Origin of the sequence: Actinoallomurus sp. NPDC050550, from assembly GCF_040655075.1 — a bacterium.
In the GTDB taxonomy this organism is placed as follows: domain Bacteria; phylum Actinomycetota; class Actinomycetes; order Streptosporangiales; family Streptosporangiaceae; genus Actinoallomurus.
On sequence record NZ_JBFAJC010000013.1, the window covers coordinates 170757 to 219635 of the forward strand.

The following is a 48879-nucleotide window of genomic DNA, read 5'->3' on the forward strand; positions in this document are numbered from 1 at the left end:
CCCCGGAGCCTTCGAGGAAACCGGGGCTGTCGGCGCCCGCGGTGAACCGCAGGCCGAAGGGGAGATCGTCGTCGAACCGCGCCGCTATGACGTCCACGATCTCATCCCGCGCATCGGTCAGCCTCTCGTCGTCGATGTGCCGGTTCAGCAACCCCAGGAGGTGAAGAAGACCGCTCCAGCCGTGGCACAGCGCGGTGTCACCGAAGCTCCACCGGTCGCGGGGCGACGCCAGGAAGCCCAGCACGGAGGCACGAGCGAGGTCGTGCCAGTCGTCCCGGCCCAGGGCCAGCGCGGCCAGCTGGACGGCTCTGGACACCCCGGGCACGCCGTAGCACCACGACGGTCGCGGTCGCGTTCCCGGGTCGGCCCGCCCTTCGGCCCACTCGCGCAGCGAGACGAACCCCGGCCAGTGGACGCCGTACTCGTCCTCCGAGCTCCAGTCGCGGAGCAGACCGACGATGCGCTCGATCGCCGCGCTGGCCTTCGCGCCGGACCGGTCGATGCCGATCAGCCGGTTGTGCTGCATGTGCAGCAGCGCGAGCACCGTCTCGGCGTGCGCGGCGGTGCGGGGCCGGAGACCTTCGGCAGCGGCATCGTCGCCGGCCAGCAGCAGTTCTCCGTAGGCACGCGGTTCGGGGGCCTCGGACCAGAGGCGGGCCAGACCGGAGCGGAGAAGCGCTCGGCCGTCCGCCCCGGGACGATCAGGTCGGTGGCGAAAGCCCGATGCCGCTGGAAGATCGCATGCTCGGGAGCCTTCCGGAACGTCCGGTCGATCCAGGAGCATCAGTCCCACGGCCCTAGGGACTCCAGCAGGATCGCGTGGGCGACCGCGCCCAGCACCTCGTCCGGAAGCTCCAGCGTCTCTGATCAGCTTGGGGATCCGTAGTCACATTGGAGTGTTGTGGCTGGGGGGATCTGCCCATCGCGATGGGGTGGCGTGGGCGTGCAGGTGGAAGCCCGCGCCCAACGCCGCCCCTCGTGGCCGGTGCCGCGGTCGATCCCGGCTGGTGGGGGTGGTTGAGCTGATCGTGTGCACGGTAGTGGTGCGCACGCCCTGGTACCGGCAGGCCGCGCGGGGCAGCTTGTGGTCCGTGTGAGCGCTTCCCTCCGGACGCTGACCCGCCGACCCATTGGGTTGGGGGGTGGAGGGTGCCCCGCGTCGCCTGGGCACGGGGCGTGGAGTTCGGCGCGGGGTCGGTCCGGTCTTGGACCGATCCTCCCCGCTGGCCTGAGAAGGCGCGGTCACGACCGCGCCCGCTTCGAACTGGTCGACCACGTGGAGGATGGCCATCTGGCCGGTGGCGCGGTCGATAGTGGTGTTGTGCTGGTGGGTCAGGCCGCGGGCGGCGATGCGTCGCCATGCGCCGTGGTCGCGGTCGCCCTGCCAGCCACACTGCGGGTCGGGGCAGATCGCCCACTTCCACCCGGGGGTGGTGGGCCGGTCGGGGGCCTTGCAGTGCCGAAGCGGCGTCAGACACTGCGGGCAGTGCTTGGAGGTGTTCTTCGGTGGGACGGTGACGACGGCGATGCCGGTCTCGGCGGCCAGGTGCCGCATGTTGACGACGATCTGCCCCCGCACTGTTTGGGACAGGCGGGTGTTGAGGGTGCGGCCCATGCCTTTGGCCTCCATCGACCGCAGATCCTCCACATAGATCACACTCGCCCCCGCCGCGATCGCCTGATCCACCGCCCACCGCGCCGCCGACCAGGCCAGCGCCTCGTTCAGGCCCGCCCGGCGGTCGGCCACGTGCTCGCGTTCGGCCTCCAGGACAGCGCGTTTGGCGACCAGGTGGTGGCCCTCCTGGCCGCCGATGAGGCGAGTGTAGGTGTCGGTTTTGGCGTGCAGGTGTTCGCCATGGCGGCGTAGCCGGTGCTGGCGCGCCAGCACCCCGGCGGCCCTGAACATCGCCCCGGCCCCGAGTGTGGCGACACGCCCGTCGCCGTGACGGTGCATCGCGCCTGCCGACAGCAGGGTGTTCAGCCCCCAGTCCACGCCCAGCGCCGTCGTGTGACCCTTCGGTTCAGCTTTGGGGACGGGGTGGGAGAAGGTCAGGTCCGCGTGCACTTTCTGGCCCTGCGGGCGGAGTGTGGGCAGGTGCAGCACCGCCTCGGGCGGGACGGTGGACGGCAGGGCGAGCGGGCAGGCCACCCAGGACCAGTCGGCGTACGAGCGCGGATCCGGGCGGACAGGCAACTGCAGCCGCAGCAGCACCCTGGCCGGGTCGTCTTCCGCGCGTTCCAGGGTGGCCTGCTGCCGGTCCACTGCGGCCAGCACCAGCATCCGCGCCACGCGCGGCACCTCTTCCAGTTCGAGCACATCGACCGGAAACCGCCCATGCCGGGCGACGAACGCGGCGACCTGCCGCGTGCGCGCCCTGATCACGCCGCTGGGCAGCAACCGGCCATCCGGGATCGCCTCGCGGACGGCGTCCCACTCGACCGCCGTCCGCTTGTCCGGATCGGCAGGCCAGCTCTTGAGGACCCCGGCGACCATCTGTGCGCGGTACTGCACACCACGCAGGATCCGCCCAGCCTGCTCTTGAGCCATCCGCACAATCCGGTCATTGACCCTGATCCCCTCAGGGACCCTGACGCCCCAGCCCAAGCGGCGCAACGCCATCCACGCATTCGATGGCAAGGAGCGGCCCGCGTCATCGATCCCGAAGGCCAGTCGAGCCACGTCCCCGGCGTTCCAACGCTCGGCCAGCAGGCCAGAGGCCATCCCGGCGACCAGGTCCGCAGCCCAGCCCACCCGCTCGGCCACCACCCGCGCCGTCAGGGCCTCACCAGTCTTCTCATCCACTCCACCGCGCAGCAGCGCGCGGGCGGTCGCCGTCCGGGCTGCCTGACCGGCGGCCAACGCAAGCTTGCGGCTCATGCGACACGACCGGACGACACGCGACCAAGCATGTACGCACAGTAGCGATTCGTATCCGCAATCCGCTCGGTGATTCGAAAATTCGAGCGAAGCCGGCCCGTCAAGGCGTCGACGATCTACCCGCGAAGCGACGTGCCCAGGATCCGACCGATCCGCGAATACCTCGATCGGCATCTCATGCGGCAGCAGTCTCGGTACCCGCACCACGTTCAGCGCTCGTACGGTGCGTGGCGGGAAGGTGAGCTGGACGAACACCGTCGAGCCTCGGCACCGGTCGTCAGGAGCCGGGAGAGATGCGGCTTGAAGCTGACGAGGTCGGCGAACCGATTGGCGGTCGCTCCGCCGACCGATGACCCCGCATGGGACGCCGATAGCGCCCATGGACCGAAATCCCTTTTGAGGATCTTCGTCGGGAGCGTACCTCCAAGATCATCACATGGAAGGCGTGATCATCGACGAACTTGATCAATCCGGCTCACGAAATCCCCGCCGCGCCGTGCCGCCGGGTGAAGCCGAGGATGCGGTGCCAGGCGTCCACGCACTCCTCCCGCCACTCGGCGTAGGACGCGTCGAAGAAGGAGTGCGGGGCCTTGTCATAGACGTGCCTCTCGTACTCCTTCCCGGCCGCGTCGAACGCCGCTGTCAGCGCGTCGAACTCCTCCTGCGGCGTAGCGACGTCGTCCCCGGCGAGCAGCATGAGCAGCGGCGCCGACAGACGCGGCGTCACGTCGCCGAAGAAGCGCGGCGGGCCGTAGAAGCCGACCGCCCCGGCCAGCCCGAGCCCGGCCCCGGCCAGCCGCCAGGAGTAGGCGCCGCCGAGACAGAACCCGACACTGAACACCGGGCCGCTCCCCCGCTCGCGGATCGCCGCGACGGCCGCGGCGGCGTCGGCCTCCACGTGGGCCGGCTCGAGCAGCGCGAGGTGCGCCATTCCGTCGAAGTCGCCGCCGCGGGCGCCGGTACCGGCGCTGCGCCCGTAGTGATCGACGGCCAGCGTGTGAAAGCCCGCCTCGGCGAAGCGATGGGCCAGCGCCTCGTAGAAGGGGTGCAGGCCTCGGAAGTCGGGCAGCAGGAGCACGTGCCGGCCGTTCGGGACGGCCGGCACGGCACGGTAGGCGCGGAATCGGTTGCCATCCGCCGCCGTGAGCTCCAGGTGTTCGTGTTCGGCCACGTCTCCGGTGACGACCGGAGCGGCGGGTGGTAGGGCGTCGACACTGTGACACATGAGGTGATCTCCGTTCTCCGTCTGCTGGGGATGTGCCGCAGCCTGCCGTGCGGCGACCGTGCCACCCAGGCCCCGGCCGTTACGGGTACCCGCAGGGCCACCCTCGCCGTGCGAGCCGGGCGAGCAGGCACCGAACGGGCCGAGCGGCCGCGAAACCGTACGGACCGCGCGGACGCGGAGCCGGTCGGGAGGACGCCGGCGAGCATGCGGGCGGTGCGAAGCCTCTCGGGAGGATGCCGGCGAGCGGGCGGGGCGCGAGCATACTGGCGGGCATGGAGGATCACCGGGAGCTGGGACGGTTCCTGCGGACGCGCCGGGCCCGCGTGACGCCGGAGAGCGCCGGGTTGCGCGGTGGATCCCGGCGCCGCGTACCCGGACTGCGCCGGGAGGAGCTGGCGCAGCTGGCCGGGATCAGCGTGGAGTACTACCAGCGGCTCGAGCAGGGCCGCGCCACCCGGCCCTCGGACGAGGTGCTGAACGCCCTCGCCGAGGTCCTCCGCCTGGACCCGGTGGAGCGAGAGCACCTGCGCGTCCTGGCCCGGCCCGTCCGGCGGCGGACCGGGCAGACGGCGCCGGCCGGACCCGTCCGTCCGGAGCTGCGACGACTGCTGCGGCTCATGAGCGTGCCCGCGCTGGTCATCAACGACCGGTTCGACGTGCTGGCGCTCAACCCGGCCGCCGAGCGGATCTTCATGCCGGCCGCCGGGCCGCCGGCGGCCGGGGTGAACCTGGCCCGTTTCCTGTTCCTGGCCCCCGAGGGCCGGGATTTCTACGTCGAGTGGGACGAAGTCGCGGCGACGACGGTGGGGCAGCTCCGGGTCGCCGCGGGCCGGTACCCCGGCGACGCGGAGCTGTCGGTCCTCGTCCGGGAGCTGCACGCCGGCAGTGACGTCTTCCGCCGATTGTGGGCCGGCGGCGACGTGGGCGTGCGCACGCACGGCGTCAAGAGCCTCCGGCACCCCTCCCTCGGCACACTCACCTTCAGCTACGAGAACTTCGACCTGGCCGGCGAGTCCCGGCAGCGGCTCGTGGCCCTCACTCCGGTCGGCGAGAGCGAGACCGCCGCCCTGGTCCTCTCCCCGTCGCACGCGGTTCCCTGACCTGCCCGTTCGGGCGACTCACCCAGATCCGTCACACTGGTTCTCCACGGACGCGCGGGAAGGGGGTACGCGGTGACCGCCGGAACGCCGACCAAAGGGCTCCGCGGCTGGCTGGACGGCCCGCCCGGCGCCTCCCGCGCCGTGCTGGTACGCCGTTCGCGGTGGCTGCTCATCGTCGCGGTCGGCGGCGCGAATCTCGCCGGCGCGCTGTTCGTCCTGATGTTCTCGACGTTCGTGATGCCGGATCCGCCGGGCGTCGCCGACCCCGCCCACGTCCGGCTGGTAAACCTGATCGTCTTCTCCGCCTATCTGGGGCTCGGCGCGCCGATCGGCGTGGTGTGGGGGATGTGGCTGTTCCGTCCGGTGCACGCCCTCGCCGGTCACCAGCACGACCCGAGCGACAAGGAGCGTCGTGCCGTGCTGCGCGGGCCGCTGCGGCTCATGGCGATTCAGGGCACACTGTGGGGCCTGGGCGCCGTCGGCTGGGCCGTCATCGACGTGTCCTACTCCGAGCTCCTCGCCCTGAAGGTCAGCATGATCACGGCGCTCGGCGGGATCACCACCTGCGCGATCGTCTACCTGCTCGCCGAGCGCCTGCTGCGGCCCATCGCGGCGGTCGTGATGGCCTCCGGCCCGGCGGCGTACGACGACTGGTTCGGCATCACGCCGCGGACCATGCTCGCGTGGGCGCTCGGCAGCGCGGTGCCGCTCCTCGGCCTCATCGCAGCCGCGGTGGCGGCACTGGTCGTCGACGGCATGTCCCTCACTCAGCTGGCCGTCACCATCCTGGCGCTGGGCGGCGTCGCCCTGTACGTGGGATTCCAGGTGACCTACATCGCCGCCCGGGCGATCGCCGATCCCGTCCGTTCCGTACGGGAGGGGCTGGCGCGGATCGAACACGGTGACCTCCAGGCGTCGGTCCCGGTCTACGACGCGAGCGAGCTCGGCCGGCTGCAGGCCGGGTTCAACACCATGGCGACGGGGCTGCGGGAGAACGAGCGGCTGCGCGACCTGTTCGGCCGTCACGTCGGGGAGGACGTCGCCCGCCACGCCCTGGAACACGGGGTGGTCCTGGGCGGCGAGACCTGTGAGGCCGCGGTCGTCTTCGTCGACCTGAAGGGCTCGACCACCCTCGCCGCGACCCGGCCTCCCGGCGAGGTCGTCGCCCTGCTCAACGCGTACTTCGGGATCGTCGTCGACGTCGTCTCGCGGCACGGCGGCCTGATCAACAAGTTTCAGGGCGACGCGGCCCTGGCCATTTTCGGCGCGCCCGAGCCGCTCGACGACCCGGCGGGCCAGGCGCTCGCCGCCGCGCGGGAGCTGACCCGGCGGCTGCAGGCGGAGCTGTCCGAGCTGATCGCCGGGGTCGGCGTGTCGGCCGGCCAGGTCGTCGCCGGGCACATCGGCGCGGAGCAGCGCCTCGAGTACACGGTGATCGGAGACCCGGTCAACGAGGCCGCCCGCCTCAGCGACCTCGCCAAGACGACGCCCGACCGGCTGCTCGCGTCGGGCACGGTCGTGTCCGGCGCCGACCGGGCGGAGGCGGCGCACTGGCGACTCGGCAGCGCCGTGACGCTGCGCGGCCGTACAGCGCGGACGCAACTGGCCGCACCGTTCCGACGGCCGCCGCCGACCGGCATCGACCGAGTGATCAACCGCCTCCGCCGATGACGGCACCGATGCGATCAGGTCACGACCGCGGGATCGACCGCCTCCGCGCGACCACGGCGCCGGTGCCGGTCACGACAGAGCGATCAACCGGCTCCGCTCGGCCGGGGAGTCGGGGACGGTCCGACCGCGACCGACCGATCAGCCGCCTCCGCGCGACGGCGGCGCGGGGGTGGTCCGGTCATGATCGGCCCGTCCGGTCACCCGGGCGATGTCGACGGCTCACGCGCCGGGCGCATCCCGGCTGCATAAAGGTCACGGCAATGAGGGATATTTGATCGCATGAGCGACCGTAAGCCGATCGACTGCTGGTTGACCGACATGGACGGGGTACTGGTCCACGAGGGCCAGCCCGTGCCGGGGGCCGAGGACTTCCTGGGCCGGCTGAAACGGGCCGGCAAGCCGTTCCTGGTGCTGACCAACAACTCGATCTACACGCCGAGGGACCTGCACGTCCGGCTGCGGGCGGCCGGACTCGACGTACCGGTCGAGTCCATCTACACGTCGGCGCTGGCCACCGCGCAGTTCCTCGACGATCAACGCCCGCACGGCTCGGCGTACGTCCTGGGCGAGGCGGGCCTGACGACCGCCCTGCACGAGATCGGGTACATCCTGACCGACCTCGACCCCGACTACGTGGTCCTGGGCGAGACCCGGACGTACAGCTTCACCTCCATCACGCGCGCGATCCGGCTGATCAACAACGGGGCGCGGTTCATCGCCACCAACCCCGACCCGATCGGGCCGTCCACCGAGGGCGCGCTGCCGGCCACCGGCTCGGTCGCCGCGCTGATCACCAAGGCCACCGGGGTGGAGCCGTACTTCGTCGGCAAGCCGAACCCGCTGATGATGCGGAACGCCCTCAACACCGTCGGCGGGCACAGCGAGAGCACCGCGATGATCGGTGATCGCATGGACACCGACGTGGTCTCCGGCATGGAGGCGGGCCTGTACACGATCCTCGTGCTGACGGGCGTGACCACCGAGAAGGAGATCGCGCGCTACCCGTTCCGTCCCCAGCGGGTGGCCGCGTCCATCGCCGAACTGGTGGACATGGTCGACCTGCCGGACCTGGCCGAAGGCTGAGCCGGGCCGTCGGCGCGCAGGCCGGGGGTGGTCCAGGTCCGCCCGTCGAGCCCGATCGCGTACGCCTCGTACCCCGGAAGGCCCTCGATCCAGTCGCGGGCGGTCTGCCCCATGACGAATGCCGCGGTCGCGTAGGCGTCGGCGAGGGTGAGGCTCGGCCCGACCACGGTGACCGAGGCGAGGTCGCCCGCTGCGGGCCGGCCGGTGCGAGGGTCGAGGATGTGCGCTCCGCGCTCGGCGGTGCCCGAGGTCGCCACGGCCATGTCGCGTCCGGCGATGACCGTGGCCACCGCACCGGGGCGCAGCGGGTCGGCGATGCCCACCCGCCAGGGGCGGCCCGGCTCAGGGCCGCCGGCCAGCCGGATGTCGCCGCCCCCGTTGATGTGGTGGTTGAGGGATCCGGCGGCGCGGAGGATGCCGCCGGCGCGTTCGATCGCCCAGCCCTTGACGGCGCCGGACGGGTCGAGGGTGCCGCCGGGGTAGGCGCTGAAGCAGCCGCCGGTCTCCTCGGTGAGCCGCTCGCAGAGGGTGAGGATCTCCCCCACCTCCGGGGCGCAGTCGCCGACCGTGACCTCGCCGCGCGCCAGGCGGCTGATGTCGCTGTCCGGCCGGTACGTCGAGAAGATCGCGTCGACCCGGTGCAGCCAGTGGACGGCCTCCTCCAGGGCGCCGTCCTCGGGGTACGGCTCCCGCAGGTCGAAGGAGAAGACCGTCCCCATGCAGTGCTCGACGTGCTTGCGCGCCGTCATTTGCCCGCCTTGTCGAGGGCGCTCTGCAGGGAATTCTTGTAGCCATCGCTGGTGACGGTGGCGCCGGAGACCGTGTCGATCTGCGCGCTCTGCGCGGCGAGGGTCTCCTGCTTCAGCTGCGGGACGGCGAAGCTGTTGATCTCCTGGTCACGGGGGTTGCCGTCCGGGACCTGGACGGTCTCGACCTTGGTGATCTTGCCGCTCGTGAGCGTGACGCGCACCTGGACCGGTCCCCAGCGGGTGTCGATGGTGTCGCCGGTCACGGTGCGCGTCGTGGACCCGCTGCTCTTGGAACCCGAGCCGGTACCGGAGCTCGCGCTCGGCGCCGGGGCGGCCGTGTCGCCGCCGGTGCCCGTGCCCGTACCGGTTCCCGCGGCGGTGCCGCTGCTGGACGCCGGGTGCGTCTTGAAGCTCAGCAGGAGGACCAGCCCGGCGGCCGTGCCGACGATGGCGAGGATCGCCCTCTTCATCAGGTGCTCTCTCCTAGAACTCGAAGGACTCGTGGTGGATGTGGCGGCGCGGCACGCCCGCCTGGCGGAGGGACGCCTTGGCGGCGTTCACCATGCCGTCGGGGCCGCAGAGATAGACGTCGTGGGCGGTCAGGTCCGGGAGGATCCGCGTCAGGACCGCCGGTGACAGCGGGTCGCCGCCGAGGTCTCGGCGCGAGCCGACCAGGTAGTGCAGCGCCGCGCCCCGGATCTCCGCGACCCGGCGGAGCTCCTCCTGGAAGACCACGTCGGACCAGTCGGTCGCCCGGTACACGAGCGTCAGGTCGCCGGGCTCCGCCGGAAGGGTCTCGAACAGCGCGCGGATCGGGGTGATGCCGACCCCGCCGGCCAGCAGCAGCACCTTGCGCCGCCGGCGGCGACCGGCGGTGAAGGCCCCGTACGGGCCCTCGGCGAAGACCCGGGTGCCGGGTCGCAGCCGCGACAGCGCGCCGCTGTGCTCGCCGAAGGTCTTGACCGTGATGCGGAGCATGTCCGATCGCGGCGGCGCCGACAGCGAGTAGGGGTTGGAGGCCGACCACAGGTCACGGGTGAGGAACCGCCAGCGGAAGAACTGGCCGGCCTCGGCACGCAGTTCGTCCAGGTGCCGTCCCCGGACCCACACCGAGACGACCCCGGGCGCCTCCCGGTACACGCCCTCGACGCGCATCCGGTACCGGAACGCCGCCCGCAGCGGCATCACGAACCGGTACCAGACCAGCAGGGCGCCGACGACGATGTACAGCCCGGCCCACAGGACGCGGGCGGCCAGGTCGGTCATGAAGTCCGCGCCGGTCGCGAACTGGTGGGCGAACGCCAGCGCGATCGCCAGATAGGTGTAGAGGTGCAGGTAGTACCACGTCTCGTAGCGCATGCGGCGGCGTGCCGCGCGGGCGGACACGACGCCGACGCCCACGAAGAGGAAGGCGGCGACGGTCGCCATCAGCACGTCCGGATAGCTCACCAGCAACGTCCCCGTCTGGTGGACCACGTCGGTGTGCGCGGTGACCGCGTACCCCCAGATGATCAGCAGCGCGTGCGCCACGACGAGCCCGACCATGTACCGGCCGCCCATCGCGTGCCATCGGGCGAGACGGTCCGTGCCGACACCGCGCTCGAGCGCCGGGATCCGCGCCATCAGGGCCACCAGGACGACTGCCGCGAAACCCGCGAGCAGGCCGGTGATGCGGCCCGCGTTGGTGAGCCAGTCCCCGAAGCCGGTGACGGCCGGGGTGTCGTGCCACCAGAGTGCGAGCACCGCGATCACTCCGAGGGCGATCGGGGTCAGCACGTGCTCCGGCCGGGCCCGCACCGGTTGCCGGTGGGGCCGCGGCCGGCGCGCGGCGGCCCGTTCGTCCAGCGTCGTCACATTTGTCTCCCCGTATGCTTTTAGTCGTTCAGATCCCCTACTTTGGGTCGGGAACCTGAGAGTTCCTTCTGAACGGCTTGTGCGTCCCTGCTAAGACCGCGCTGACCTGCATGGATATGAGCGTTCAGAGGGTATTCTCAGGAACTTCTCACCCAGGTCAAAGGTGCGGCGAGCAGCGTAGGTGGCAATGAACGACCCGCGATCCCCCGACTCTCCGGCGGCCCGGCATCCCCTCATGACCCGCCCCGACGGCTCGCCCGTGCGCGTGCTGGTCGTGGACGACGAGGCGAGCCTCGCGGAGGTCCTCGCCAGCGTCCTGCGCTTCGAGGGGTGGGAGGTGATGACCGCGGGCGGCGGCGCCGAGGCGGTCAGCACGGGCCGGGAGTTCCGGCCCGACGCCGTCCTCCTGGACGTGATGCTCCCGGACTTCGACGGCCTGGAGGTGCTCCGCAGGCTGCGGGCGGACAACCCCGACGTGTGCGTGCTCTTCCTGACCGCGCGGGACGCCGTCGAGGACCGCATCGCCGGGATCACCGCCGGCGGCGACGACTACGTCACCAAGCCGTTCAGCCTGGAGGAGGTGCTGGCCCGGCTACGCGGCCTGCTCCGGCGCTCCGGGCGGGCCCGCGCCCAGAGCGGTGAGGTCCTCGCCGTCGGCGACCTCACGATGGACGAGGACGCCCGGGAGGTGCACCGGGACGGCGACCTGATCGAGCTGACCGCCACCGAGTTCGAACTGCTGCGCTACTTCATGCGCAACCCCCGCCGGGTGCTGTCCAAGCCGCAGATCCTCGACCGGGTCTGGAACTACGACTTCGGCGGGCAGGCGCACGTGGTCGAGCTCTATGTCAGCTATCTGCGCAAGAAGATCGACGCCGGGCGCGAGCCCATGATCCACACGGTCCGCGGCGTCGGTTACGTGCTGCGCCCGCCCGCCTCATGACCTGGCACCGCCCCCTCCGCGGACGACTCCGGGTCCGTACGCTGCGCGGCAGGCTGATCGTCGGGTCGCTCCTGCTGTTCACCCTCGCCTGCGGCATCGTCGGCGTCGCCACGACCGTCTCCCTGCAGCGCTTCTTCATCGGCCGGCTCGACCAGCAGCTCTACGACGCCAAGAACCGGTACGCCATCAGCCTCGAGCACGCCGTGGAGCGCGACGACTTCGACAAGGTCAACGGCCAGTCCGTCGGCACGTTCGGCGCCCGCCTGGCCGGCGGCAGGATCACGCAGTGCGGCGTCGTCCGGGACGTGCGGGACCCGCGCGGGCAGCTCGACCTGTCCACGGCGGACCAGGCGCGGCTGAAGACGCTGCCCGCCGACGGCCGGGCGCGGACCGTCCGGCTCGAGTCCCTCGGCAAATACCGGATCATGGCGAACCCCGGCGAGGACGGCGACGTCCTGATCACCGGGCTCCCCATGCACGGCGTCGACGACACGGTCGCCCGGCTCGAGATGGTCGAGGTCGCGGTGTTCGGCGTCGTCCTCGTCGCCGCCGGGGCCGCCGGCACCATCTTGGTCGGGCTCGCCCTGCGCCCGCTGCGCCGGGTCGCCACGACCGCCATGCATGTCTCCGAGTTGCCCCTGGCCAGCGGAGAGGTCGCGCTGCCCGCCCGGGTGCCGGACACCGACCCCGCCTCCGAGGTCGGTCAGGTCAGCACCGCGTTCAATCACATGCTCGAGCACGTCGAGTCGGCGCTCGCGCAGCGGCACGCGAGCGAGGACCGGCTGCGCCGGTTCATCGCCGACGCCAGCCACGAGTTGCGCACCCCCCTCGCCGGCATCCGCAGCCACGCCGAGCTGGCCCGCCGGGACCCCGGTGAGACCGGCCCCCGGGCCGATCACGCGCTGCGCCGCATCGAGGCGGAGGCGACGCGGATGGGGCACCTCGTGGACGACCTCCTTCTTCTGGCGCGGCTGGACGCCGGGCGGCCTCTCGCCCACGAACCGGTCGACCTGACCCGGCTGGCCATCGACATCACCAGCGATGCCCGGGCGGCCGGGCCCGACCATCGCTGGGCCCTCGACCTGCCGGAGGATCCGGTCGTGATCCACGGGGACGAATTCCGGCTGCATCAGGTCATCGGGAATCTGCTGACCAACGCGCGCACCCACACCCCGCCCGGCACGAACGTCACCGTGCGCGTCACCGAGGCGGACGCGGCCGGGACGGTCGTGCTCGAGGTGGTCGACGACGGCCCGGGCGTCCCCGCCGCCCTGCGCGACGACGTCTTCGAGCGGTTCGTGCGCGGTGACGGCTCCCGGTCGCGCAAGGCCGGCAGCAGCGGCCTTGGCCTGGCGATCGTGTCCGCCGTCGTCCAGGCTCACGGCGGGTCCGCCGACCTCATCAGCGAGCCGGGACGTACGTGCGTCCGGATCCGTCTCCCTGCCGGGGCGGCGGAGTCGAGGCCACGGGAGCCGGCACCCCGGTCACGGTGATCCGGTCAGGGCCGGGCGCGTACGACGGCGACGGGACAGTGCGAGTGGTGGATCACCCCGTGGCTCACCGAGCCCAGGTGGAGGCCGTACCGGCCGTTGCAGTTGGCTCGCGCGCCGACGACCAGCAGGTCCGCGGCGGCGGAGCGTTCGACGAGCTCACCGACCCGGTTCCCGGACGGCGCCTGCTCGATGACCCTGACGTCGGGGTACCGCTGCCGCCAGGGGGCGACCACGCCGGCCAGGCGTTCCGCGGCCGCCGCGGCGCCCTGGCGGATGGCCTCCGGGTAGGCCCCGGTGATCGTGGGCGACGGCATCTCCCAGACGTGAACGGCGCGGACCCACGCGTCGCGGATCGCCGCCGCCTCGAAGGCGTACCGGAGGGCGAGGGCGGACTCCCCGGAGCGATCGACGCCGACGACGACCTCGCCGCGGGTCTCCTCCGTTCCGCCGCGCACGATGATCACCGGTCCGGGCGCGTGACCGGCGACCTTCAGGCCCGTGGACCCGAGCAGCAGTGCCGCGACGCCGCCGAGGCCTCGGTGACCGAGCACGATCTCGTAGGCGCGTGCGGCCGCCACCCGCAGCGCCTCGGCCGGGCTCTCGTGGACGAGTTCGGTGGTGACGTCGAGGCCGGGCCGGGTCTTCAGCGCCCGCTCGACGGCCGCGGCCAGGATGCGTTCGCCGGTCTCGGTGAGGGACTCGGACAAGCCGGGTGCCGAGTGGAAGGGCATGTCGCAGGACCAGTGTTCGGTGGCGTTGAGAACGTGCAGGGGCCGTCCCGTACGCCCCGCCTCCTCCGCGGCCCATTCGACCGCGACATCGGCGCGTGGCGAGCCGTCGGTCCCGACGACGATCGGCTCCATCACGATCTTCTCCTCTGCTCAAGGGGAGACCTCGCACAGCGCCGGGTCACGGTGGTGACGGGATCCGCACGGGGGCTCGTACGTCCTCTCCAGCGTCATCACCCGCGCCGGGGACCGTAAGGGACGAAGGTCCCCCGAACGTCTGCCGCTCGTCCCTCAGCGACCGGCGGAGACGTTCCCGGGGCGGCCCCACGCACCGACCGATCGCTGATCACCGGCCGCTCAGGCCGGTGGAGGGCCGCTCATCGTCGGCGGGCGGGAGCGTCAGGCTCCGTCTCGCTCCGGGCGGTGGGTGGGGACCCGCCACTCCAGCACCGTGCCGCCGCTCTCGCCGGGCCGGATCCGGAACGACCCGCCGAGCCGCTCGGCGCGTTCGGCCATATTGCGCAGGCCGCTCCGGCGTCCGCCCGGCTGGATTCCGATCCCGTCGTCGGTGACCCGCACCACCACTTCGTCCCCCGCGCTCACCGCGACGCTCACCCGGCCGGCTCGCGCGTGCCGTGCGACATTGGACAGGGCCTCCGCGAGCACGGCCGGCACCTGCACGGCCACCTCGTCATCGACCCTCATGTCCAAGAGGCCGTCCAGCCGGGTCTCCGGTTCGAAGCCGAGGATCTCCGCCGCCTTGTCGATCACGGGCTGGATGCACGCTCGCAGGCCGTGCTCGCCGGGCGACATCTGCAACGCGAAGATCGTCGAGCGGATCTGCCCGATCGTGTCGTCGAGATCGTCGACCGCCCGCCGCACGCGCACCGCGACGTCGGGCTTCACGGTGATCTTGATCGCGCTCATCAACGTGATGGCCGTCGCGAACAGCTGCTGGATCACGGTGTCGTGCAGGTCCTTGGCGATCCGGCCTCGCTCCTCCAGCAGCGAGAGCCGCTCCGTGTCCTGTCGCCGGTCCGCCAGTTCGAGCGCCACCGCGGCCTGGGCGGCGAACGCCTCCAGCAGGCGGCGGGCGGGTTCCCCGAAGGTCGCTCCGCCCGGCGGGTTCGACACGGCCAGGACACCGCGGGCGGCTCCTGGCGTACCGAGGGAGACGATCAGCCCCGGTCCGACCGGAACCGGCAGGGAGAGGCCGGCACGGCGGAGATCGTCCGTCACGTCGGCCGTGTCGACGGATCGGCCGCTCCGGTAGACCGCCCCCATCGTCACCTCGTCGATCTCGTCGATACGGAACCGTATGCCCCGGATGACGTCGGCGTGCAGGCCGTCGGTGGCCTCGAGGACGATCTCGTCCCCGTCGGCGAGCAGAACGCCGGCGGTCGCGGCACCGCAGATCTCCCGGGCACGTTCGGCGACCAGCACCAGCTCCTCGTACGGGTCGGTGCCGGACAGCAGGGACGCCGACACCTCGGCCGACGCCTTGAGCCATCGCTCCCGCAGCCGGGCCTCCTCGTACAGCCGGGCGTTCTCGATGGCCACGCCGGCCGCGACGGCGAGGGCGGTGACGACGTTCTCGTCGTTCTCGTCGAACTCTCCGCCGCCTTCCTTGTCGGCCAGGTAGAGGGTGCCGAACGCCTGATCGCGGACGCACACCGGCACTTCGAGACAATCACGTGTCGGCGGTTCGTCACCGAAGCCGCCGACCGTCACGAGCCGCTCGTACCCGTCCTCCGCCGCGAGCACGCGCAACGCGCCGCGGCGGGCGTCGACCAGGGTCGCCGACGCCTCCACGATCCGCCGCAGGACGCTGTCGAGGTCGAGGTCGGCCTCGATGGTCACCACCGCTTCCAGCAGGGCGTGCACCCGGTCACGGGTGGTGAGCACGGCGGCCAGCCGCGTCTGCAGCTCGGCGAGCAGATCGTCGAACCGCAGCTGCGGCAGGAGGCCGGACCGGTCCTGGCCCGGCCGGCTGTCTGGAGGCATGGGCAGCTCGGACCTCCCCCCAGGCTTGCCGCCTCGCCCGATGATTACAGTATGGGACATCCCGTAACTCGGCGTCGCTGCCCGGCTTGGCGCTACGGACACGCGGCCCTCAGCACCCGCCGGGTCGCCGCCGCGATCTCGAGGCCCCCCATGCCGTCACGACCAGCGTAAGGACGCCGCGCCCGGGCAGGCAACGCCGGGTACGAAGGTCCCGGATCGAGGCCGCTCCGGCCGGAGAAGGGCCATCGGACGTGGGACGTTCGCCCCTGCCCTGGCCGCCTGAGACGGAACAACATCGAATTATGCGGTTCGACGGGAACGGGCTGGAGATTCTCGACCGTGAGGAGTGTCTCGCCCTGGTGCGATCGGTGCCGGTCGGCCGGGTGGTCTTCACCGACCGGGCGCTGCCGGCGATACAGCCGGTCAGCTTCCTCCTGGACGGCGACGATGTGATCATCGCGACGGCGCCGGGGTCGAAGCTGGCCGCGGCCACGCGCAGCGCGATCGTCGCGTTCGAGGCGGACGCCTTCGACACCGGAGACAAGGTCGGCTGGTCCGTGACGATCATCGGCGAGGCGCGGGCGGTGCGCGACTCCCGGGAGATCGACGGACTGTCCCGGTTGCCGCTGCGGCCCTGGACACCAGGCCGGCACGACCACTTCATCCGAATCCGGAGCGACGTCGTCAGCGGACGGCGGATCCATCCGACCATGCTGGAGGCGAGACCATGACGGGGACCCTCGAGGAGCGGCCGGTGGGCGAGGCGATGTCGACCGACCTGCTCACCGTCACGGACACCGAGTCCGCCCTGCTGGCCTGGGAGCTGATGCGGCAGGGCGGCTACCACCACGTACCGGTGCTCAGCGCCGACGGATGCTTCATCGACGTCCTGGACGCCGAGACCCTGGCCGCCGCCTGGGACAGCGGAGGCCCCGACCGGATGCGCAAACCGGTCGGCGCCCTCGTCGGCCACCGCCCGCTGCCCCACGTCCGCCCCGCGGACTCCGTCGCGACGGCGGCGCAGGCGATGCTCGCGGCGGGGACCGACTTCCTCCCGGTACTCGAGGAGGACGGGCGGCTGGCGGGTCTGTTCACCGCACGGGACCTGATCGCCCTGGCCGCCGGCGTCCGCCGGCCCGCCCGAGCCGGGCACGTCCCGGCCCCGGCGCTCTACCGCATCGAGCCCGTGCTGCCGGCCGGTCATCCACGGGGCAGCGCGATCCCGCCGGGCTGACCGGCGCCGCCGTCGTCACAGCACGTTCATGGGGTGGGGAAAGGAGAGCCGATGCCACGGCAGATCGCCACCGGGTTGTCGGACCCGTCGATCTCCCTGCTCGAGGACCGCATCCGCCGGCTGGAGACCGAGGTCGCCCTGCTCGCCCATGCCGTCCAGGCGCTCACGCGGGAGCTGACGGAGCGCCGGGAACAGGAGGCGGGCGACGTCGCGACCGCCTCCGAGTCGAGCCGGCGTCAGGGGCCGATGACGCGATGAACGGGCCGACGACGTGTACGGGTCCGGACGTGTACGGGTCGGTGGCGGAGCCCGCGGATACCGACGGAGCCGCAAGGCGTGGGGTGGCCCGCTTACACGCGGCGCCGGCGGGATTCGCAGAACCCGGCCTGCGGCGCAATCCCCCGATCGGGCGACGCACGAACGGAGCTATGCGGAACTCAGAGGCCGGCGTGAGGTCAGGCCGCCTCTCCGGTCGCGTCGTCCGGGATGACGGCTCCGATGAAGTCGGCCGCTTCCCGTACGGCCGCCCGCGCTTCGGGGAACAGCCGGTTGAACAGCTGGAAGACGTGGATCTGGCCCGGCCAGACCTGCAACTCGCAGCGGTTCCCGGACTCGGTGAGGGCCTCGGCGAGCCGTTCGGCCTCGCCGCGCAGGACCTCCTGCTCCGCGACCTGGATGAGGAAGGGCGGCAGGTCGAGCCCGGCGCAGTCCAGCAGGGACAGGCGCGGATCGGACCAGTCGTCATGGTCTCCGACGTAGAGGCGGCCGAAGTGACGCGCCAGGGCCGGGCTGATGAAGGGGTCGTGGTACTCGCGGTCGCTGAGCACGGACAGTTCGCAGCTCAGGTCGACCCACGGCGAGAACAGCACGACGCCTCCGGGGGACGGCAGGCCGGCCCGGCAGGCCTCGCCGACGAGGGCCGCGGCGAGGTGCCCTCCGGAGGAGTCTCCGGCGATCACGATCCGGGAGGCCGGCAGGTCGGCGAGGAGCCACCGGTACGCCTCCAGGGCGTCCTCGAGCGCCGCGGGGAACGGATGCTCGGGGGCCAGGCGGTAGCCCGGCACCAGGACGGGCAGGCCGGTGTCCGCCGCCAGCCGGCTCGTCAGCGTCCGGTGCGTGCGCGGCGAGCAGAACGCGTAGCCTCCGCCGTGCAGGTAGAGGATCGCCCCGTCGCGGGGCTCGGGGGGACGGACCCATTCGCCGGCGATCGGGACGCCCGCCGCCGCGTCCGCGCCGGTCAGCTCCTCGACGCACACCCCGGGGTCGGGGCGCAACAGGCGGGTGCCGTGCTCCAGGGCCGTACGGAGGACCGTGAGGGAAACGAATCGTCCGTTCAGCCGGTCGGCCATGGGCCGCCATCCGAGCCGGAGCGCCCTCGCCAGGGCTCTGGCCTGGCGGCTGGGGGCGACGATGTCGCCGAATCCGGCGGTGAGGTCGTCATAAGCGGTCACGCGGCACCACCACCGGGGGACGTCGCACCGCCTATCCGTGTACGGCGGTGAGGGGGGAATTGTGGGGTCATGTTGTGCCTTGGTCGTGCTTCGTCAGGGGGAATTTTGACGAGCCTGCCTCTGCGGCCCCGACTCCCGGAACGGGGGAACTCCCCGTTCCGATACCTGCTTTTCGACCACGTATCCCCTGAACAGCGACCGCCCGGGGCGGCCCTCGGGACCGCGGCCGACACCGTTTCTCGAGGCCGGCACCGCCGTCCTCTGGCCCTTCGGAGTGATCGCCGCGGCATCCGCTCAGCGAGATGTTCTCTGGACTCGTTCCGCTGTGTGTAACCGGGTTCTTTGATCCGGGACGCGGTGGTGAGATGGTGTCCTGAAGGAACCGGGAGCCGACGTCGACCGACGAGAGGGAGATCGCACCGTGGCACTAGGGACGGGCAGCCCGGAACGCACGCTCACCGAGGACGAGATCCGGAGGATCGTCGCGGACTCGCTGACCGGGCACGATCTCGACGGCCGGCACGTCGTGGTGATCATCCCGGACGGCACCCGCTCGGCACCGATGCCGCTGATGCTGCGCCTCCTCCACGACGCCATGGCCGGCCGGGCCCGCCGGGTCGACGTCCTGGTCGCACTCGGCACCCATCAGCCGATGGACGACGCCGCGCTCGACGCCCTCGTCGGCGCCACCGGGGTCGGCCGCGAACGCCTGCTCCCGGCGATGACCGTGGTCAACCATGCCTGGTCCGATCCGGCGACGTACGCGGCCCTCGGCACGATCACCGCGGAGGAGGTCCGCGAGCTGAGCGGCGGACGGCTCGACAGCCCCGTCGACGTACGGATCAACCGCCTCGTCGTGGACGCCGACCTCGTGATCGTCTGCGGGCCGGTGTTCCCCCACGAGGTCGTCGGCTTCTCCGGCGGCAACAAGTACTTCTTCCCGGGCGTCAGCGGCCCGGAGGTCATCGACCTCTCCCACTGGCTCGGTGCCCTGATCACCAGCCACGACATCATCGGCACCCGCGGGATCACGCCGGTCCGGGCGATCATCAACCGCGCCGCCGCGATGATCCCCACGCCGAGACTGTGCCTGGCCATGGTGGTGCGGCCGGGCGGCACCGACCTGAACGGCCTGTACGCCGCGACCCCCGAGGAGGCGTGGGCCGCGGCCGCGGACCTGTCCGCCCGGGTGCACGTCCGCTACGTCGACCGGCTGTACAAGACCGTGCTGTCGATCATGCCCCGGCGGTACGCCGACATGTGGACGGCGGCCAAGGGGATGTACAAGGTCGAGCCGGTGGTCGCGGACGGCGGCGAGGTGATCCTCTACGCGCCCCACATCGACCGCTTCAGCGTGACCCACGGCGCCGTCCTCGCCGAGATCGGCTACCACACCCGCGACTACTTCCTCGCCCAGTGGGACCGGTTCCGCGACCGCCCGCTCGGCGTCCTGGCGCACAGCACTCACCTGCGTGGGAAGGGCACGTACGAGGCGGGCGTGGAACGGCCGCGGATCGGCGTCACCCTCGCCACCGGTATCCCCGAGGACGTCTGCGCGGCGCACGGCCTCGGCTACCGCGACCCGGCCACCATCGACGTCGGCCGCTGGACCGACGACCCCGACCCCGACGTCCTGGTCGTCCCGGAGGCCGGCGAGATCCTCTACCGCCTGAACCAGAAGGACTGATCCGGCGAATCGGCCGACGGCCGTTCGTCCTGAGGCAGGGCTATCGGCTCATTTGTCATTGATGGTCATGTCGCGGCCCGACTGGTATATCCGGCTGTTCCCCGATGCCTTCGCCTGCTGCTGCACGTTGATCGCACCATCCCCGGTCGAGGCGATCCCGGTGTTGTCACCGCCGATCGCGATCGACCTCTCCCCCGACGCGGTGGCCCGTCCGCCCGCCTGGCCGTCACCGGCCGCTCGCCGGTCGGCGGCCATCCCGTAAACCGATACGGCCAGGCCGACCACCGCGACGAACACCCCGATCACGCTGGCCAATTTGTCGGCCTTGTCCAGACCTACCGCCGCGAAATAAGCACCCAGCGCCACCAGGGCCGCCACCGCGACCAGACCGCCGGCCCATTTCAGTACACGCCCCGTCATGAAAGACATCATCGGTCACCGACCCGCACCGCGCCCAGTGGCCGAAGCGGTACCGGCATGAGACCGCGGCCGGATGCGGACACGGCGTTTGGATAAGCGACCGTCCGAACATTCCGTAAAAACGACGGTCAGCGCCGGAGAGTATGGCCGATGTGGCTGACTCAGGCTTATGATCCCCGTCCTACAGGCGGCGGTCCCGCCTCGAGCCGATCGGTATCACGGGTGGTGGCACATGCAGCAGCGGAAAGCGTCGGTCATGCGGTTCGCCGAGCGCACGCGATGACGAACCCACCGTCGTCCGCAGCCGAAAGGAGCGCCTCGTGACCGCACTGGATCCGCAGATCGAAGGCGCGCATTCCGAGGCGGTGCCGCTGTACGGCCCGCGTTTCGCCGGGAACACCGAGGAGCTGTTCGGCGAGATGCGGCGCGACCACGGACCGGTCGTGCCGGTGCTGCTCGAGGGCGGCGACCCCGCGTGGCTGGTCATCGGCTACCGCGAGGCGCACCGCGTCCTCTCCGACGGGCAGTTGTTCGCCCGCGACCCGTACCGCTGCCACGGCCCGGACTACGTGCCACCGCAGGCCGTGGGCTACACGCCGGGCATGCTGATGTTCCTGGACGGAGACGCGCACACGCAGCGCGTCGGCGCGGTCAGCGCCGCACTCGGCGAGGTGGACCAGTTCCAGCTGCGGGCCGACTGCGAGCGGTTCGCCGACCGGCTGATCGACACGTTCACCACCGCCGGCGAGGTCGAGCTCATGGAGCGGTACGCCTACCGGATTCCAGTGCTCGTCATGGGCGGCATGTTCGGGCTGCCCGACTCCGAGTTGATGGCCGTCGCCCAGGACATGAAGACGATGAGCGACGGCAGAGAGGACGCCATCGACGCGTACGGCCGGTTCGTCGCGACGATGAGGGGTCACATCGAGAGCAAGCGCGAGTGGCCCGGGCCGGACGTCACGTCCCGCATGCTCGCGTACGGGACCGGCGTCACCGACGACGAGCTGATCCACGACATCCTCGTCGTGATCTCCGGCAGCCAGGAGAACACCGCAAACTGGATCGGCAACGCGCTGCGGCTCATGCTGACCGACGACCGCTTCGCGGTGACCCTCTCGGGCGGCCGCCACAGCGTCGGCCAGGCGCTGAACGAGGTGCTGTGGAAGGACACGCCGGTGAAGGCCGTCCCGGGCCGCTGGGCGACCCGGGACACCCAGCTCGGCGGCCGCACCATCCGAGCCGGTGACGTGATCGTCGTCGGGCTGGCCGGCGCCAACGCCGACCCGTGGGTACGGCCCGCCGGCCACGGCGACTCGGGCGGCAATCACGCCCACCTCGCGTTCGGCACCGGCGACCACGGATGCCCGCACCCGGCGCCGGAGCTCGCCGAGGTCATGGCGGAAACGGCCATCGAGGTGCTGCTCGACCGCCTCCCGGACCTGCGGCTCGCGGTTCCGGAGGACGAGCTCGAGTGGCGGCCGGCGTTCCACCTCCGGGGCCTGTCGGCGCTCCCGGTGCGCTTCACACCCGCGTACAGCGTCCAGGGCGGCTGACCGGCGCCGAGCCGACCCGCAGCGGTGCGGCGCGGCGACCGTGGGCCGCCGCGCCACGGCTGCGGTGTTCTCCGTGGGTCAGCCGGGTGCCACGGCGCGGCCCGTCTGCGGGGAGATCATGCCGGCGCACAGGCCACGGCCGGCCAGCACCTGCGCGATGCGCGGGATCGCGGCGAGCGTGTTCGCGGGCCACTCGTGCATGAGAATGATCTGGCCGTTGGTGAGCCGGGCGTTGGCCTGCACGATCGCATCCGTGCCGGCACCGTCCCAGTCCTGGGAGTCGACGTCCCAGATGATCTGTCGCAGGCCGTACTTGGCCTCGACCGACTGCACCGTCGCGTTGGTCTCACCGTAGGGCGGGCGGAACAGCTTCGGCGTGCCGCCGCCCGCGTTGGCGATGGCCTGCTGCGTCCGGGAGATCTCCGAGTCGACCTGCGCCTGGCTCTCCTGGGTCAGGTGCGGGTGGGTGTAACTGTGATCGCCGATCCACATGCCCGCGGCGGCCTCGGCCCGGACCTGGGACGGGTAGGCGGCGGCGTACTGGCCCTCGTTGAACATCGTCGCCCGCAGCCCGCTCTGCCTGAGCGCGCCCAGCAGGCTCGGGGTGTGGGCGTTGGACGGGCCGTCGTCGAAGGTGAGCCCGACGTACCCGTTGCAGGTGGCGGCGTGCGACGGGGTGGCGTTGACCGTGAAGGCGACGGTGCTCGCCACGGCCAGCGCGGCGACGGCCATCCCCGTAGCCGGGGAGCGTTTCAGTGTGGTTCGCATGCGGGGTGGATCCTTCCTCACTTCTCGGGGAAAGGGCGTTATCAGCCAACGGTTATGTTGGAGTTTCCGCTGCTCTGATATCCCTCGGTTGCGAGGATCATGTAGTACTTGAAGCTGCCGAGATTCATTCCATAACGGGCCCACGCGTCGAAGTGGTTGCCGGTGGTTATGGTGCCGCCCGTTCGCTTCGTCCGGCGGACGCTCCAGTACTGGTTGAAGGTTCGAGTCCCTTCGACGGACGGGGCGTTGTACCGCGTCGTCTCGTAGACGTCGTAGGTACCGCCGTCGCTGGTGACCGTGCCCTTGTACGTGCCCGTGGGCCGGTACGAGCCCCAGTTGTCGACGATGTAGTACTCGACGAGCGGGTTCGACGTCCATCCGTAGAGCGACAGGTATCCGTTGCCGGAGGGGTTGAAGCCGCCCGAGTAGTTCACGCTCCTGCGCCCGCCGTTACTCCAGCCCTTGCCGGCGACGAAATTCCCGCAGTTGGTCCATGACGTGCGGTAATTTCCGCCGGACGACAGGGTCATGGAGACCGATCCGCCGCCGTTGGTCCAGAATGAATAGTAGTAGCCGTTATTGGTGCCGGTTTGATTCGTGGTGATGGTCGTGTCGGCGTTGGCCGTGCCGGGCAGCATCATCGCGGACGCGACCAGCGCCACCGCGCCGGCCCGGCCGATGAAGCCTCTGCGGCCGATCGGGTTGGCGGGGGCGTCGTTCCTGTGCATGCTTCCTCCTCCTGGACGAGAACCACCGGCGAGCGACGGCTCTGGCGGCGAGAAGCGCCGATCGATGGAGCGAGCATGCGCCCGACGAAGGGCGGCGTCAACGATATGTATCGAAACTTTTCGAGCGCCTCGGAAGCTGCAGATCACTAGATTTGCCCGCTGAAATGCCGGAACGCTGCGTCTATCAATCAAGCACTCACGTGAAAACCCAATGAAAGCGCGGTCCAGCAGTGAAACATTTCGAAACGGATCGATGTCCGGCCTGGCGACGGAGACGTAGGGCCGGCCGGTCAAAGCCCCCCTCGTCACCAGAAGCCGGTACAGGCGTCCCGGGAAGCGTTCACGGCGGCGCGCGGGGTGTCGCCTGCACACCCGGAATCGCCACCCTGCGCCGCGTGGGCTCGACTCGCGAACGTCGTCGTGGTCGTCGTGGACGGCCCGCACTGGATCCAGTTCTGGCCGTTTGTTCCGGCTCCAGTCCAGCCAGACCCGATCTCCACAGCGAGCGCCGGTGATCTGGGCCCAGGCCATCTGCCGGCCGCCGACGGTACCGGCGACAGCAGGAGCGACTTCATCGCGCTGGAAGGCCAGCTATGGCTCTACCGTTCCTAATGACTGAGCGTGAGTTGCGCTGGCTCAGCCGGACGCTCCGAACGGTGTTGAGCGTCCTGGTCTCCCGCGTTCGCGCCGGATCCGGCTCCAGCGGATCGTGTCCGTGGTCCGAGGATGTGGGGGCGGGTTCTCTCACGCCCACGGGTGTCGTCTCCGGCCTGGGCGGTCCGATGCCCACGACGATCGCTCTGGTCGTCGTGGGGCGGTGCCGTCCGTCGCCGGATGCGGTGCCCGAGGGCGCGTCGTCCGATCGCGATGCCGGCGGCATCGTGACGGGTGGTCTTGCGGCGGGGCGCGGCCATGGGCTTTTGCCAGTGCTGGGCGCCCCACTTGGAGGTGTAGGCGGGATCGACCGCGACGATCGGCGAGGGGAACGGTCTTGACCGGCGGGATCGTCCACGACGCGGTGAGGTACCAGCGTCCTCGCTCGACTTCCAAGTGAATGCGGTATGCCACCGCCCGGTTCGCATTGATGCGGTCGGCTCACTCGGCGCCCCGGTGGTGGAATACCACCGCGCCCTCCAGGACGTATCGGCCATGCCTGGCGTTGGCCAGGTACGCCAGCGGAGCGGGGAGTTTGAGCGACACTTCGCCACCGGGCGTGACGCGGATGGTCTCGTTGCCGAACCTCTTGCCGGATTCACCGTCGGCGGACAAGAACCAGCGCTCGGCTTCCCACCGCTTTCGCCACTGCCTTTTGGAGAGCTGGGCGGCCTCAAGGTCGTGACGGTTGCGGGCGAGCTTCTTCCCGCCCCGTACGACGCGGACGCGCCCGGCCTCCCGATCGGTCCGCTCCTTCGTGAGCCGGTCGGTAAGCACCTGCAGACGCCGAGTCTTGGCGAAGCGGTAACCGCCCGCAGACCGCTTGGTGCCCTTCTCGCCCACGGGCAGCGACAGGCGGTGCGCGATCGTGGCGATGCCCGCCTCAAGCCCTTGGATGTGGGCAAACTGGGCACGCCGCGACAGCGCCCACTGGTCGTTGCTCGCTTTGGTGATCGACCCGGCCCAACGGGAGGAGGACACCTGGGTCAGGTCCCGTTTGCGCTCCGCCCACGTGTCGGTGGAGTGGGCTAGGCCGTCAGCGCAGCGCCGCCTGAGATCCTTCGAAGCCAGACAGCCCAGATGCGCGCCCATGGCCCGCAACACCTCATCGTCCTCCGACGTGAGGCCCTTGAGCCGGGTACGGATCGCCACGCCGGACGGCCCGAGCGCGACGAACGACGCCTCGATCGACCGCAGTCTCGAGTCAGCCATACCGTGCGGCATCCAACGCCTTGCGGGCACGGTCCTTCGCCGAACGGCGGCCGTACAGACGCACACAGAACGACATCAGCCGGCGCTCCAGGTCGGCCTTCTGGCCGTGGGAGCAGACGCGGGCATACACGCCCAGGCCACCGATGGCCTCCGGAGCCGTGGCCGCCTCGATATTCACCACGATCGTGCGCGGCCCGACATGCTGAGCAGGCAGGGAAATGTCCCGTCACGAGACCAACGCCAAGCCGTCGGGAGCACGCTCCCCTGCGCTCGCGCCCACTCAGTCAGATTCACGCGAAGACCATAACGCAACTAACAGTGATGCCAAGCACACTTTGTGCACACCAACCAGCAGAAGTTCCGAACCCCTCACCGGGCAGTTCAGCACGGACAACGTCCTCGATGCCAAGACCCGAATCGGCACCGGCTGGAACGCCTTCACCATCGTCTGACAGGGCATCGCACCGGCCTCCTCGCCCACGAGGGCGAGGAGGCCGTCATGCGCTCGGTGGGCTCAGGGAGCGGAGGGCCCCACGTCCGCCGTGGTCAGCGCGCGACGCTGAGTGCCGCCGGCGACGTACTCGTCCGCGCCGACGTCCTTGGCGCCCGACCGGGCCTGCAGGTCCATGTCCTGGGTCACCTGGGCGTAGGTGCCGGTCGCCGCATCGATGGCCGGGCTGCCCGCGGCGAGCCGGTCCAGGCCGCCGGAGTCCACGGCCAGGGCCGGGTTGACCGACCGGCCGCCGTCGGCGGGCATGTCGCCGCGCGACCCGCCCCAAACGATGTTGCCTTCCCACTTCGTGTTCGTGGCCCGGCCGACCGTCACGAGATTTCCGGAGCCGCCGACGAGGATGTTGTCGGCCACGGTCGTGCGGTCCGGCCCGTACTGGTGGTCCTCCGTGCCGATACCGATGAGGTTCGTCTTCGTGCTCACGACCGTGTTGAACGCCACGAGTCCCCGGTCGGCCGCATCGTGGTCCGTCGTGCTGTTCGTGTCGTCCCGGATGTTCCCGGCACCGACCTCGATCGGCATGCCGCCGATGTTCTGGATCAGGTTGTTGATGATGACGTGGTCGTTGCCGAAGAAGCGGATCCCGGAGGTGCCACCGAGGATGATGTTGCCCTCGACGAGGGTCCGGTTTCCGTGGCGCAGGCAGATCTGGCCCCGGCTATTGCGCAGCGTGTTGTAGCGGACGGTGTTGTCCGAAGACTTCACCGAGATCGCCTCGGAGTCGCCGTTGGCCTTCTCGAAGAGGTTGTACTCGACGGTCGCGTGGGCCGATGCGTGCTGCCGGGAGCTGAGGCCGAGGCGGATGGACTCCCCGCCGTTCGAGCCGCTATAGGAGTGGTCGTAGAAGTAGTTGTGGTGAATCCAGACCCGCTGTGCCATTCCCGAGCTCCCGGGCCCGGAGATCTGCAGGAACACGCCGATCGAGCTTTTGTGCTGGAACGTGTTGTGGTCGACCTCGCAGTCGTCGCAGGCGACCGTGACCCAGTTCTTGGTCGAGCTGTCCGACAGCTGGATCACGTTACGCGTCAGCCGTACGTGGTCGGCGCCGGTCGGGAGGCTGATGGCGTTCCCATGGGTGAGCCGAAAGCCCTCGACGGTCACGTAGTGGATCGAGCCGAACGAGAACCCGTCCGTACCCTTGATCTCCGCCTTGCCGGTGTGCTGTGCGGCGATGGTGATCGGTGCCGACGCCGTGCCCGATCGGGTCAGCGCGATCGCCGACGAGGTGGAGTACGAGCCGTCGGCGAGTTCGATCCGGTCACCCGGCTGCGCCTGTTTGACCGCGCTCTGCAGCCCGGCCACGGACGAGACCGAGATCACTTTCGTGGGCGCGGGCGCCGCGCCCGCCGGACGTTCGGCCGGGGCGGCGACCGCCCCGATCAGGATCAGCGCGGTGATGACCGCCGCATGCCGGTTCAATGCCATGAGGACCGCCTTGGGGGAGCCGGATTCGGCACGGTTTTACATCTACCATCACCGGCCGTCAAGCCATACACCCGACGTATCGGCGGAATCTCCTCGGACAGTGGATGGATTCTCGCAGCCCACCGGCGATCGATGCCTGATTACATCGGATCTATCGCATACCCGGCTGGGCAGCACGAGACACACCGCGCACGACGCGACGCCCACGATGTCCAGGGGCGCGGCGTGGCCTCTGACAACAAGGGAATTCGCCGGCCGCCTGGTCCCTTACTCGCCGCCACGTACGAGGGCTGAGCCGGTGCGCGTGCGTCGGTACCGGATCTCGTGGCGGTGCCGCTCCCCGACGACGAGGCCCGCCTCGCGCAGCACCTTGATGTGCTCGGACACCGTGCTCGGTGCCAGCGCGTGCCGGTGCGCGAGCCACGTCGTCGACGTGGGCTCCTGAAGTGCGGCGAGCAGCGTGGCGCGGGTCCGGCCGAGGAGCCGCTCGAGCGCTGCGGCCGGGGATCCGTGCGTCGGCTGCCAGAGACCACCGAGGCCGCGCGCCGGATAGGAGACGGTCGGCTGCCACGGCGGCTGCGTGATCACGATCGCCTCCTCCCACTTGAACACGCTGGGCATCAGCAGCACGCCGCGTCCGGCGAGCTCAACGTGCTCGTCACCGCCTGGGTCGCGAACGAGCGTGTCGCCGGTCCAATGCAGCGTCTGGTTCAGATCGGCGAACAAGTGGTCCAGGCCGCCCTCGGCCAGGCGCCGCGAGCGATACGCAATGTCGGCCTCCAGCAGCGCCCGCACCCGCAGCCACACCGGCTCGACGAGCGCCCGCCACGCGGCCCGTACGAGATTGGTCAGGAAACTGAGCACGTCCGCCGGGTCGCCGAGCAGCAGCCGCCCCAACTCGCTCGCCTCCGCGCCCGGGGTCTCGCGCAGCGACATCTCGATCTCCGCACGCACCACCGGCGCGGGCGTCGCGGCGATCCGGGTGAGTTCGGCCTCGACGTCCGAGGACGGGGCAAGCGGGGGCGGGGCGAGGAAGTCGGGGGTGTAGCCGCGGCGCGGTTGGAGCAGGGTGAGCGGCCGTAGGTCGAGTGTCCTTTGGCGCGAGCGAGCGTCCTCCAGCCAGCGCCGGTGGTGCTGCCCCGGACCGTCCGGACCGGTCGCGACGCGCACGGCGGCGAGCGTCTCGAACACCGGGGAGTACGCGAACCGGCAGCGCGCCAGGTCGGCCGGGCCGAAGCCGAGGCTGATGGCCATGGCCGCCTCCTTGCGTTCCTGAGCTCTTTGACACCTCGCCGGGCACGGATGATTCGGCCCCGCCCGAATGACTGGTGGCGATCCTAACCCCCGGCCACGATCGTCACGTCGGCCGACGCCGGTCGACTCTCCTGACGATTCGAAGGAACATGATCATGCACGACGTCACCGAACTCGCCGACCTGCACGCCGATGTCAACCGCCGCGCCGCCGCCCTGTTCGCGGTCGTCGACGACTACGAGGAGGAGGATGCCTTCTTCGCCGAGATCGACGCGCTCGCGGCGCAACTGCCCGTCGGCGACGCCGACGGGCTGTTCCACCGCGCCTGCGCCCGTGACACCTGGGGCCACTCGGACCTGGCCGTCCCGCTGTATCGCGAGGCCCTCGAGCGTGGCGGCCTGACCGGCGAGAACCGCCGCCGCGCCGTCATCCAGATGGCCAGTTCCCTGCGCAACATCGGCGAGGCGCAGACCGCGCTCGCGATGCTCGAGGCCGAACGCGCCCACGGCTCCGACCACCTCGACGATGCCCTGGCCTGCGTGACCGCACTCTGCCTGGCCGCCCTCGGCCGAGAACGCGAGGGCCTGTCTCTCACCCTCGTCGCCCTGGCCAAGCACCTGCCGCGCTACAACCGCTCCATGGCCAACTACGGCCGGGCCCTGCTCGAAAGCTGAGCCGGCGATCACGGGCATCAACTACAGGTTGACGCTCGAGATCGTCAATCTACGATTGACGCATGAGTTCACTCAACATCAGCCTCGCTGACCTGACCGCCCGTCTCGACGAGGAACTCCCCGACGCCAACCACCTGGCCCGCATCAACGAAGCGCAACTACGCGCCCAGACCCTGTCCGACCTCGGTGACCAGCTCGTCGGCCACTACGTCGGCAAGGCCAAGCAGGCCGGCGCGTCGTGGAGCGAGATCGGCGACGCCATCGGGGTGTCCAAACAGGCCGCGCAGCAACGCCACACGCCCGCCGCGTTCGAGCGGTTCACCGACCTGAACCGGCACAGCATCGTGCTGGCGCAGGAGGCCGCCCGAACGCACAAGCACGACTTCATCGGCACCGAACACATGCTGCTCGGCCTGCTCGGCGAACCGCGGGGCCTGGCGTACGAGGTGCTGACGGCGAAAACCGAGTCGGAGCAACGCGTCCGCGACGCGATCGAGGGAGCGATGCCGCCGGCCGGGGAGAAGGCGCCGCGGGGTCACATCGCGTTCCGGCCGGAGAGCAAGGAGGCCATCGAGCAGGCACACCGCGCGTCGGCCGACCTCGGCCACGACTGGGTCGGCACGGAACACACGCTGCTGGGCCTGATCCGCACCGAGGAGAGCTCGGCCGCGCAGATCCTGCGCAACCTCGGCTTCACGTCCGACAAACGGCACGAGACGGTCAAGACCGAGATCACCAAACGGCTCGCCGCGCGCGACAAGTAGTAACGAAACGATCGGTCGCCGCGGCGGACCGAGCAGCCTCCATAGTGGTACTCGACGCCAACCAGCGCACCAGGCCCGTACCACCAGTGGCACTGTGAGCAACGGGACTACCATCGGTCGGCCATGGGGCAGATGTCGATTTCACAAGGATGGCCGCTGGGCGGGACGTGCCTGGCGGCCGTGGGTGCGCTGGTGGCGCTCGCATGGGCGCGCAAGAACCTGGTGGTCGTCGCCGTCAGCGGGACGAGCATGGAACCCACGTTGCGCGATGGCGACCGCGTCCTGGTGCGGCGCCGGTCCCTCCCCCAGGTGCGCCGCGGGGACGTCGTCGTCCTGGAACCGCCGCTGGACGGCCCCTACCTGCCGGGCCCCGCGGGCCCGGACGGCCGGATATGGAACGTCAAGCGCGCCGCCGCGCTACCCGGGGACCTGCTGCCGCCCGGCGTCCCAGGGGACCTGCTGCCGCCCGGCGTCCCAGGGGACGGCGACACCGTGCCGCCCGGAACGCTCGCGGTCTTCGGCGACAATCCGGACAGCATCGACTCCCGCCAGCGGGGTCTGTTCTCCGGCGACCAGCTACTGGGCGTGGTGGTGCGCCGACTGGTCGTCACACCGCCCCAGAGTCAATAGCCGTCCCGATGGCAAGGATCGCCAAGATCACGGCGCGTTTGATCGCACAGTCCACAACAGCGCGCCGCCGGGGACATCACCCCTTGCCGACGATGATCAACAACATTTAGCTTCTGGATCAGTCGCGCTGATCATCTCGAAAGGCGCATCCTCGGTATCTGCAGCTGGAACGTTCCAGCTCGACCTGTGAGGAGATCCCCGTGATCCGTGTACTCAACCGTTTGGGCGACCGGATGCTCGGCATGGTCCTGCCGAGCACGACCGCCCGCGCCGAGGCCTGCTGGTGGGACCAATGGGGCTCCTACTGCTGCATCTACGCCGGTAAGACCTACTGCCACTGACGCCGGCTGAATCGTCATGGAGTACGTCACGCCGGCCGCCCGCCGCACACCGGGACTGGTCTTCCTCGTCGCGGTGTTCGGCAAGCTCCGTGGCCGGGACGCCTTCCGGGAGTTCCGGCGGTCGGTGCCCGGCCTGGCTCCCGGCCTTCCGCCGGCGGCGACGTCCGCTGCGGTGGTGACCGCCGAGTCGGCCGCCGTCGTACTCCTGGCGTTCGAACGGACGGCGCCGGCCGGCCTCGTGCTGGCCGGGGCCGTCTTGCTCGCGTTCGCCGGAGGCGTCCACCGCCCGCTCCGGACCGGCCGGAGTGCGACCTGCCGCTGTTTCGGCACGGGCCCGGCCCCCGTCGGCCGCGTGCACGTCGTGCGCAACCTCCCCCTCACCGCCGTCGCCTGGGGCGGTCTCGGCGCGCACCTGACGGCTCCAGGGCAGGTGCATCCGGCCGGCGCGGTCATCGCGGTCGCCGCCGCGTCCGTCCTCACCCTCATCGCCGTCGATGGCACCGCGGTCACCCGCGCCTTCTTCGCCGGACCGACGATCGTGGGGCTGTTCTCCACCACCTGCGTGTCCTGCCGGGAACGGCTGCCCGAATTCGCCGAGCGCGTCCGTCCCGTGGACGCCGGGCGCGTCCTGGCGGTGATCGAGGGCGACCGGGACGAGGCCGAGCCCTTCGTCACGGCGCTGTCGCCGGTCGCCACCGTGGTGGTCGAGCCGGTGAAGGGGCCGGTGAGCAGCGCGTTCGGGCATCCAGCGTCCCCCAGCTTCTACGTCGTGGACGAGGGCGCCGTGGTGACGGCTTCGCTCCTCTCGCCGTCCGGGCTGCCGGTACCGGCCCGCGCATGACCGAGCCGCCCCGAACGGCTGGGCGGCGGCCCCTCGTCGTCGCCGCGCTGGCATGGCGGGCGCACCGCGGCGCGACGGCCGCGTCGATGCTGCTCGCCGTACTCACCGGGCTCGCGCCGGTCGCGACGGCCTGGCTCACGAAGCTCGTCCTGGACGCGCTCGCCGGCGGCGGGAACCGGGACGTCCTGCCGGCCCTCGCCACCGGGCTCGCCGCGAGCGGGCTGTGCGTCATGGTGCTGCCCCACGCCGCCACCTACGCGCAGGCCCCAGCTGCGTCGGGCGGTGCGTGCCCTGGTCGTCGACCGCCTGTTCGCCGCCGTCGACTCGCACGCGGGGCTGCGCCGTCTGGAGGACCCCGCCTTCCAGGACACGCTGCGGCTGGCGCACGAGTCCAGTCAGCAGGCGCCGGACCGGCTGATCCTCGGCAGTCTGGCCATCGCGCAGGCGATCATCACGATGTCGGGTTTCGTCGGCACCCTGCTGGTGATCAACCCGGCGCTGGTCCTGGTGATCTTCCTGGCGGCACTGCCCGCGCTCTGGATCCAGCTCGGCCTGAGCCGGGAACGGGCCCGCACGATGTGGACGGTCAGCCCCGCGATGCGGCGCGAGATCTTCTACGGTGAGCTGCTGACCAGGCCGGAGGCGGCCAAAGAAGCGCGGCTGTTCGGGTTGGGCCGCTTCTTCCGCGCCCGGATGCTCGACGAGATCCGCTCGGCCAACGAGACCGAACGGTGGCTCGACCGCAAAACCCTGCGCAGCCAGGGACTGCTGGCCCTGGTCGGCAGCGCCGTCGCGGGCGGGGGCCTGGTGTGGGCGGTGCTGGCCGCCGCGTCGGGCGCCCTCACCGCCGGCGACGTGACGGTGTTCATCGCCGCGATCGCCGGGGTCCAGGCATCGCTGACGTCCGTCATCGACCGGTGGGCGGACGCGCACAACGCCCTTCTGCTCTTCGGCCACTTCGCCGCCATCGTGGAAGCCGAACCCGACATGCCCCCACGTCCCGGCCGGCGTCCCGTCCCGCCGCTGCGACACGGAATCGAGCTGCGCGACGTGTGGTTCCGCTACAGCGAGAAACACCCGTGGATCCTGCGCGGCGTCGACCTGGACATCCCGCACGGCCAGAGCGTCGCCCTGGTGGGGGTGAACGGCGCGGGCAAGAGCACGCTGGTCAAACTCCTGTGCCGCCTGTACGACCCGGACAAGGGCTCGATCAGCTGGGACGGCGTGGACCTCCGCGACATGGCCCCCGCCGAACTCCGCGAGCACATCGGCGTCGTCTTCCAGGACTTCATGGAGTACGACCTGACGGCGTCCGAGAACATCATGCTCGGCGACCTGAACAGCGAGGGCGACACGCACCGGATCCGGGAGGCGGCGCGGCGGGCCGGTGTCCACGAGGCGGTCGAGGCACTGCCACGCGGCTACGACACGATGCTCAGCAAGATCTTCGGCGGCCGCGACGAGGGCGCCGGCGTCGCCCTGTCGGGCGGCCAGTGGCAGCGCCTGGCGCTGGCCCGCGCGTTCCTGCGCCAGAGCCGCGACCTGCTCCTGCTGGACGAACCGAGTTCGGGCCTGGACGCGGACGCCGAACACGCCGTTCACGCGTCCCTCCGCCACCACCGCCAAGGCCGAACCAGCGTCCTCATCTCCCACCGCCTCGGCTCGGTCCGCGACGCCGACCTCATCGTCGTCCTGACCGAAGGCAAGATCACCGAACGCGGCTCCCACGACGCCCTGATGGCCCTGAACGGCGAATACGCCCGCCTCTTCACCCTCCAAGCCACCGGCTACGCGCCCCGCCCCTGATCACCCGGCACCTCGGGACAGAGCGTCCCTCATTCAGACGACGGTCTTCGCGGTGGTGGGATCGATGATCGCGACGCCGTCCCCGAACGCGAGCCGCATCCGCCCGCGGGCCCTCGGCTACGACGATGGCTCCCCGTCGCCGGGGCCGCTCGGCGACTGCGCGGGCGTTTCGGAGGATGCGGCCATGCGGGGAATATTCAGATGCGTCCGGGTGGCCCACCGACGTTTCGAGAGTTGTTGAAATACCGGGTGCGCACCCTGGCAGTATCGCTTTGTAGCACTAAGGCACCGAAGCGATGAACACTATCCTCAGTTGGCACAAGTCCGCGTGAGATTGGCTCCCCGGCCAGGGTTGAAGCTTGAAAAAGGGCTCCGGAGTGACCTCCGAAACCCTCTTTGACCTGCTCTCACACTGGGTGGGCGATACTGGGTTCGAACCAGTGACCTCTTCGGTGTGAACGAAGCGCTCTCCCACTGAGCTAATCGCCCCAGGCGGCTCAACCGCTGCCAGCACAGACTAGCGCATCCCTACCCCTCTTCGCGCATCGACGATCAGACCCGCCACGGCAGGTTTAGACCGAAGGCCTGGAGGTAGGCCACGATCGCGGCGGCGATGATGACGCCGGCGCAGATGGCCAGGAGCTGGTTCCGGCGTCGGACTCTGGGGTCGAGGGCCTTCTCCTTCGCTTTGCTCGCGGTTTGCTTCGCGGAGGTGAGGGCACGTTGCGCCCAGGCGAACTCGGTCGCCAGGATGGCAAAGCCTACGAAGATCGCTGCCCATCCCGGTCCGGGCAGTACGAGCATGGCGACGCCGGCCCCGAGGACCGAGACTCCCACGGTGAACACGGCCAGACGCCACACGTTGTTGAGGAGCCGACGCGTGCGGATGCGCTCGCGCCATGCCTTCAGCGTGTCCTTCATGCGATCGACCATAGATCACCTCGCTTCCGCGCAGGTCAGAGCGGGTATGACTCCGGTGAGGTCGGTCACATGACGTACGGGGGGCGGAATGTTCTTAGGACTTTTGGCAGTTACCCGTCACAGAGCCAGGGGGACACCCGTTGGAGGGAGCGACGTCCTCACCGAGAAACCCGCGACGCGGGACTGACGCCTGAAGGATGACCGATGAACAGCAGCACCACTGCCTCCGCCGAGGTCGGCCTTCGGCTCATCGTCCCGGATAAAACGATCATCCCATTGCTCGCGACCTGGGACTACTCCGCTGACGATCCTTATGCCGTCCGTGTGGCGTTTCATGTTGGAAACGACGCACCGGTGGAGTGGATCTTTGCTCGTGAGCTGTTGACCGTCGGAATTGTGCGCAAGGTCGGCAGGGGTGACGTGCGGGTGTGGCCGGCGGACAAGGACGGCGAACGAATCTTGAACTTGACGTTGTCGTCGCCGTTCGGCCGGGCACACTTCGAGGTCCCGCTGACCCCCCTCACGGACTTCCTGGACCGGACCTATGAGATCGTTCCGGCCGGCCGTGAAGCTGACTTCATCGACATCGAAGCGGAGCTCGACGACCTCCTCTGGCACACCTGAACAACCCCCGCACGGACCGTACGGCCCCGCACCAGGCGCCTCCCAGCGCTGGCCCACACCCATGGCGCGGGGCCGTACGCCTGTCACGGGTCGAGGTCGGCGGCGCCGTGTTCGGCGAAGACCTCCATGGCCTTGCGGGTGACCGGTCCGGGCGCGGCGGGGAGGACTTTGCCGTCTACGGCGTGGATCGGCTGGATGTCGCGAGTGGTGGAGGTCAGGAACGCCTCGTCCGCGGTGGTGAACTCCTCCAGCGGCAGGTCCTCCTCCTCGCCGCCGAACCATTCGAGCACGAGCGCCCGGGTCACGCCGGCGAGGCAGCCGGAGGACAGCGGCGGGGTGGTCAGGCGTCCGCCGCGGACGAGGAAGACGTTGGAGCCGGTGCCCTCGCAGAGGTTCCCGGCCAGGTTGCCGAAGATCGCCTCTGCCCCGCCGCGCTGGTGCGCGTACTCGAGGGCCTTGGCGTTGTCGCCGTACGAGGTCGTCTTGAGGCCGGACAGGGCGCCGCGCTCGTTGCGGGGCCACGGCACGACGGAGACGTCGGCGGTCGACGGGAACGGCTTCTGCTCGGCGACGGCGACGATGGCGGTGGCGCCCTCCGAGCCGCGGTCGGAGCCGAGGGGGCCGACGCCGCTGGTGTACGTGATCCGAATCCGGGCGAGGTCCCAGGACGGCGCGGTGGCGAGCAGGGCGAGCGTGCCCCGGCGGATGGCGTCGAGATCGGGCTCGGGCAGCCCGAGGCCGGCGGCGGAGACGGCGAGCCTCCGGAGATGACGGGTCAGCGCGAACGCCTGACCCCGTACGGCCTTGACCGTCTCGAACACGCCGTCGCCGACGAGGATGCCGTGATCGAACACTGACACCCGCGCGTTCTCCGGGGCGTACAGTTCTCCATTGATCCAGACTGGGACGTTCCCGGTCTGCGAGCTGATCTCGACCACTGTGAAAGCCACCTCTCCAGGCCGGGCCCTGGCCCGGTCATCCCTGCGCCACCGGGGCCGGCGGCCCCGGCCGATGGCCCCCACACTACGACCCACCGGTGCGCGGTTCGAGTCAATACCCGCCGTCGCCCAGGATGGGCCGGAAGGCACCGGTCCGCACGTTCCAACACAAATACGGGGAACCGGGAACGCTTGCGGACGTCCTGACGTCGATGGTCACGGCGGTACGACCCGTTGCCGCCGGAAACAGGCATTACCATCGACACGAGACTTCCCCGCAGCCCCAACCGCCCCGACGAAGAAGAGACAGAATGATCGACCAGGTGCCCGGCTACCGCATCCTGGAGCGGGTCGGTGAAGGCGGGTTCAGCGTCGTCTACCGTGCCCAGCAGGAGCGCCTGGATCGCGTCGTCGCTCTGAAGGTGCTGTCCGTGGACGCGGTCGACGCCGACACGATGCGCCGGTTCGAGCGGGAATGTCAGATCACCGGGCGGCTCACCGGCCACCCCAACGTCGTCACCGTCCTGGACACCGGGATGACGAGCGGCGGACGGCCGTTCATCGCGATGGACTACTTCCAGCGCGGGTCCCTGCGGGACCGGCTGTCACGGGAGGGTCCGCTCCCCCTGCAGGACGTCCTTCGGGCGGGCGTGAAGATCGCCGGCGCGCTGGCGGCGACGCACGAGTCGGGTGTGCTGCACCGTGACGTCAAGCCGCAGAACATCCTCGTGTCCAAGTACGGCGAGCCCGCGCTCGCCGACTTCGGGATCGCCCGGCTGACCGGCTCGTCGGAGGCCACGCACACCACCGCGTTCACGCCCCACCACGCCGCGCCGGAGGTGGTCAACGGCGAACAGCCCGGTGAGACCGCGGACGTCTACTCGCTGGCCTCGACGATGTACCAGCTCCTCGCGGGCAGCCCGGCCTTCAAGGCGGGCTCGGCCGCCGGGATCGGCGCGCTGATGATGCGGATCCTCAACGAGCCGCCGCCCCAGATCGCGCGCCCGGACGTCCCGCACCAGGTCTACGACGTCATCGCCAAGGCGATGGCGAAGACTCCGGCCCAGCGCTACGCCAACGCGGTCGCCTTCGCGACGCGGTTGCAGCAGTTGCAGGCCGAGCTCGGGTTGCCGGTGACGGAGCTGGCCGGCAGCGACTCGATCACGGGACCGCCGCCGCCGCCCACGCCCACCCCGTACGTCCCGGAGACGGATCACTCCGGCCTGACCGGGCCCGGCTTCGAACTGCTGGCGCAGCAGTACGCCCCGCCGCACCTGCCGGCCGTGCATCCGGACGCCCCGGCACCGGCCGCGGGACCGGGTCGTCCTGGCACCGCGGCGTCCCCGCCGCCCCCGGCCACGTCGAAGCCCGCTCCGCCCCGGACCCCGAGCCCTGGTCCGGTTCAGAACGCGAGCTCCGGTCCGGTCCGGGGACCGGCGGCGCGGCCGTCGGCGGCCTCGCCGACGCCCGGGCCGCACTTTCGCGAGGCCACCCCCCAGACGCTGCCGAAGACCGCCGAACAGTCCGATCCGTTCCCTCCCCGCACGGAGGATCGGAAGGGCCGGCAGGGCGCCGTCGTCGCCGGGGTGCTCGCCGCCGTGGTCCTGGGGGCGGGCGTCGGCATCGGCGGGTTCCTGCTGCTCGGCAGCGCCGGTGGCGAGAAGAAGCACGACACACCGTCGCCGGTGGCGAACTCGACCTCTCCGCCGACGGGCGGTTCCTCCGCCCCGGTCCCGGTTCCGGCCCAGGTGATGCGCGCGGCGAAGCCACGTGACCTGCGTGCCGTCGACAAGGGCCAGATCGTCGTGCTGCGCTGGAAGCTCGCCAAGGGCAACGACTACCCGATCTGGGTCCAGCAGTCCGACGGCTCGCCGGTGAAGTCCGCCCCACAGGCGTTGGCGCCGCATGCGACGACCGTGACGCTGTCCGGCCTCGACGCCCGGAAGGGGTACTGCTTCACGGTCGGCGCGCTGGTCGCCATCGGGCAGAGCGACGGGCAGGCGGCGACGATCGCCTGGTCCGCTCCGAAGTGCATCCGCAACGCCACCGCACAGTGACGGCCGACCACCGGCCCTGAAGTGCCGTGGTGGCGCTAGCGGCGCTGGCGGCGCTCGGAGTGGACGACGCTCGGCACGGGGCCGCAGCGCTCGGAGCGAACGACGCTCGACGCGGACGCGACGCGCGGGACACCGCAACTCTCGGCGCGGGGCGCGACGCTCCACGCAGGCGCGCCCCTGAGGGGGACGACGATCGACGCAGGCGCGACGCACGGGACATCGCAACTCTCGGCGCGGGGCGCGGCTCGACACGGGCGCGAAGGGCCACAGAGGGCGGCTCGCCGCAAGCGCCGCCGACCGGGTTCAGCGCAGGCTCAGGGAGCGGGGGTGCAGCCGGCGGCCGAGGCGCCGGAGCGGGCCGACGGTGCGCCGGACCAGGCGGGTGATCGCGTTGGCGTGTTCCCAGGCGGCCTGGGCGGCGCCGGGCGCGGGCGGTGCCGCGGCGTACTCGGACCGGTTGACCAGGTCGGCGAGGGGGCGCAGGTGGGGTTCGGCCCCGGCGACCCGTTCGGCGCCGTACTCGGCAATCTCGTGGGCGGCCAGCGTCGACGTGGCGGGCAGGCCGACCGCGCGCAGTTCCTCGCGGGTCTGTTCCCAGGCGCCGGTGATCCGCTCGGCGGGTGTGTCACCGCCGCGCCTGCGGCGTCGCCGGAGCACCGGGACGATCAGCACGCCGAGGACGTACAGCGCCGGCAGCGCCGGGCTCGCGGCGAGGACGTACACCCACCACGGCGTCGACGCGGCCGCGGGCGCGCGCCGGGGCGACGTCTTGGGCGGGGACGCGCCCGGGCCGTTGCCGGATCCGCCGGCCTTCTTCCGGGCCGCGGCGTTCTTCTGCGCCGCCTCGAGTTTCTGCTGCGTCTCCCCCGCCGGCACCCCGTCGGACTTGCCCGAGGTACCGGCCTGTTCGGGCGTGGGGAAGAACGGCACCCAGCCTAGGCCGGTGAAGTCCACCTCGGGCCAGACGAGCACGTCGCCGGAGCGGACCTGCCAGGATCCGTTGCCGCCGATGCCCGGCCGGAAGCCGACGACGATCCGGGTCGGCAGCCCGATCGAGCGCGCCAGGACGGCGTACGCGGTGGCGAACTGCTCGGAGGTGCCGCGCTTGGACCGGGTAAGGAAGTAGCGCAGCTGCGCGTACGTGTGGCCGGGCAGGCCGGTCACGTCGTACTTGGCCGCGGTCCGCAGGTAGTCCGCGAGCCTCGCGGCGCGCTGGAACGCCGTGTCCTGGTCCTTGGTGATCTGCTCGGCGAGCTTGCGGAACTCGGGCACCTGGGCGGTCTTCGCGGTGGTCCCGGGCGACTCGGGCAGGGCGGTGGCGGCCTGGGCCTCGGCGTCCCGGGCGGGTTCGGCCGCGGCGAGCCGGTCGGGGTCGTAGTCGCGCACCATCGAGGTCACCGTGTACGCCTGGCCGGAGCGCAGCGGCTGCCCCGCGGTCAGCACTCCGCTGATGGGGTCGGTCGTCACGGGGAGGCCCTCGATGGACCGGGGGCGGTCGGCGGCGGGCACCCACACACCCGGCAGGTCCTGGATGGCGAAGTGCTGGACGACGCGTGTACGGCGGACGTGGTCGTCGTCCGGGATGCGGCTGCCGGCGGGGACGAACCGCGCGCCCGAGGTCCAGGTGACGCCGTCGAAGCGGTCGAGGACGGCGAGCCGCCAGTCCTCGGGCGCGCCGGCGTGGACGGTGAACATCTGCTGGTCCGGGGTCTGCAGCCAGGCCGACACCCGGTCGAGGGGGCTGATGCTGTCGCGCTGCTGTGGCGGCGGGGCCTTGACGGTCGCCCGTGGATCGTACGCCTCGCCCTTCATGGGGAGGTACGGTCCGACCGCCGCGGCCAACAGGCCCAGCGCGGCCGCCGCCGGGACTCCGGTGAGCAGCCACAGCGGCCGTCCGCCGCTCCGTACGATCGTGAGCGCGCCGACGAGCCCGACGAGGGCGGCGGTGACGGGGAGGTTGGAGCCCGGCCCGCCCACGCCGAGCAGCAGGGCGACGCAGAAGACGGCGACCGAGGGCAGCGCGGGCGCGGCCTTCGTCTCCGTGCGCAGGGTGAGCTCGGCGCCCGCGTAGCCCGCCAGCCAGACGAGCACGTGCGGCAGGACGAGGAGTTCGGGCCGCCCGGGGGCGGGCAGCAGCGAGGTGAGCGTGCCCTTCCACGAGTCGCGGAGCGCGCCGCCGATCACCGTGAAGTCGCCGTGGAAGAGCGTCAGGCCGGCCACGAGCGTCCAGGCCGCAACGGTGGTCACGATCGAGATCCACAGCGGCCAGGTCCGGCGGCGCGGCCAGGACGGCAGCGCGGCGAGCAGCACGGGCGTGACGGCCGCGACGGTGATGACGGGTACCAGGTCGCCGAGCGCGAAGACCCGGTGGAACGCCAGCCCGCCGGTCGCCGCCAGCGCCACGACGATGACGAGCGCGGTGATGAGCCGTACCCGCAGGCCGGGGCCCGGCCTCGGCGCGGGCGGTTCGTCGGTTTGCGGTTCCGGGGGGGCCGTCGTCGTCATCGCGCGGCACCCTTCCAGGCGGCGTGCAGCTCCTCCAGGTCGGAGATCTCGATGAGCGCGACGCCGGGCAGGCTCGGACCGGGCGCCTCGGGACGGATCCGGACGCACACCACGCGGTCGAAGCGGCGGCGCAGCGCCCCCGCCCCCGAGATCTCGCCGCGGCCGCCGGTGACGAGCACCAGCGCCCCGCCCGCCCGTACGCGACGAGCCACCTCGACCGCGGCGTGCGCCACGTCCGTACGGGACAGGCGCGCCAGCCGATCGAGGATGGCCTCGACGTCGTGGGCACCGCCACGGGTCTCCACCAGCGGCCCGTCGCCGGTGAGGACGCGGACCGGGAAGTTCATGCGGGCCGCGCCGGCCGCGACGGACGCCGCCGCGTCGATGGCGAGCTCGAAGTCGTCCGGGTCGGCGTACGCGGCGGCGCCGGTGTCGACGACGATCGTCGTCTGCGGCATGCTCGCGTCGACGAGCTGGCGGACCATCAGCGTGCCGGTGCGGGCGCTGGAGCGCCAGTGGATGTGGCGCAGGTCGTCGCCGACGACGTACTCGCGCAGCGCGTGGAAGGTCACCGTGCCCGCCGGCGCGGTGTCCGACGTGGGCCCTTCCAGGTGGTGGTTGCGTCCGGAGGGCAGGAGCGGCAGCGGGATCGTCTTCGGGCGGACCAGGAGCGTCCGCGGCTCCCCGTACTCTCGGACCCGGCGGGCGAGCCCGAACGGGTCGGCGCGGACCAGCCGCAGCGGCCCCACCGGGATCTCCCCCCGCCGCTCCGTGGGCAGCCGATAGTCGACCGTCTCGGTCGCGCCGGGCCGCAGCACGGGCACCCGTACCTCGATCCGCCCGCCGCCGCACGCGTCGTACGCCCGCATCCCCGCCCGGCGCGCCCGGCCGGTGTTGGTGACGTGCAGGACGCCGTCGGCCGGCTCGCCGCGCGCCACCCGCAGCGGCGTGATCTCCCGCTCGACGGTGAGTTTCGGCTGCGGAAGCGTCCACAGCAACGCCGCCACGACGGCGAGGAGGCCGCCGACCGCGAGAGCGACCGGTTCCGGGTAGCCGAGGAGGGCGCCGCCGACGTACAGCACCGCCGACGCCGCGGCGACCCCCCAGCCGACCGGCGTGAGCACCCTCAGACCCCGGCGGACTGCGGCACCGGGACCCGGGACAGGACCTCGGCGACCAGCTCCGGCGCGGTACGGCCGCGCAGCTCGGCCTCGGGCGTGAGCATGAGCCGGTGCGCGATCACGTGGGCGGCGAGGGTCTTGACGTCCTCGGGGACGACGAAGGACCGGCCGGCGGCCGCCGCCCGCACGCGTACGGCGCGCAGCAGCGCCAGGCTCGCCCGCGGGCTGGCACCCAGGCGGATGTCGGGGTGGTGACGGGTCGTCGCGACGATCTGCACGAGGTAGTCGTACAGCTGCGGCGCGACGTGGATCCGGGACGCGAAGTCGATCATGTTCTTCACGTCGTCACGGCCGGCGACCTTCGGCAGCTGGTCGATCAGCGGCCCGGTCGGCGTCCCGGCCAGCACGGCGACCTCCGAGGCGTGGTCGGGGTACCCCATCGAGATCTTCATGAGGAACCGGTCGAGCTGCGCCTCCGGCAGCGGGTACGTGCCGTCCATGTCGACCGGGTTCTGCGTCGCGATCACCATGAACGGCCGCGGCACCGGATGCGGCCGCCCGTCCACGGTCACCCGCCGCTCCTCCATGACCTCCAGCAGCGCCGACTGGGTCTTCGGCGAACCGCGGTTGATCTCGTCGGCGACGACGATGTTCGCGAAGATCGGGCCGGGGTGGAACTCGAACTGGCTGTTGGACTGGTTGAAGATCGAGACACCGGTGACGTCCGACGGCAGCAGGTCGGGCGTGAACTGGATCCGCGTCCAGCGCGCGTCCACACTGGCCGCCAGAGTGCGTGCGAGGGTCGTCTTGCCGACCCCCGGCACGTCCTCCAGCAGCAGGTGACCCTCGCTGAGCAGGCACAGCAGGGCGAGCTCGACGTTCTCCCGCTTGCCGCGGATGACGCGCTCGATGTTGCCCGCGAGCGCGCCGAACAGCTGCGCGAACCGCCCTGCCAGTGCCTCCGCGTCAGGCGCCCCGTACGCCTCCACCGACATCAGCCGGCACACTCCCAGAGCGGGAGCCCGTTGTAGTTCTGCCAGTCGGGCTGCCGCGGCGTTTTGACCAGGTAGCCGATGATGTAGCCCTGGTGGCCGCCGTAGTGGATGTAGTCCCAAAGCTTGCCGGAGAAGTACGCCTTCCCGTTGCTGTGGGTGAACTGCCCGCCGATCTTCTGGCAGTCGACGGTAACGCTCTGGTTGTTGAAGTCGGTGATGTAGTTGCTCCGGTCGCTGTCATTGGCCGGGACCCTGTGAAGGAAGCTCTTGTCCCCCGGGTTGCCCGCGTTCTGGCCGGGGTAGTGCTGCGCCGGGCCCGTCAGCGTCTGGCTCGCGCTGGCGGACTTGCCGCCGGCGCCGTTGGAGGCGGTCACGTTGATGGTGTACGAGCCGTTCGTCCAGATGCTCGGGATCGTCAGCGACGTGCCAGAGAAGTTGTCCTGGGTGAAGGTCTTCGGGCCGGTCACCTGGACCTTGTAGGTGACGCCCTTGGCGTTCGGCGGGGCCTGCCAGCTCACCTGCGCGCCCTGCGCGGTGCCGGTGCCCGTGATGCCGCTCGGCGCGTCCGGCTGCGTGCAGGACAGGGTCGGATCGGTGTAGCCGGACTGGATCTCCGACTGGTGGTCGCCGTTCTTGTACAGCGCCGCCACCGCGAACTGGTACTCCTGGCCGCAGGTGCCGCCCTTGGCGGTGAACGTGTAGTCCGGCCCGTCCGCGGAGATCCGCCCCGGCGTGGCCGTCAGGCCCGCCGGCACGACGAGCCGATAGCCGGTCGCCGCCCCGCCACCGCCGGGCTGGAAGTCGACCTTGATGCTCCCGTCGGGCTGCGCCGCCGCCCGCAGGTTGGTCGGCTGGTTCGGCGGCGTCACCTTCGGCGGGTCCGGCTTGTGCTTCGGCGGCGTGATCGGCAGCTTCGGCAGCCTCGGGTGCACGGGCAGCTTTGGCGTCGGCAGGCCCTCGTCCCCGCCGCCGGCCTTCGGGATCGGGTTCTCGGAGCCGCCGGGCACGTCGCCGGTGTACTTCTGGATCGGCTTGTGGGCGCCGGAGCCGTCGACGACGACCGCCTTCGGGCTGTTCGGGTTGTTCACCCACAGCAGGCCGTCCTTGACGAACGCATCCATCGGGCCGGGCTTGCCGGTGACCGGGACCTGGGGGTCCATCCGGTTGGTCGCGGCGTCGTACACGAGGAGGTTGCCCGAGCTGGCGTCCGGGATGTAGACCTTCTGACCCAGCACCTGGGGCGTCTGCAACTGGTGGTTCGGCAGCTGAAGCGCAACGCTACTGAGCGAGCCGTTGCCCGAGTTGAGCACGATCAGGGACTTGCCGGCGAGCAGGGGCACCAACTGCCCGTCCGTGCTCGTCGGCGCGAACACCTTGTACTTGCCCACCTGGGACACGACCGAGGGCAGCTTCACCTTCACCTGCACGCCGTTCGCGCCCAGGATGAGGCTCTCGGCCGTGGTGAAGTCGGTGACGACGGCGGTTCCGCCGGCGACGGTGAGCTGCAGGTCGTCGCCGGCCCGGCCGACGCCCACCGGCTGCCCCGGACGGCTGCCCTGTACGTTCGCCGCCTGCCCGTTGGCGGTCGTCGGCACCCACAGGGTCGCCTTGGCGTCGATGGCGGCCGCGCCCAGCGGCCCGGTCAGGCTGATCGGATCGCCCTGGGTGGCCAGCGTCATCGGGTCCAACCGCTGCACGCTGCCCTTCTGATCGAGCGCGTACGCCGCCCCGGACCCCGACACCACCTGCATGCCGGCCGCGCCCCGATAGGCGACGCCCTGGACGACGTTGAGGTGCGCCGGGTCGACGCGGCTGACGACGCCGGTCGTCTCGTCGATGATCAGGACGACGCCGCCCTGCTGGACCACCTTCATCTTGTGGCCCGCCGTACCCGACAACGTCACCTTGCCGTCGACCTTGCCCGACAGACCGTTGACGTGGACGACCTCGCCCTTCTTCGACGACGTCAGCCAACCCCCCACGTCGGCGAGGTGGTACTTGGCACTGGCCATCCCTACACCGAACACGACGGCGGCAACGCACAGCGCCCCGACCGCACCGATCGCGATCAGGCCGGTCAGCCGATCACGACGGAAGAACCTACGCTCCCCGCTCACCGCTTTGTCACCTCTCCGCGCCCATACGTCGCTAGGGCGCATGCGACACCTTAATGTGTCCAGCCCTCTCAAACATCGTGAGTGCCAGATATCGGACGCAGCCACGTGACCAGTGGTTCAACCGTTCCCGCGGACACCCGCGTACGCCGGCCCCTGAACGCCGCGTTCGCCGGGCCGAGAGAGACGCCGGGTCCGGCGGCCGGCGCGGCCCCAGCCGATGCGGGCCCGCCCGGTGCGGACCCGCCCAGGACGGACCCGCCCGGGACGGATGCGCCCGGGACGGACACGCCCAGGGCGGCCGGCTCAGCCGAGGACGCAGCCGAACACGTCGGCCAGGCGGCCACGCCCCTTCTCCGTTACGAACAGGGCCCGCCGCGCCGACCCGCGCTCGAACCAGCCGTCCTCGATCATCCGGGCGGTGAGCGCCGCGCCGAGCGCGCCGTTCAGATGCGGGCGGCGCTCGGTCCAGTCGAGGCAGTGCCCGGCGAACCTCCGGCGCGCCCGGCGGACCGCGCCCACGTCGACGCCGATCGACTCGAGCTGCCGCTCCCCCTTGTCGGTCACCTCGTAGGTGGAGTTCGCCGGATCGTCGTACGACGAATCGACGACCTCGAGGAGATCCCGGCTGAGCATCGCCTCGAACAACGCGGAACCGGCCCGGCCGGCCAGGTGGTCGTAGCACGTACGGGCCTCCTGCAGGGCGCGCGCCTGCCGCGACTGACGGAGACTGCGGACCTCGACGTCGGGGCTGATCCGGCTGATCGCCTCGATGACGGCGGCCACCTCGGCGCCTCTCAGGCGGTAGTAGCGGTGCCGCCCCTGCCGTACGACGGTGACGAGATCACCGTCGAGTAGCTTGGCCAGGTGAGAGCTCGCCGTCGCCGCGCTGACCCCCGCCGTCCGGGCCAGCTCCCCCGCGGACAGCGGACGCCCGTCGAGGAGTGCCGTCAGCATCGAGGCGCGGGTCCGGTCCGCCAGCAGGGCCGCCACCGGCGCGATGTCGGAGTCGTACGGTGCTCGCATGATTCGACGGTACGCCCGGCACGCTTCGACGACCGTCGAAGGATCGACCCGCCGACGCCGCCGGGCAATCGAGTTGGGGGTTGGGCCGAGTATCCGCTAATGTTTAGCCCGTTGCCGGAGGGGGGACGCCCCACCGACACGCGGACGTGGCTCAGCTGGTAGAGCATCACCTTGCCAAGGTGAGGGTCGCGGGTTCGAATCCCGTCGTCCGCTCGGAGAGGTCTCCCAAGGCCTCACTCGGTGGAGTGGCCGAGAGGCGAGGCAACGGCCTGCAAAGCCGTGTACACGGGTTCAAATCCCGTCTCCACCTCTGAAGCACACTCTGCTTCGCGAGGGCGATTAGCTCAGTGGGAGAGCGCTACCTTGACACGGTAGAGGTCACTGGTTCAATCCCAGTATCGCCCACCACGTGAAAGTGCAGGTCAGAAGCCCTGCTTCTCTTCCAGAGAGGCGGGGCTTCAGGCTTGTCTGGGCGATATTTGGGCGATGATCTTGTCGCCCTCGCTCGCCTCGGCCTGTCGCCGCGCCGTCAGTCGATTGATCTGTTCTTGCATCTGCGGGTGGAGCGCGAGGAGTCGTGCGCGGTCCCGGCCGCGAAGGGCCAGCAGGGAGGCCTCCCAACGCTCCTGGAGCGTTTCCAGTACCCGGCGCTTCATCTCCGGGGTCACATGCTCGTAGACGCGGGCCATGCCGGGCATCTTGTGCTGCGCCGGCCGCATCCGCCGGCACGGCCGCCGCGGCCCCTGCGAAACGGGCCGCCGCCCCGCCGACCTTGTAGGACGTCCCGTCGTCGGTGACGACGACGGGACTATCCCCACGGGCGCGGGGCCGACGACCCGGCACACCCGCCCGGAACCGTGTGGCCCACACTATCCCCGCCGACGCGGGGCCGATCGGGACTGTGGGGCGCACCGTCCGTGTGAGCACGAACTACCCCCGAGGCGCGGTGCCGACGCGGCCAGGGCCGCACCCCAGCCCTCTGTGCCCCGTCGAACAATCCCTGTCGGCGCGGGGCCGACTCGCCGACATGACGAAGGAGTGATCGTGATCGGGAATCATCCCAGCTCGCGCCGGGGCCGACCACGCCTCGAAGCTGCCGTAACCCTCCGGCGGGGAACCATACGACCAAGACCTTGGCCGCCGTTGCCAGTAACCGTCACTGATGATCTCCTCATCGGTGACGATGTGACTTACTTCAAGGTCTTCCAGCGCCGTCTCGGTGGCGCTTGGCCGAACACCTGGAGACGGCAGAGAGAAGAAGCCAGTCACCCTCACAGGAGCGGATACGTCACGACCCGCCAGCACCGCACGGTCATACTGGAGACGATCACGCGGAGAGAAGTCGGCGACAGCATCCATGATCAAAGACTACGCCGCCGGCCCTTTGCATCCACGCCGCCCAGACCATGATCCGGAACATGTTCGGAACGGGTCGCTACCCGTGGCCGTTAATGACCCAGTAGTCGCAATAGTCGATGTTAGGCATGGTCATTTCACAGGTACCGCCTTCGGCAGCGGCCTCGGCATTGCAGTCGGCCCGCGCCGGGATCCTGCAAGCCTGGTCATTGTAGAAGCACTCTGCGATCAGCGTGTCGGCGCGCGCCGACGTTGCGATTGCCGCTGTCGCGATCATGCCGCCAATCGTGACTCCGGCGGCCGTCAGCGCGGCCGTGATTGATCTTCTAGTCATGTCGAAGCACCCTTCTGGGAGAGAATGGTCGCTTCAGGGAAACATTGTGTGGTGATCGAGGCAATCATTTTGGTTCTGGACCTAAGTCTCAGAGCCGACACCAACCATAGAGAGTGCCCTTTCGGTCCAGGCTGATTGTGTTCTGGAACACTGGATCATCCCAGCCGTCAGGGCACTCCCGTTGAATTAATCTATGCCAATTCCGAATGAGGGAATTGTCCTGTACGGATCCAGGTCAGCCGAACGCTGCAAGATAGCACGCGGCGCCCGCAATCTTCCAAGGTACGCCAGTGCCTATCATTGCGGGCGTGCACACGGCAAAGGCCTTCGTCGCGTTTGCGAAGGCAGCGGCCCACGTCGACCAACAGATCGAATTCTGCAGCGCGTTACCGTAGCCCCACGCCTTGAGCTGCTCCTTGCAGCCCGTCGCGCTGTTGTTGGGCGTCACTTTCGACCCCGGTGCGCTGGCAGGGGCAGAGGCTGCGGCGGCCCGTTTCGCAGGGGCCGCGGCGGCCGTGCCGGCGGATGCGGCCGGCGCCATCGCCAAGCCTCCACCGACGAGGGTGACCGCAGTCAGTGCAGTGGCAGCGCCGAGGCGGCGGCCGGAGAACGGTTGCCTCACTTGGTACTCCTTTTCCTTGAGGATGGTGCCAGTGGCACGAACAATCTCGATCGACAGTCGGCCAGTGGCGTGAGCTATCGCGCAATGTGGCGGAGGGTCCTTGCCTGTTAGCCAGTTGTCGACAGTTGTTGTGTGCTCCTTCTTTTGTTTGTGCCGATGGTGGGTTTGGAGCTCTTGCGGTGGTTCGGTCACCCTTGCCGGACCGGCCGGACCGGCCGGAACGGTCACCCAGACCACCCCCTGGGACAGAGGGGGCAAGGTCACCCGGTCGTGTGACCGGTCTCGGCCACCTAGTCCGGTCGTATGACCCGCCCTTGCAGCACGATCACTCTGCGGGAGGAAGTCGTAATATCGATCATGTCGTAGTGTGATCGCTTGGATTTGTGGCGTTACTATCAGACCGGGCCAGGTCCTCGTTGGAGCCCTCCTTCCTGGCACTTGACGAAAGCGGTCACGACCTTGACCGCCTTGAACATCGTCCGTAGACAGGAGCGAGGGCTCCAGGCAGAATCGCTGGCAGAAATTTCGGCAGTTTCACCGCGAATCGGGGGATCGGGTGCGTGGCCAGTCAGACGCAGGACTTGG

The 48879-nt window shown here is 70.7% G+C and carries 43 protein-coding genes, 4 tRNA genes and 1 pseudogene (1 of these 48 cut by a window edge); 21 read left to right on the forward strand and 27 right to left on the reverse strand.

Features of this window, described 5'->3' with window-relative positions:
- From AB0I04_RS20215 to AB0I04_RS20225, 3 genes are all read right to left on the reverse strand, one after another.
- Window positions 1-544, reverse strand: the 5' portion of a protein-coding gene (locus AB0I04_RS20215) for a lanthionine synthetase LanC family protein (protein ID WP_360886467.1). Its footprint begins 77 nt before the window's first position; only the first 544 of its 621 coding nucleotides appear in the window; the start codon lies at window positions 542-544; its stop codon lies beyond the left edge, outside the window.
- A gap of 342 nt (window positions 545-886) precedes the next feature.
- On the reverse strand, window positions 887-2878 hold the full coding sequence (locus AB0I04_RS20220) for a zinc ribbon domain-containing protein (protein ID WP_360886469.1): 1992 nt from the start codon (window positions 2876-2878) through the stop codon (window positions 887-889).
- A 475-nt stretch (window positions 2879-3353) separates the two neighbouring features.
- Entirely contained in the window at window positions 3354-4103 is a 750-nt protein-coding gene (locus AB0I04_RS20225) for a dienelactone hydrolase family protein (RefSeq protein ID WP_360886470.1), read from the reverse strand.
- A gap of 272 nt (window positions 4104-4375) precedes the next feature.
- On the opposite strand from AB0I04_RS20225, the gene AB0I04_RS20230 reads away from it, so the two are divergent.
- The 3 genes from AB0I04_RS20230 to AB0I04_RS20240 all read left to right on the forward strand — a co-directional run bounded on the left by AB0I04_RS20230 (window position 4376) and on the right by AB0I04_RS20240 (window position 7957).
- Window positions 4376-5203, forward strand: coding sequence for a helix-turn-helix transcriptional regulator (locus AB0I04_RS20230; protein ID WP_360886472.1), 828 nt, complete (start codon window positions 4376-4378; stop codon window positions 5201-5203).
- 72 nt (window positions 5204-5275) lie between these two features.
- The gene (locus AB0I04_RS20235; RefSeq protein WP_360886474.1) at window positions 5276-6874 is read left to right on the forward strand and encodes an adenylate/guanylate cyclase domain-containing protein; all 1599 of its coding nucleotides are present in this window, start codon (window positions 5276-5278) and stop codon (window positions 6872-6874) included.
- A gap of 279 nt (window positions 6875-7153) precedes the next feature.
- Entirely contained in the window at window positions 7154-7957 is an 804-nt protein-coding gene (locus tag AB0I04_RS20240; RefSeq protein WP_360886476.1) for an HAD-IIA family hydrolase, read from the forward strand.
- On the opposite strand, the gene AB0I04_RS20245 is transcribed toward AB0I04_RS20240, so the two are convergent.
- From AB0I04_RS20245 to AB0I04_RS20255, 3 genes are read right to left on the reverse strand one after another with little or no spacing between them, the layout of a single operon-like run.
- Window positions 7873-8706 (reverse strand): FAD:protein FMN transferase, encoded by an 834-nt coding sequence (locus AB0I04_RS20245; RefSeq protein WP_360886478.1) that lies wholly within the window; start codon window positions 8704-8706, stop codon window positions 7873-7875. The genes AB0I04_RS20240 and AB0I04_RS20245 overlap by 85 nt on opposite strands.
- Window positions 8703-9176 carry an FMN-binding protein gene (locus AB0I04_RS20250; protein WP_360886480.1) on the reverse strand — a complete coding sequence of 158 codons (474 nt, stop codon included), beginning with the start codon at window positions 9174-9176 and terminating at the stop codon, window positions 8703-8705. The genes AB0I04_RS20245 and AB0I04_RS20250 overlap by 4 nt, the downstream gene beginning before the upstream one ends.
- Before the next feature lie 13 nt (window positions 9177-9189).
- The gene (locus AB0I04_RS20255) at window positions 9190-10560 is read right to left on the reverse strand and encodes a ferredoxin reductase family protein (protein ID WP_360886482.1); all 1371 of its coding nucleotides are present in this window, start codon (window positions 10558-10560) and stop codon (window positions 9190-9192) included.
- Between the two features lie 187 nt (window positions 10561-10747).
- Here AB0I04_RS20255 and AB0I04_RS20260 point away from each other — a divergent pair, with 187 nt between their 5' ends.
- Together AB0I04_RS20260 and AB0I04_RS20265 are read left to right on the forward strand one after the other, a co-directional pair.
- On the forward strand, window positions 10748-11503 hold the full coding sequence (locus AB0I04_RS20260) for a response regulator transcription factor (RefSeq protein ID WP_360886484.1): 756 nt from the start codon (window positions 10748-10750) through the stop codon (window positions 11501-11503).
- Window positions 11500-12996: a HAMP domain-containing sensor histidine kinase gene (locus AB0I04_RS20265; RefSeq protein ID WP_360886487.1), complete on the forward strand. Its 1497-nt coding sequence runs from the start codon at window positions 11500-11502 to the stop codon at window positions 12994-12996. The genes AB0I04_RS20260 and AB0I04_RS20265 overlap by 4 nt, the downstream gene beginning before the upstream one ends.
- A 5-nt stretch (window positions 12997-13001) precedes the next feature.
- On the opposite strand, the gene AB0I04_RS20270 is transcribed toward AB0I04_RS20265, so the two are convergent.
- Both AB0I04_RS20270 and AB0I04_RS20275 read right to left on the reverse strand, forming a co-directional pair.
- Window positions 13002-13859 (reverse strand): universal stress protein, encoded by an 858-nt coding sequence (locus tag AB0I04_RS20270; protein ID WP_360886558.1) that lies wholly within the window; start codon window positions 13857-13859, stop codon window positions 13002-13004.
- Between the two features lie 264 nt (window positions 13860-14123).
- Window positions 14124-15728, reverse strand: coding sequence for a GAF domain-containing protein (locus AB0I04_RS20275; RefSeq protein ID WP_360886489.1), 1605 nt, complete (start codon window positions 15726-15728; stop codon window positions 14124-14126).
- A 302-nt stretch (window positions 15729-16030) separates the two neighbouring features.
- On the opposite strand from AB0I04_RS20275, the gene AB0I04_RS20280 reads away from it, so the two are divergent.
- The 3 genes from AB0I04_RS20280 to AB0I04_RS20290 are packed head-to-tail and all read left to right on the forward strand — an operon-like array spanning window position 16031 to window position 17220.
- Window positions 16031-16459, forward strand: coding sequence for a pyridoxamine 5'-phosphate oxidase family protein (locus tag AB0I04_RS20280; RefSeq protein WP_360886491.1), 429 nt, complete (start codon window positions 16031-16033; stop codon window positions 16457-16459).
- Window positions 16456-16962 (forward strand): CBS domain-containing protein, encoded by a 507-nt coding sequence (locus AB0I04_RS20285; protein WP_360886493.1) that lies wholly within the window; start codon window positions 16456-16458, stop codon window positions 16960-16962. The genes AB0I04_RS20280 and AB0I04_RS20285 overlap by 4 nt, the downstream gene beginning before the upstream one ends.
- A 51-nt stretch (window positions 16963-17013) precedes the next feature.
- A complete protein-coding gene (locus AB0I04_RS20290) occupies window positions 17014-17220 on the forward strand; it encodes a hypothetical protein (protein ID WP_360886495.1) in 207 nt (68 codons plus the stop codon).
- A 197-nt stretch (window positions 17221-17417) separates the two neighbouring features.
- Here AB0I04_RS20290 and AB0I04_RS20295 read toward each other — a convergent pair whose 3' ends face one another.
- A complete protein-coding gene (locus AB0I04_RS20295; RefSeq protein ID WP_360886497.1) occupies window positions 17418-18413 on the reverse strand; it encodes an alpha/beta hydrolase in 996 nt (331 codons plus the stop codon).
- Window positions 18414-18834: 421 nt separating this feature from the next.
- Between AB0I04_RS20295 and AB0I04_RS20300 the strand changes: the two genes are divergently transcribed.
- The gene (locus tag AB0I04_RS20300) at window positions 18835-20100 is read left to right on the forward strand and encodes a lactate racemase domain-containing protein (RefSeq protein ID WP_360886499.1); all 1266 of its coding nucleotides are present in this window, start codon (window positions 18835-18837) and stop codon (window positions 20098-20100) included.
- 48 nt (window positions 20101-20148) lie between these two features.
- Here the strand turns inward: AB0I04_RS20300 and AB0I04_RS20305 are convergent, their stop codons facing one another.
- Window positions 20149-20520, reverse strand: a complete 372-nt coding sequence (locus AB0I04_RS20305) for a hypothetical protein (RefSeq protein ID WP_360886501.1) — start codon at window positions 20518-20520, stop codon at window positions 20149-20151.
- A gap of 320 nt (window positions 20521-20840) precedes the next feature.
- On the opposite strand from AB0I04_RS20305, the gene AB0I04_RS20310 reads away from it, so the two are divergent.
- Window positions 20841-22073: a cytochrome P450 gene (locus tag AB0I04_RS20310; protein WP_360886503.1), complete on the forward strand. Its 1233-nt coding sequence runs from the start codon at window positions 20841-20843 to the stop codon at window positions 22071-22073.
- Between the two features lie 78 nt (window positions 22074-22151).
- On the opposite strand, the gene AB0I04_RS20315 is transcribed toward AB0I04_RS20310, so the two are convergent.
- From AB0I04_RS20315 to AB0I04_RS20340, 6 genes and pseudogenes are all read right to left on the reverse strand, one after another.
- Complete coding sequence (locus tag AB0I04_RS20315; RefSeq protein ID WP_360886505.1) at window positions 22152-22841, reverse strand: polysaccharide deacetylase family protein; 690 nt, start codon at window positions 22839-22841, stop codon at window positions 22152-22154.
- Between the two features lie 44 nt (window positions 22842-22885).
- Window positions 22886-23569: pseudogene (locus AB0I04_RS20320) on the reverse strand (glycoside hydrolase family 11 protein); the annotation flags it as partial.
- A gap of 1095 nt (window positions 23570-24664) precedes the next feature.
- Window positions 24665-25435, reverse strand: coding sequence for a hypothetical protein (locus AB0I04_RS20325; protein ID WP_360886507.1), 771 nt, complete (start codon window positions 25433-25435; stop codon window positions 24665-24667).
- Window positions 25428-25613, reverse strand: a complete 186-nt coding sequence (locus tag AB0I04_RS20330; protein WP_360886509.1) for a hypothetical protein — start codon at window positions 25611-25613, stop codon at window positions 25428-25430. Before AB0I04_RS20330 ends, AB0I04_RS20325 begins: the two co-directional genes overlap by 8 nt.
- Window positions 25614-25949: 336 nt before the next feature.
- On the reverse strand, window positions 25950-27371 hold the full coding sequence (locus AB0I04_RS20335; RefSeq protein WP_360886511.1) for a polysaccharide lyase 6 family protein: 1422 nt from the start codon (window positions 27369-27371) through the stop codon (window positions 25950-25952).
- Window positions 27372-27638: 267 nt separating this feature from the next.
- Entirely contained in the window at window positions 27639-28625 is a 987-nt protein-coding gene (locus AB0I04_RS20340) for a DUF5937 family protein (RefSeq protein WP_360886513.1), read from the reverse strand.
- 155 nt (window positions 28626-28780) lie between these two features.
- Between AB0I04_RS20340 and AB0I04_RS20345 the strand changes: the two genes are divergently transcribed.
- The 6 genes from AB0I04_RS20345 to AB0I04_RS20370 all read left to right on the forward strand — a co-directional run bounded on the left by AB0I04_RS20345 (window position 28781) and on the right by AB0I04_RS20370 (window position 33681).
- Window positions 28781-29299, forward strand: coding sequence for a tetratricopeptide repeat protein (locus AB0I04_RS20345; protein ID WP_360886515.1), 519 nt, complete (start codon window positions 28781-28783; stop codon window positions 29297-29299).
- Between the two features lie 62 nt (window positions 29300-29361).
- A complete protein-coding gene (locus AB0I04_RS20350) occupies window positions 29362-30063 on the forward strand; it encodes a Clp protease N-terminal domain-containing protein (RefSeq protein WP_360886517.1) in 702 nt (233 codons plus the stop codon).
- A 132-nt stretch (window positions 30064-30195) separates the two neighbouring features.
- Complete coding sequence (locus AB0I04_RS20355) at window positions 30196-30693, forward strand: S26 family signal peptidase (RefSeq protein ID WP_360886519.1); 498 nt, start codon at window positions 30196-30198, stop codon at window positions 30691-30693.
- 200 nt (window positions 30694-30893) lie between these two features.
- Window positions 30894-31034, forward strand: coding sequence for a hypothetical protein (locus AB0I04_RS20360; protein WP_360886521.1), 141 nt, complete (start codon window positions 30894-30896; stop codon window positions 31032-31034).
- Window positions 31035-31050: 16 nt separating this feature from the next.
- Window positions 31051-31875, forward strand: a complete 825-nt coding sequence (locus AB0I04_RS20365) for a MauE/DoxX family redox-associated membrane protein (RefSeq protein ID WP_360886523.1) — start codon at window positions 31051-31053, stop codon at window positions 31873-31875.
- A 282-nt stretch (window positions 31876-32157) separates the two neighbouring features.
- A complete protein-coding gene (locus AB0I04_RS20370; protein ID WP_360886526.1) occupies window positions 32158-33681 on the forward strand; it encodes an ABC transporter ATP-binding protein in 1524 nt (507 codons plus the stop codon).
- A gap of 417 nt (window positions 33682-34098) precedes the next feature.
- Here the strand turns inward: AB0I04_RS20370 and AB0I04_RS20375 are convergent.
- Both AB0I04_RS20375 and AB0I04_RS20380 read right to left on the reverse strand, forming a co-directional pair.
- Window positions 34099-34170: transfer RNA gene (locus tag AB0I04_RS20375), tRNA-Val, on the reverse strand.
- A gap of 63 nt (window positions 34171-34233) precedes the next feature.
- Window positions 34234-34602 (reverse strand): TIGR02611 family protein, encoded by a 369-nt coding sequence (locus AB0I04_RS20380; protein WP_360886528.1) that lies wholly within the window; start codon window positions 34600-34602, stop codon window positions 34234-34236.
- A gap of 204 nt (window positions 34603-34806) precedes the next feature.
- On the opposite strand from AB0I04_RS20380, the gene AB0I04_RS20385 reads away from it, so the two are divergent.
- The gene (locus AB0I04_RS20385) at window positions 34807-35226 is read left to right on the forward strand and encodes an SsgA family sporulation/cell division regulator (RefSeq protein WP_360886530.1); all 420 of its coding nucleotides are present in this window, start codon (window positions 34807-34809) and stop codon (window positions 35224-35226) included.
- An 83-nt stretch (window positions 35227-35309) separates the two neighbouring features.
- On the opposite strand, the gene AB0I04_RS20390 is transcribed toward AB0I04_RS20385, so the two are convergent.
- On the reverse strand, window positions 35310-36176 hold the full coding sequence (locus AB0I04_RS20390) for an aminodeoxychorismate lyase (RefSeq protein ID WP_360886532.1): 867 nt from the start codon (window positions 36174-36176) through the stop codon (window positions 35310-35312).
- Window positions 36177-36475: 299 nt separating this feature from the next.
- Here AB0I04_RS20390 and AB0I04_RS20395 point away from each other — a divergent pair, with 299 nt between their 5' ends.
- Window positions 36476-38221, forward strand: a complete 1746-nt coding sequence (locus tag AB0I04_RS20395; protein WP_360886534.1) for a protein kinase — start codon at window positions 36476-36478, stop codon at window positions 38219-38221.
- A gap of 303 nt (window positions 38222-38524) precedes the next feature.
- Here the strand turns inward: AB0I04_RS20395 and AB0I04_RS20400 are convergent, their stop codons facing one another.
- The 5 genes from AB0I04_RS20400 to AB0I04_RS20420 all read right to left on the reverse strand — a co-directional run bounded on the left by AB0I04_RS20400 (window position 38525) and on the right by AB0I04_RS20420 (window position 45982).
- The gene (locus AB0I04_RS20400; RefSeq protein ID WP_360886536.1) at window positions 38525-40726 is read right to left on the reverse strand and encodes a DUF3488 and transglutaminase-like domain-containing protein; all 2202 of its coding nucleotides are present in this window, start codon (window positions 40724-40726) and stop codon (window positions 38525-38527) included.
- Window positions 40723-41850 carry a DUF58 domain-containing protein gene (locus AB0I04_RS20405; RefSeq protein WP_360886538.1) on the reverse strand — a complete coding sequence of 376 codons (1128 nt, stop codon included), beginning with the start codon at window positions 41848-41850 and terminating at the stop codon, window positions 40723-40725. The genes AB0I04_RS20400 and AB0I04_RS20405 overlap by 4 nt, the downstream gene beginning before the upstream one ends.
- Window positions 41851-41852: 2 nt before the next feature.
- Complete coding sequence (locus AB0I04_RS20410; RefSeq protein WP_360886540.1) at window positions 41853-42842, reverse strand: MoxR family ATPase; 990 nt, start codon at window positions 42840-42842, stop codon at window positions 41853-41855.
- Entirely contained in the window at window positions 42842-44959 is a 2118-nt protein-coding gene (locus AB0I04_RS20415) for a hypothetical protein (RefSeq protein ID WP_360886542.1), read from the reverse strand. The genes AB0I04_RS20410 and AB0I04_RS20415 overlap by 1 nt, the downstream gene beginning before the upstream one ends.
- 303 nt (window positions 44960-45262) lie before the next feature.
- Window positions 45263-45982 (reverse strand): winged helix-turn-helix domain-containing protein, encoded by a 720-nt coding sequence (locus AB0I04_RS20420; RefSeq protein WP_360886544.1) that lies wholly within the window; start codon window positions 45980-45982, stop codon window positions 45263-45265.
- 140 nt (window positions 45983-46122) lie between these two features.
- Here AB0I04_RS20420 and AB0I04_RS20425 point away from each other — a divergent pair.
- The 3 genes from AB0I04_RS20425 (at window position 46123) to AB0I04_RS20435 (ending at window position 46390) form a co-directional block, all read left to right on the forward strand.
- Window positions 46123-46195 (forward strand) — tRNA-Gly (locus tag AB0I04_RS20425).
- Window positions 46196-46221: 26 nt separating this feature from the next.
- Window positions 46222-46292 (forward strand) — tRNA-Cys (locus AB0I04_RS20430).
- A gap of 23 nt (window positions 46293-46315) precedes the next feature.
- Window positions 46316-46390 (forward strand) — tRNA-Val (locus AB0I04_RS20435).
- 50 nt (window positions 46391-46440) lie between these two features.
- Here AB0I04_RS20435 and AB0I04_RS20440 read toward each other — a convergent pair.
- From AB0I04_RS20440 to AB0I04_RS20450, 3 genes are all read right to left on the reverse strand, one after another.
- Window positions 46441-46671, reverse strand: coding sequence for a hypothetical protein (locus AB0I04_RS20440; protein ID WP_360886546.1), 231 nt, complete (start codon window positions 46669-46671; stop codon window positions 46441-46443).
- Between the two features lie 746 nt (window positions 46672-47417).
- Window positions 47418-47672 (reverse strand): hypothetical protein, encoded by a 255-nt coding sequence (locus AB0I04_RS20445; protein ID WP_360886548.1) that lies wholly within the window; start codon window positions 47670-47672, stop codon window positions 47418-47420.
- A gap of 235 nt (window positions 47673-47907) precedes the next feature.
- Window positions 47908-48522, reverse strand: a complete 615-nt coding sequence (locus AB0I04_RS20450) for a hypothetical protein (protein ID WP_360886550.1) — start codon at window positions 48520-48522, stop codon at window positions 47908-47910.
- Window positions 48523-48879 lie beyond the last annotated feature (357 nt).

Excerpts from the sequence above, each read along its gene's own strand:
- AB0I04_RS20365 (WP_360886523.1), top strand. The coding sequence starts at position 31,051 with ATGGAGTACGTCACGCCGGCCGCCCGCCGCACACCGGGACTGGTCTTC.
- AB0I04_RS20265 (WP_360886487.1), top strand. The coding sequence starts at position 11,500 with ATGACCTGGCACCGCCCCCTCCGCGGACGACTCCGGGTCCGTACGCTG.
- AB0I04_RS20250 (WP_360886480.1), bottom strand. The coding sequence starts at position 9,176 with ATGAAGAGGGCGATCCTCGCCATCGTCGGCACGGCCGCCGGGCTGGTC.
- AB0I04_RS20220 (WP_360886469.1), bottom strand. The coding sequence starts at position 2,878 with ATGAGCCGCAAGCTTGCGTTGGCCGCCGGTCAGGCAGCCCGGACGGCG.
- AB0I04_RS20290 (WP_360886495.1), top strand. The coding sequence starts at position 17,014 with ATGCCACGGCAGATCGCCACCGGGTTGTCGGACCCGTCGATCTCCCTG.
- AB0I04_RS20445 (WP_360886548.1), bottom strand. The coding sequence starts at position 47,672 with ATGACTAGAAGATCAATCACGGCCGCGCTGACGGCCGCCGGAGTCACG.
- AB0I04_RS20385 (WP_360886530.1), top strand. The coding sequence starts at position 34,807 with ATGAACAGCAGCACCACTGCCTCCGCCGAGGTCGGCCTTCGGCTCATC.
- AB0I04_RS20240 (WP_360886476.1), top strand. The coding sequence starts at position 7,154 with ATGAGCGACCGTAAGCCGATCGACTGCTGGTTGACCGACATGGACGGG.
- AB0I04_RS20400 (WP_360886536.1), bottom strand. The coding sequence starts at position 40,726 with ATGACGACGACGGCCCCCCCGGAACCGCAAACCGACGAACCGCCCGCG.
- AB0I04_RS20350 (WP_360886517.1), top strand. The coding sequence starts at position 29,362 with ATGAGTTCACTCAACATCAGCCTCGCTGACCTGACCGCCCGTCTCGAC.
- AB0I04_RS20340 (WP_360886513.1), bottom strand. The coding sequence starts at position 28,625 with ATGGCCATCAGCCTCGGCTTCGGCCCGGCCGACCTGGCGCGCTGCCGG.
- AB0I04_RS20245 (WP_360886478.1), bottom strand. The coding sequence starts at position 8,706 with ATGACGGCGCGCAAGCACGTCGAGCACTGCATGGGGACGGTCTTCTCC.
- AB0I04_RS20355 (WP_360886519.1), top strand. The coding sequence starts at position 30,196 with ATGTCGATTTCACAAGGATGGCCGCTGGGCGGGACGTGCCTGGCGGCC.
- AB0I04_RS20305 (WP_360886501.1), bottom strand. The coding sequence starts at position 20,520 with ATGACGGGGCGTGTACTGAAATGGGCCGGCGGTCTGGTCGCGGTGGCG.
- AB0I04_RS20345 (WP_360886515.1), top strand. The coding sequence starts at position 28,781 with ATGCACGACGTCACCGAACTCGCCGACCTGCACGCCGATGTCAACCGC.
- AB0I04_RS20335 (WP_360886511.1), bottom strand. The coding sequence starts at position 27,371 with ATGGCATTGAACCGGCATGCGGCGGTCATCACCGCGCTGATCCTGATC.
- AB0I04_RS20410 (WP_360886540.1), bottom strand. The coding sequence starts at position 42,842 with ATGTCGGTGGAGGCGTACGGGGCGCCTGACGCGGAGGCACTGGCAGGG.
- AB0I04_RS20285 (WP_360886493.1), top strand. The coding sequence starts at position 16,456 with ATGACGGGGACCCTCGAGGAGCGGCCGGTGGGCGAGGCGATGTCGACC.
- AB0I04_RS20325 (WP_360886507.1), bottom strand. The coding sequence starts at position 25,435 with ATGGCTGACTCGAGACTGCGGTCGATCGAGGCGTCGTTCGTCGCGCTC.
- AB0I04_RS20380 (WP_360886528.1), bottom strand. The coding sequence starts at position 34,602 with ATGAAGGACACGCTGAAGGCATGGCGCGAGCGCATCCGCACGCGTCGG.
- AB0I04_RS20315 (WP_360886505.1), bottom strand. The coding sequence starts at position 22,841 with ATGCGAACCACACTGAAACGCTCCCCGGCTACGGGGATGGCCGTCGCC.
- AB0I04_RS20420 (WP_360886544.1), bottom strand. The coding sequence starts at position 45,982 with ATGCGAGCACCGTACGACTCCGACATCGCGCCGGTGGCGGCCCTGCTG.
- AB0I04_RS20275 (WP_360886489.1), bottom strand. The coding sequence starts at position 15,728 with ATGCCTCCAGACAGCCGGCCGGGCCAGGACCGGTCCGGCCTCCTGCCG.
- AB0I04_RS20260 (WP_360886484.1), top strand. The coding sequence starts at position 10,748 with ATGAACGACCCGCGATCCCCCGACTCTCCGGCGGCCCGGCATCCCCTC.
- AB0I04_RS20270 (WP_360886558.1), bottom strand. The coding sequence starts at position 13,859 with ATGGAGCCGATCGTCGTCGGGACCGACGGCTCGCCACGCGCCGATGTC.
- AB0I04_RS20395 (WP_360886534.1), top strand. The coding sequence starts at position 36,476 with ATGATCGACCAGGTGCCCGGCTACCGCATCCTGGAGCGGGTCGGTGAA.
- AB0I04_RS20440 (WP_360886546.1), bottom strand. The coding sequence starts at position 46,671 with ATGGCCCGCGTCTACGAGCATGTGACCCCGGAGATGAAGCGCCGGGTA.
- AB0I04_RS20230 (WP_360886472.1), top strand. The coding sequence starts at position 4,376 with ATGGAGGATCACCGGGAGCTGGGACGGTTCCTGCGGACGCGCCGGGCC.
- AB0I04_RS20280 (WP_360886491.1), top strand. The coding sequence starts at position 16,031 with ATGCGGTTCGACGGGAACGGGCTGGAGATTCTCGACCGTGAGGAGTGT.
- AB0I04_RS20225 (WP_360886470.1), bottom strand. The coding sequence starts at position 4,103 with ATGTGTCACAGTGTCGACGCCCTACCACCCGCCGCTCCGGTCGTCACC.